The sequence below is a fragment of the Chryseobacterium defluvii genome (assembly GCF_003634775.1).
In the GTDB taxonomy this organism is placed as follows: Bacteria; Bacteroidota; Bacteroidia; order Flavobacteriales; family Weeksellaceae; genus Chryseobacterium; species Chryseobacterium defluvii.
Genome location: NZ_RBXB01000001.1, coordinates 1,326,444 through 1,384,114 on the forward strand (window position 1 = coordinate 1,326,444; position 57,671 = coordinate 1,384,114).

Here is a 57,671-nt window from a genome sequence, read left to right on the forward strand (position 1 = left end):
ACAAATTAAAAACAGATATTTTTTATTTTCATTGCATGTATTATGCTCATAAACTGCATTCAGGAAATGTCCGTATTTTTCCTCCCATTCAAAACCTTCTTTATGGGGTGTTCCAGGGCCTCCTGAAGAAATAAAAATATCAAAATCCTTAATGTCGGGCATTTCGTTTTTATGTCTTACATCAAATGTCCGGATGCTTACATGTTCTTCGGAACTTTGCTGGAATGCTTCAGAAATCTCTCTGATGTTTTTGAAACCCTGATTGACATGATTGTTGTTCATATCCAACAAAGCTATTCGAATATCTTTCATACTACTTCATATTTTTTGCAAAGTTATCAAAAAAATTATGAAGCAGTCTCACTATGTGTTATGCCATACTCCGTTTCGGAAATCATATAGTCTACTACTTTGGCAAGATCGCCGGTTTCATTGAAAATTTTGAGCTGTCTGTCCGCACCGGTTCCGTTTTGTAAGATCGTCCAGGCATATTCAACTTCTTTTCTGCATCCTAATTCATCCACTACATCATCAATGAACTCAAGAAGCTCTTTCAAGAGGTCAGGATAAGGAACGGATTCTTCTTTTCCGAAATCGATCAGATGGGCTTCAATTCCACTTTTGGAAGCCCGCCATTTATTTTCATTCAATAACAGTCTTCTATAGCTTCTGAAACTTAAGTTCTGCTGATGCAGTTTGTAGATTTTTGCAACCAGGCTCTGCATGATAGCAGCCAAACATACCGTTTCGTCAATTCTCAACGGCATATCGCAAATTCTGAACTCAATGGTAGGGTAGAACGGATGTACTCTTAAATCCCACCATATTTTTTTTGCATTGTCGATGGTTCCTGTTTTTACCAAAAGATCTACATAGCTGTCAAACTCCGCCAATGAATTAAAATAGCTCGGAATCCCAGTTCTGGGGAATTTTACAAAAATTTCCTGTCTGTAAGATTTGAACCCGGTATTTCTTCCGATCCAAAAAGGTGAATTGGTGGAAAGTGCATATACGTGGGGAAGAAAATAGCGCATGACATTCTGTATCCGGACTCCTTCTTCACGATTCGGAATCCCGATATGAACGTGCAACCCGAAAATGAGATTACCACGTGCAACATCTCCCATATCATCTACAATTTTATTGTACCGTTCACCATTAGTAATCGTATTATGCTCCCAGTTTGAAAAAGGGTGTGTTCCGCCTCCTGAGACCCGAAGCCCCTGTTCATGAGCAGTGTTGATAAGATGTCTTCTTAAGTTGGTAAGCTCCGTTCTTGCTTCCTGAATGTTCTGGCAGATGCCTGTTTCCATTTCAACCATGGATTCATGCATTTCGTGCTTCAGGTTTTCACTTAAAACTGCTTTTCCGCCTTCAATAATTTTCGAAACATGAGAGACAAGATCCCTGCTCTCAACATCAATAATTTGATACTCTTCTTCGATTCCGATAGTAAATTGATGCATTTTTTTCTGTGTTTTGTATTTCTTAATTAGGTTATTTAGCTGAATCTTTCACAAAGGTTCCCCAGGAAATATTTGGTTTTCCGGGTACATATTCTTTAGCTTTTTCAATAGCAAGTTTTGCGGCATGCTCTACGATCCATGCGAAGTTATCTTCTCCTACAGAATTTCGGTCGGCATCCGGCGCGGGATTGCAGAAGTCAATAGCATAAGGAATACCGTCTCTTACAGCAAATTCTACTGTGTTGAAATCATATCCTAAAGCTTCATTCATTTTGATGGTGTAATCATGAATGGTTTTTAGCAGTTTTTCCAGTTCCTCTCCTTGTGTCTGATGCGTTGTCGCATATCGTAAGTGATGCGGGTTTCTGGGTTCATAAGGCATAATATGAACATATTTCTTTCCTAGGCAATATACTCTGTAATAATCCTGGAAAATAATTTCTTCCTGAACCATCATGACCAGTTGTTCCGTTTCACTTAGTTTGTTCCACATGTCTTCAGGGTTTTCCACTCTGTATACATTTCTCCAGCCTCCACCGTCGTGAGGCTTCATATAAGCCGGAAAACCCACATAGTTGAAAATATAATCCCAGTCATGAGGAAACTTTAAATTTCTGAACGAGGTCTCCGAAGTGTTGGTGGGCCTTTCATGCGAAGGAAGCAATACTGTTTTCGGAAGTGGAATTCCCAGCTTGCTCATTAAAGCATTATTGAAGAATTTTTCATCGGCACTCCACCAGAACGGATTATTGATCACATAGGTTCCGTTCAATGCAGCATTCTTTAAATAGGCTCTGTAAAAGGGAACGTCCTGCGAAATTCTGTCAATAATTACTGCGTAACCGTAATCTGCTCCTTGTTCAAGTTTGTCGATGTTTACAGGTTCTGCAATAATTTCTCCACCGCCTAATTCATTTACCTTGTCTATAAATGCCCAGGGAAATGTATCTTCCATTCCAAATAGAATCCCCACTTTTTTTGTCATAATTGTAGTTTTTAATGTTGTGTATTTAATATTTGTTTTCAATTAAAAATAATCATTTCAGGAGAAAAAAGCTCCTATAAATGTTGGAAAAACCATTCTCCATAATGGCCAGTCGTGATTGATCCATTTTCGTTCATCATACCAGAAATCAATTCCTTTGGAACTTAATATTTCTGCCATTTCCAGATTCTTGTCTTTACAAATGTCCTGGTCCGAAGTACTCAAAACAATGTGCATATGCTTATATTTCCAGGCTTCGTCATTTTTTACAAATTCTCTCGGGCAATTGAAGTAGACTAGTTCATCAGAATATCCATCCATAAAATTCCTGATGCTGAATGCGCCTGAAAGGCAAAACAGATGGGATACCACATCGGGAAATCTGAATGCAAAATTAGCGGCATGATAGCCTCCAAAGCTGGCTCCTGCTACTGCAACGCGATGGGTCTGATGTAATTTCTGGATATAAGGAATAAATTCCTTAATTAAAAATTGTACATATAGTTCATAATTTTTTATTCTTTGTTGCGGAGATATTTTTTCATCATAAAAACTCCAGGCATCAATGGTCTGAATATTATAAAGTTTTACCTTTCCCTGCTCTATAAACCAGTTAATACTTCCATTAAGATGAAAATCATGATTTTGGGTATATTGTCCCTGAGAAGTCGGAAACATAACGATCGGGTATCCATAATGTCCGGTTACTTCTACTTTAAGGCTTGTTCCTAATAAGTGTGAATAATAATCTGTATGTTCTATATTTGGCATTTTTATTAATCAATTTTGTAGTTATATCATAGATCTCTCTTTTAGAGCTTTACTTACTTTAATAGTATCTTTAAGGAAGTATTTTGGAGTTAATTTTATTTTGGTTCCGGATACTTTGTGTCTCCGACAACATCTTCTAAATTTAACTGTTCCCAGGAAAAGTTTTCCATCTCTTTTATTTTCTTTCCCAGGTATTCACTATGGCAATAAAGTCCTCTAACGGGCTTGTTTCTTAAATACTCATCGGCTAAAAGTGAAAACCTTCCCACTATTGGGTTTGACATTCCTGCCTCGATACACTCAAATCCCAATGCTTTTGAAAACAATACTTTCAATCCCATATCACTGTACTGGAAAAAGTTCCAGGGTCTTTCATGAGCAGAATATGAAAAATGAGTTTCCACAAGTACTACTCCGCCTACTTTCAATAATTTCGCAATTTCTACAGCTACAAGCCAAGGCATGGCAAAATGTTCAAAACATGAAGCAGAATAGATAATATCAAATTTTTCATCTTCTTTGAAATAGCTTGATAGTTTATGGGCATCTCCTACCACATCCACATTGTTTCCGGGATAGTAATCGAAGCCTACATATTCGGCATTCCGGAAATTTTCTTTGGCATTGTAACTTCCTGTCACTTCCCGGCTGCCAACTTCCAGTATTCTCATTCCCGGTTTATTTCCGATCTGGATCAAATGGGAATACCAATTCTGATGTCTGGCAATGTTAGACATAGGAACATCCTTTGATAAATATTGTCTGTCCAATTCAACATTATTATGAGCTGATACTCCTGAATCTATTTTCAGAAGTTTTTTTAACATTTTCTTCATTTGTGATAAAATAGTTTTTTAACATTATTTTTGTTTTTTTATACTTGAATACTAAAAATTTATATTTTCTAACTTGTGGGTTTTCCTTTTGGGGGAAGAATGTTCAAAAGACCAGCCTGTATTTTTTCAGCGGCATAGTCCAGTCTTTCCTGCACTATAGCAGAGTCATTGGATTTGTAAACAATTCCTACATGATAATCGATAGGTAAAAATTTCACTACTTCATCACATTCAAATTCATTATAATCCGGTTCCTTATCTTTGATCAGAGCAACAATTAATCCTGAATAGTATCCTGTAGGTTTAGATACTTCATAGGGCTTTCCTTTTAAAAGAGCATCTTCAATTCTGGACCATTCCCTCCATATATTGATGCTGCTTGATGCTTCCACAAGGTCCGGAATATGAGCGCCTCCGACTCTGGATGAGGTTTCAAGGAAATACCATTTCCCGTCATCCTTACTTCTGATAAATTCCGTATGGGTGGCTCCGTTCAGCAATCCGAAACTGGAAAGTACTTTCGCGTTGATGTGTTCCAGGGATTTAAACTCATCCGAATACCTTCCCAGTGTTTTACTTCTGAATACCCCGCCTTCATGAGAAACCTGCATGGGAGGAGCAAGGTATTTTGAAGCTGAAGTGAATACAATTTCTTTATTAAACGTTAAGCTGTCTACATGATAAACATCTCCGGGTTTAAAACTTTCTAATAAAAACAGATGGCGTTCTTCACCGAGTGCATCCAACGCTTCCCAAAGCTGTTCTTTGGTAGTGATTTTTTTGATTCCCGACGCGGACGCTTCGGAACGGGGTTTCAGAACCCATGGAGCCGGAGTTTTTTCTATAAATTGATTGACTTCATCATTGTTGAACACAGCAGTGAATTCCGGAACATTGATTCCCGAATCTTTAGCTTTTTGCCGCATGGCAAGCTTATCCCTGAAATAACGGTGGGTAGTCTGGCCCATTCCGGGAATACGGAATGTTTCCCTTACAAGAGCAGCCTTTTCCACATCATAATCATCAAGCGCTACTACGGCATCCACTTTCCTGGTCTGCATTAAATGGGAAAATCCTTGAATAAGATGTTCCAGGTTCCAGACAGAAGGTTTCAGCTCCGGCATATAAAATACCTCATCAATGGCATGCCATGGCCAGTTTTTTTCTTTAAGATTTTCGGATGTTACCAAGATTATTTTATTACCGAGCCTCTTCATTTCATCCATGAAATCATAGCCCTTGTAATAGCACGAAATACATACTATTGTTTTCTCCTCCATATAATGTTTTTTAAAATTTAATGAATTTTCAAAAATAAAAGCAATTTTTTATTGATTATTTAACATTAAAATTGGGAATATAATGTTCTTTTGAAAATTACTAAATCAATTATACAGAGAAATTTTGTAATAAACTAATTTTTAGTGATAATTTTCAATTAAATATGACAATAATTGTACCCCATATCCGGTTGCAGCTTTTTCTTTGGCATAATTGGTATTCCCGAAGGCAACGCCCGCAATGTCCAAATGAGCCCATTTAGGGTGGTTTTCAATGAATTGCTCCAAAAATTTAGCGGCAATGATACAGTCGCCGAGAGGCTTCATGGAAATGTTTTTCAGATCGGCTACATCAGACCGGATATCGTCTTTCCAGACATCCCATAACGGGAGATTCCATAACCTCTGGTTGGTGGCATCACCTGTTTTAATCAAAAGATTTTTCAATTCCTCATTATTGGAGAATAAGGCTCCGCAAGTATCCCCAAACATTCTTACCGAGCTTCCGGTTAACGTTGCCAAATCGATAAGGATATCCGTTTTATAGTTTTTGGAAAGATAGGAAAGGCCGTCTGCCAAAGTCAGTCTTCCTTCCGCGTCAGTATCAAGAACCTCTATGGTTTTTCCATTGTATGCGGTGACCACATCGCTCGGAAGATAAGCTCTTTCTGAAATTGCATTATCTGTGACAGGTAAAACGGCAACAATATTTACGGGAAGGTTCATTTCCGAAGCATAGATCAATGTTCCCAAAACAGCAGTAGCGCCACCCATATCAGATTTCATATAATGCATATTGGTAGGGTTTTTCAGAGAAACTCCACCAGTGTCAAACAGCACACATTTTCCCACCAGGCCAATAGTTTTTGCTTTTTTAGCGGTTGTATTGTATTCTAAAATAGTGAATGCCGCATCATAAGCGCTTCCTTGATTCACAGAAAGATAAGCTCCCAATCCAAGTTCTTCACATTTTTTCCTGTTGAAGACTGTATATTTTAATTGATATTTCTTTGCGAGATTCTTAAGATAAGCATTAAAAATATCAGGTTTTTTAAGGTTGGCGGGTTTATTCAGCCAGTCCTGACAAGCAACCTGTCCGTTACATAAAGCTTCCGCTTTTTGTAAAATAATATCTAATTTTTTAGGGCTTAAATTTTCAACATGAATTTCAAATTTGAAATTCCAGAAAGGATGGGTTTTATCAAAAGGATAATTATATGTTCCGAGCAGAAGGCCTTTTACAAATTCCTCAAATTGTTTTTCAGTGAAGAAATCAGCCAATACCAACGTAGGAGCCGCCTGAATGTTTTTCTTTTGGGTTTGTGAGAATTTATTAGCTACCTGCTGAATCTCAAAATTCTCAAGAGTTGACTTTCCTAAGCCAATGAAATAGGTAATCCCTTCCTCATGAGCGTTAATGAAAATCTCATTTTTCTTTCCGGTGAAAAAAGTGGAAATATTCTTGTTGAAATTCTTACCTGTTTTGGCCCATTCTTCTTCGGTGAATAGATGAAAGACCTGGGTATATTGTTTATTTCTTTTATTAATTAATTTCATAATGTTAGTTTTTAATACTATTCTGTTGCGGTTTTACTTCTACCGGATTTTCACTATTATTGTAGAACAGCCATTCGATGGCTCTAGGAAATTCCTGAGACCAGTAAAACTCATTGTGTTCTCCTTCGGGATTAATATTGGTCCTGAATTCAAAATCAAAAAGGTTTTTCTTCTCCCATCTCTTCAGGTATTCTTCAAAAAGATGAATCCTTTTTACCATTTTGGCGCCCTCTTGTCCACCTCCATATAAATAAATTTTCATTTTATAAGGAATTCTGAAGCTCATCATTGGAAAATTATTGTTGGGTTCAACCCAAAGAGAGGGGGAGAAAATCAGTAATTTGGAATACACTTCCGGATAGAGAAAACCACTGTATATACTGATAAGGGCCCCTAAAGAACTTCCTCCGATACCTGTGTTGTCCCTGTCTTTTTTGGTTCTGTAGTTTTCATCAACAAAAGGTTTCAGCGTATCTGCAATAAAGCGGATGTATTTTTTTCCTTCGGAACCATTGGCGATATGATCATTATCAAAAATATATTCCTTGATTCTTTCTTCGCTGCCGTGTTCTATAGCAATAATGATCAGGTCTCCTCTGTCATATTCGGCCAAGATAGATAGTTTCTTGTCGATCTCCCAGTTCCCATAGCCGCTCCCTTCATTGAAAAGGTTCTGTGCATCCTGAAGGTATAAAACAGGATACCTTTTATTGGAAATATAGTAATCATAGGGTAAAAGAGCCCAGACTTTACGGTAACGGTCCAGCTGCGGGATGTAAAATTCCTCCGAGATGATTTCCGCAATAGGAAAAAATTCCTTTTTAAAAGGTCCCCAGTTGAGTCTCCACTTTTCCACGATGTCAGAAGTCTTTCCTGCTGATTTTTCAATTTTGCGGTTGGGAGTTATATTTCCGTATTTATCCAGTTCTACATTTTCCCAACCTCCTTTGGTGAATTTATACTCAATAGAGTTGGGAAGGATACTGTCATCAATCTCGATACAGTAGGTGCCGGAATCTGATACTCCCAGTTGATAGTTGTAATCTTTAGGGTTCCAATTGTTAAAATTCCCCGTGATATAAACGGTTCTGTCATCGTTTTCTTCCGTGTAGAGTTCAAACCTCATCATATGTGTTTAAAAAATTAAACACTAAATTTATAAAAAATCTTTTTATAGATTATTTGAAATCATAAAAACTATGATTGAAAAAATGATATATTTGAGAAAACGGGTGGGAGAGGGAATTAACATAATAATTATTTCAATAATATTTAATGGTTATTGTTAATATTTTTTGTAGTTTCAATGAAAATATAAATTAAACCAGCCTTGATGAATTCTGTTAAAACATATACACTTTTCACAGAACATGATATTTACCTTTTTAGAGAAGGTAAGCATTATAAGTTGTATGATAAGTTTGGTGCGCATTCTGTGGAAAAAGACGGAATTCAAGGGGTTTATTTTTCTGTTTGGGCGCCCAATGCCAAAAAAGTTTCTGTAATCGGCAATTTTAATCACTGGAATCACAGAGATCATATTCTATACCCCCGTTGGGACGAATCAGGGATTTGGGAAGGTTTTATTGCAGGGTTAACCTGGGGAACTTTATATAAATATGCCATTGAAACCGCTTATGGTGAAATCCTGGAGAAAAGCGACCCTTATGCTTTAAGCTGGGAGCAAAATATTCAGGCTGCCTCATTGGTTTCTACCACTTGGTATGAATGGGAAGATGAAAACTGGCTTCAAAACAGATGGAAAAAGAATAATCTGGAAGCTCCTGTTTCAGTTTATGAGCTTCATCTGGGATCGTGGGTGAGGGATGGAAATGCTCCCGACAGGTTTCTGAATTACAGGGATATTGCTGAAAAGCTTGTTCCGTATATCAAAGAGATGGGTTTTACCCATGTAGAGTTTATGCCTGTTATGGAATATCCTTATGATCCGAGTTGGGGGTATCAGATCACAGGTTTTTATGCTGCAACTTCCCGTTTTGGGTCGCCGCAGGATCTGATGTATCTGATTGATAAGCTTCATAAAAATGACATTGGTGTTATTCTGGACTGGGTTCCGTCTCATTTTCCGGGAGATGCCAATGGATTGCATTGCTTTGACGGTTCTTTTTTATACGAACATGAAGATCCCAGGAAAGGATTCCATCCGGACTGGAAATCATATATTTTCAATTACGGAAGAAGTGAAGTGAAATCTTTTCTTATTTCAAACGCCATGTTCTGGCTGGAACGTTATCATGCGGACGGACTCCGGGTAGATGCGGTAACCTCTATGCTGCATCTGGACTATTCCAGGAATGAAGGGGAATGGGAACCTAATATATATGGTGGCAATGTAAATCTCGAAGCTAAAACGTTTTTACAGGACTTTAATACAGCTGTTTATAAAGAATTTGGAAATAGTATCATAACCATTGCAGAAGAAAGTTCCGATTTTCCGATGCTGACGAAACCGGTGCATGATGGCGGAGTAGGATTCGGAATGAAATGGATGATGGGGTGGATGCATGATACACTGGATTATTTTAAGGTGGATCCCATCGGTAGGAAATTTCATCATCATAAGCTGACTTTTGCTTCCATGTACATGTATAATGAAAATTATATGATGCCGTTGTCTCACGATGAAGTGGTTCATGGAAAAGCAAGCCTGATCTATAAAATGGTAGGTGATGAATGGCAAAAGTTTGCCAATCTTCGCGCGCTGTATGTTTATATGTACACGCATCCCGGAGCAAAACTCTTGTTCATGGGTGATGAATTCGGGCAGACAAGTGAATGGAACTTTACCCAAAGCCTGGATTGGCATTTGCTACAATATCCTGTTCATAAAGGAATGCAAACGGTTGTGAAGGATCTGAATCATCTCTATAGATTTGAGCCTGCTTTTTATGAAAATCAATTCAATCCGGATGGTTTTGAATGGATTGAAGCGAATGATGAAGACAATTCCGTGTATGTCTATCTAAGAAAAGGAAAAAAAAGAGAAGATGTCTTCATGGTTATATTGAATCTTACTCCACGGGTTCTGGATTATAAAATAGGTGTAAATAACGGGACGCACTGGGAGGTTATTTTTAATTCCGATGATGAAAGATATGGTGGAAGTGGTGTGACGCCGGAAGTGATAAAGGAAGAGTATGAAGAATGGATGAGCCGTCCGAAATCCATTACCCTGAAATTACCGCCTTTAGCAGGTGTAATTTTAAAACAGAAAAAAGACAAGAAATATAAATTACACAGAATTAAATTACATAAAAAGTAGAATGGTTGTTTATCACCTTAGTACGGAATGTTATCCGGTAGCAAAAGTAGGCGGTTTGGCAGATGTGGTCGGAGCATTGCCTAAATATCAGAATAAGATAAAAGGTATTGATGCTAAAGTCGTTATGCCTTGGTACAATAAATCTTTTTTTTATGATCATGAGTTTGACATAGTTTTTGATGGATTTATTCATCAGGGACCCAATATGTTGCAGGTTCAGGTGATGAAAGAAAAGACCAATGTTCTGGGTTTTGAACTCTATATGGTGAAAATTCCCGGACTTTTGGATCGCGATAATCCTTATGGGTATCAGGATGAGAACTTTCAGTTTTTAGCTTTCCAGCATGGTGTTTTACATTGGCTGAGTGCAATGCAGATCCGACCGGATATTCTACATTGCCATGACTATCATACAGGATTGGTTCCTTTTATGATTGAAAACTGCGCTGAATTTGAATTCCTGAAAGGAGTGAAGACCATCGGGACCATTCATAACGGGGAGTATCAGGGGATGATGAGCTGGAATATGGCAAACTATATGCCTTCGTTTGATTCCTGGAAATGGGGTTTTTTAGACTGGAACGGACTGATCAATCCTTTGGCATCAATGATTAAATGTGCACATGCTTTTACTACAGTTTCCGAAGGTTATCTTGAGGAGCTGTATATAGGGTTCAGAGGATTGGAAAGCCTTGTACGTCAGGAATTCAGCAAAGCTTATGGAATCATTAATGGAATTGATACCGAAGTATGGAATCCCGAAACAGATCCTATGCTCGATTTTAATTACAGTATTAAAAATGCTGTAGAGCAGAAGAAGAAAAATAAAGAGAAACTTTGTAAGGAATACGGCTTAAAACCGGAGCTTCCTTTATTTGCCTTCATCGGAAGGTTTGCCACTGAAAAGGGAGCGGATCTTCTTCCCGATATGGTCTGGAGAAGTATAAAACAAAGCTATGGAGCTTTGAATATTATGATATTGGGCTCTGGAAACACCTATATTGAGAATAAACTGAAAGAGTACGATTATACCTACAGTAATTTTGCTTTGGATTTAGGATATAAGGAGCATCTTTCCCATAAAATTTATGCTTCGGCAGATTTTTTATTAATGCCGTCAAGAGTAGAGCCATGCGGATTGAACCAAATGTATTCCATGCGGTATGGAACGATTCCTGTAGTACGGTATACAGGTGGTTTGAAAGATACAGTGGTTGATATTTCCACTGGCGGAGCAGGGCTGAACTTTACGTATCCCGGAGTAGATGATATGATCCACGCAATGAACAGAGGGATCAATCTTTATAACAAAAAAGACACAATGGAAAAATTGATTGAGGCCAACATGCAGTTTGACTTCACGTGGGAGAAGTCTGCAGAAAAATATATAGCTTTATACAATAACTAAATATAAAAACGCAAGATAATTATGAAACATAATGTTATTTCCATTGTTTTGGGAGGTGGTAGAGGAACCAGGCTTTTTCCGTTAACCTATTCAAGGTCGAAGCCGGCTGTTCCGATTGCAGGAAAATACCGGTTGGTGGATATTCCTATTTCAAACTGCCTGAACTCTGGATTGAATAAAATTCTGGTGCTTACACAGTTTAATTCAGCATCATTAAACTCACATATTAAAAACTCATATCATTTTGATATTTTCAGCAGAGGTTTTGTAGATATTTTGGCTGCGGAACAGAATGTGGAAAATGATAGCTGGTATCAAGGAACTGCCGATGCGGTTCGCCAGTCTATGAAACATCTTGAAAAATATGATTATGAGTATATTCTGATTCTTTCCGGGGACCAGTTATATCAGATGGATTTCAGGGAAATGCTGGATTTCCATATTGAAAACGGAGGCGATGTAACCATTGCAACCATTCCGGTAAACGCAAAAGATGCCACCGGATTCGGAATCTTAAAATCAGATGATGAAGGAAATATCACCTCTTTTGTTGAAAAGCCGGGATTTGATTTGTTGGAAGGTTTGAAATCCGAAGTTTCTGATGAAAACAAGCATAAGGGAAAAGAATATTTAGCCTCTATGGGAATCTATATCTTCACGAAAAACATCCTTATAAAAATGTTTGAAGAAGGAGCAGGAGATGATTTCGGAAAAGATATTATTCCAAGTTCAATAGGAAAATATACGACATTGAGCTATCAGTATGAAGGATATTGGACGGATATCGGAACAATTGAATCTTTTTATGAAGCCAACCTGGATCTTTGTCAGGATTTTCCGCAGTTTAACCTTTTCTCTTCTTCCCCTATCTATACGAGAGCGAGAATGCTTCCACCATCCAAAATCAACGGTTCCTATGTAAGCAAAGCTGTTTTTGGAGACGGATGTATCATTTTGGCAGATAAGATCGAAAATTCGGTAATAGGAAACAGAACAAGAATAGATAAAGGAAGTACCATCGTCAATTCATACGTCATGGGTGCCGATTTCTATCAGAATACCGTCGAAATAGTGATGAATGACAGAGCAGGACGTCCGAATATGGGAATCGGGAAATACTGCTACATTGAAAAGGCCATTCTCGATAAAAACTGTTATATAGGAGATAATGTGAGGATCATAGGCGGAAGACACCTGCCGGATGGGGATTACGGAACCCACTCCGTTCAGGACGGAATTGTAGTGGTGAAAAAAGGAGCCATACTTCCTCCGGGAACCCATATCGGATGATAAGCAAAAAAGTATGAAGTTGGGAGAGGGAAGTTATTGAAGGGCTGTAATATGACTAAAGTTAATTTTTTATTAAAATAATCATTAGAAACTGAACGGCCACATATCAACTTCCGACATCCATTCTTGCATCTTCCAACCTTTAAAATAAATTTAAAATCAAGGTGATCAACATATTGGTCACTTTTTTTATTTGTATTACTTTTGTGCGATGCGTTTTATAAAAATCATAGCTGTAATTATTCTTTTCCTGGTGGGTGCTTATGCTCTTTCCATGTATTATTTCGTGGATGAAAGCAAAAATTTTCAGATTGAAAAAGAAATAGATTATCCTGTAGACAAGGTGTTTTCACAATTCAATAATCTGCAGAATTTCACGAGATGGAATAACTTTTTTAAAAATTCCCAGTCTATTGATATTGATTACTATACTCCATACGAAGGACAGGGTAGTGCCATCAGTTATACGGACCCTAAAAATGATACGGATGGGGAAATGTTCATCCGGTATGAAAATCCCAATAGAACATTAAGGTATCAGCTTTTCGAAAACAAAAATGAAAACCCTACCCTTGTTGATGTAAAGTTTAAAGCGCTTTCGGCGGAAAAAACAAAAATTACATGGTATGTGCATACTCCGAAGCTTTCGGTCCTAAAAAGGGTGAAAAACTTCTGGAGCGAAGACCGTTTTGCCGAAAATATCGATAAAAGTATGGTTAACCTGAAGAATGTTTTAGGAAATAAGGTAGAAAAAGATAACCAGATGGCCGCTATAAAATATGATAGCCTTATGGTTGAAAATGAAGAAGAAAAACTATTATTGGGAATCAATGTAAGTGCGTCCAACAAAAAAGATGCTTTGTATAAAAACATAGTGATGAACTACAATAAAGTGTATAACTATGTAACCATGGATCTTGGTAAAAAAGATGATGAGTTCGGATATCCGATGCTGATCACGGATGCAGATAATTACAAAGATAAGGAAGTTTCATATTTCCTTGGGATTCCATTGTCCAAAAAGATGGGAGTTACCGATAATAATTTTAGTTTCAGATCGGTAAACCCGACTCAGAATTACGTCATGTACTACAAAGGGACCTATGCAGGAAGAGTCAAAGCGATTCAGCAGCTGATCCAGAAAGCTAAAAAAGATGAAATGCGTTTTGGAGATGTTCAGCAAACCTTCATTGAGCGTCCGATGGAGGATCAGGAGGTGAACGTGAAGCTCTCTTTATCGGTGTTTAAGTAAATTCCTGATATTTATCTCGTTTATGTTTTTTTTAACGGTTTGAAGCTGTCCCAAGTCGGTTTTTTTTATTAAATTTGAAGATTAATTCTACAAATAAATTTTAATAATAGATACACTGTAATAATGGACAGATTTTCATTCCTAAACGCAGCTCATTCTCAGTTAATTGAGGATTTATACCAACAGTATTTAAAATTCCCGGACTCTTTAGAACCATCATGGAAAGCCTTCTTTCAAGGCTTTGATTTTGCTTTAGAGAACTATAGCGATGACGATAGCATTCAATATATTCAGGGTTCGGCTAATGCCGCTCCTGCCGCTCAGCAAATTTCCCAGGCTGTTTCCAATGGAGAAGTGCCTGAACACATCAAAAAAGAATTCAAGGTTGTTAACCTGATCGAAGCATACAGAACAAGAGGTCACCTGTTTACCAAAACAAATCCTGTAAGAGAAAGAAGACATTACACGCCTACTTTGGATATCGAGAATTTCGGATTGTCTAAAGAAGATCTCAATACAAAATTCAGCTGTGCGGTAGAAACAGGAATGAAAGAGCCTGCAACATTGAAGGACCTTATTACTCACCTGGAAAACATTTACTGTGATTCTATCGGTGTTGAATATATGCACATCAATAATGTTGAGGAGAAGGATTATATCAAAAAATGGTTACAGGTAAATGAAAACCACCCAAGTCTTTCAGCCAATGAAAAAACTGAGATTTTATTGAAGTTGAACCAGGCTGTTGCCTTTGAAAACTATCTTCACACCAAATTCGTAGGACAGAAGAGATTCTCACTGGAAGGTGGTGAAACATTGATTCCTGCATTAGACCAGTTGATTTCAAGATCTTCTCAATTAGGAGTAGATGAGGTTGTTCTGGGGATGGCTCACAGAGGAAGATTGAATGTATTGTCAAACATTTTCGGAAAGTCTTACAAGCAGATTTTCTCAGAATTTGAAGGAAAGGAATTTGAAGAAGATGTATTCTCAGGGGACGTTAAATATCACTTAGGATCATCTAAAAAGATCAAAACTGCTTCAGGAGAGGAAGTTGCCATCAACCTGACTCCGAACCCGTCTCACCTGGAAACGGTAGCTGCTCTGGTAGAAGGAATCTGCCGTGCGAAGGTAGATGATAAATACAAAGATTATTCTAAGGTATTGCCAATTATTATCCACGGTGATGGTGCAATTGCCGGTCAGGGTATTGCGTACGAAGTTGCCCAGATGATGACATTGGAAGGATACAGAACAGGAGGAACCGTTCATATTGTTGTGAACAACCAGGTTTCGTTTACAACCAACTATATGGATGCGAGATCTTCCACCTACTGTACAGACATTGCTAAAGTAACGGAATCACCTGTAATGCACGTAAATGCTGATGATGCGGAAGCAGTAGTTCATGCCATGCATTTTGCTGCCGATTTCAGAGCCAAATTTGGTAAAGATGTTTACATCGATTTATTAGGATACAGAAAATATGGGCATAATGAAGGTGATGAACCAAGATTTACACAGCCTAACTTATATAAATTAATTTCCAAGCACCCGAATCCAAGAGAGATTTATAAAGATAAATTATTGAAGGATAGTGTGACTTCTAATGACGTGATTGCCAAAATGGAAGCCGATTTCAAAGGACTTTTAGATAAGGATTTTGACGCTTCCAAAGAAATTGAGAAGAACATAATGGATGTGTTTATGGCTGAAGACTGGACCAATTACCCGATTGCCAAAAGAGGAGCTGTTCAGGATGCCGTTGATACAAAATATGAATTGAACAAATTGAAGGAACTGGCTATTAAAATGTCAACGCTTCCGGGGGATAAAAAATTCATCAATAAAATTACAAGATTATTCGAAAACCGTATCAAGGCTATTGAAGGGAATTCTTTAGACTGGGCTTTAGGAGAATGGTTGGCGTATGCTACTTTGCTTACGGAAGGTCATAATGTAAGAATTTCCGGAGAAGATGTGGAAAGAGGAACATTCTCTCACAGACACGCGGTGGTAAAAACAGAAGATACAGAAGAAGAATATATCCCGCTAAGACACGTTTCTGAAAACAGATTCGATGTGTACAACTCACACCTTTCAGAATATGGAGTTTTAGGATTTGATTACGGATATGCCATGGCTTCTCCCAATACATTAACGATCTGGGAAGCTCAGTTCGGAGATTTCGTCAATGGAGCACAAATTATTGTTGACCAGTATTTGGCTGCTGCAGAAGAAAAATGGAAAATTCAGGATGGATTGGTGATGTTATTGCCTCACGGTTCAGAAGGACAGGGTGCGGAACACTCTTCAGCAAGATTAGAAAGATTCTTGACACTTTGTGCGAATGAAAACATGGTGGTAGCGAACATTACTTCACCGGCTAACTATTTCCACCTGCTAAGAAGACAGTTGAAATGGGCATTCAGAAAGCCATTGATCGTAATGAGCCCTAAATCTTTATTGAGACACCCGAAAGTGGTTTCTCCACTGGAAGATTTTGCCAATGGCTCATTCCAGCCGGTTTTAGACGATCCTGCTGCTGATCCTAAAAAAGTGGAAAAAGTAGTTCTTTGTTCAGGGAAGCTTTACTTTGAATTATTAGCTAAGAAAGAAGAACTGAATGCAGAGAATATTGCTTTAGTAAGATTCGAACAATTATATCCGCTTCAGGCAGATGCTATTGAAGCGATCTTCAACAAATACGAAAACAGAAAAGAATTGGTTTGGGCTCAGGAAGAACCTGAAAATATGGGAGCTTGGTCTTATATCCTGAGAAACTTCAGAGATACAGGAATCCAGGTGATTGCTCCTGTACCAAGTGGTGCTCCGGCTCCGGGAAGCCACAAAATGTTTGAGAAAAACCAAAATGCAGTGATCAACAGAGTATTCGATAGAAATGATGCTCCTGTAAAAAGACCTGTAACCGCTTAATAAATAAATAATCGATTAAAAAAATAAAAAAAATACTCAATATGTCAGTTTTAGAAATGAAAGTTCCTTCACCGGGCGAATCAATTACAGAAGTTGAAATTGCAACTTGGCTTGTAAAAGATGGTGATTATGTAGAAAAAGATCAACCTATCGCTGAGGTAGACTCAGACAAAGCAACGCTGGAATTGCCTGCTGAACAAAGTGGTGTTATTACTTTAAAAGCTGAAGAAGGTGATGTGGTACAGGTAGGTCAGGTTGTTTGTTTAATTGATATGGATGCTGCGAAGCCGGAAGGCGCTGCTGCACCTGCTGCTGAAGCTCCGAAACAAGAGGAGGCTCCGAAAGCGGCTGAACCAGCTAAGCAGGAAGCTCCAAAGCCTGCAGCTCAACCAGCTGCGGCTACTCAGACATATGCAACCGGAGCTCCATCTCCTGCTGCTAAGAAAATCCTTGATGAAAAAGGAATTGATGCAGGACAGGTTTCAGGAAGCGGAAGAGACGGCAGAATTACTAAAACTGATGCTGAATTAGCTGCTGTTCCAGCTATGGGCGGAAGCTCATTATCTGCTACAGGTTCAAGATCTACAACTACGACTAAACTTTCTGTTCTTAGAAGAAAACTGGCGGCGAGATTAGTTTCTGTGAAGAATGAAACAGCGATGTTGACTACTTTCAATGAAGTGGACATGTCTGAGATCTTCAGAATCAGAAAACAATATAAAGATGAATTCGCTCAGAAGCACGGTATTGGTCTTGGTTTCATGTCTTTCTTCACGAAAGCTGTGACAAGAGCTTTGCAGATGTATCCTGATGTAAATGCATCTATCGATGGTGATTTCAAAATTAACTATGATTTCTGCGATATTTCAATTGCAGTTTCAGGACCTAAAGGATTAATGGTTCCTGTATTGAGAAATGCGGAAGGAATGTCTTTCAGAGGAGTAGAAGCCAATATTAAAAATCTTGCTGATAAAGTAAGAGACGGTAAAATCACGGTTGATGAGATGACTGGTGGTACATTCACCATTACAAACGGTGGAGTATTCGGATCCATGTTGTCTACACCTATTATCAACCCGCCTCAATCTGCCATCTTAGGAATGCATAACATTATTCAGAGACCTGTTGCAATTGATGGACAAGTGGTGATCCGACCAATGATGTATGTGGCAATGTCTTACGATCACAGAATTATCGATGGCAGAGAATCTGTAGGATTCCTTGTAGCGGTAAAAGAAGGTATTGATAACCCTGTTGAAGTATTAATGGGAGGTGACGAAAGAAAAGCCCTTGAATTATAATTAATGAAATAATAATCATAATTTATAAATCTCGCCTCAAAAAAGGCGAGATTTTTGTATATATTTGAGAAATACCAAAGTGATGTTTTCAAAAATAACTTCAAATATCAGAGTTTCAGTAGTTCCTGAATATGATAGAAAAAATAGTTACCCTTCTGAAAATCGATTTGTTTTCAAATACAATATCACAATAGAAAACGACGGTGATTTTCCTATAAAAATATTAAAAAGAAAATGGTTGATTTTCGACGTTGGTTTCGGATATACGGAGATTATAGGTGATGGTGTAATTGGTTTGACCCCTGAAATATCCACCCATGATAATTTTGCTTATTTTTCCAATGTGATGCTACGTTCGGGAGTAGGTAATATGAGTGGAAAATACCTGGTTAAAAATATGAAAACACAGGAGAATTTTGAGATCGACATTCCAAAATTCAACCTGCTTTCAGAAGTCCTAAGCAATTAAAGTATGACGGAAATTTACTTTTAAAGTTATCAACTGTCCGAATCATCAGTATAGCTACTGAAATTAAAGCTTTTTAATCTTTAGCTTCATGCTTTCATGTACTTCTTCATTGCTTAAAAGAAACAGCTTCTCAAAAGCCAGCAGAGAGATTTTGGCACATGCTTCGGCGTCATCTCCGGCTCTGTGGTGCTTGAATTCTATCTGATGATATTCCGCCAGATGCTTTAAACCATAGCGTGGAAGATAATTCCATGATTTTTTGGCAAGCTGTATGCTGCAAAGGTAATTGAGCTTCGGGGTAAACATTCCATAATGATCAAGACATCCCCTTAAAACTCCGGCATCAAAACTGGCATTATGTGCTATCATTAATGTTCCGTACATCATTTCTTCTACTTCATACCAGATTTCATCAAAAGTAGGGGCATGTTTCACGTCATCCGGTGTAATTCCGTGAATGTCTATATTATAAGGATTAAAATAAGGGAAACTTGGAGGTTTGATCAGCCATGTTTTGGTTTCAACAATCTTTGAATCCTGTACGATACATACTCCCATCTCACAAGCCGAACTTCTCTCATGGGTGGCCGTTTCAAAATCTAATGCACAGAAATCCATTGTATCATGATTATTGAGTTAAATATAAAATTAAATGTACAAATTTAGCCTCAATTTTCAATGTTTTTATATAATATAGGCTGTAAATAAATGTTTAATTGCCAAATTTTTTAATTCGTATATTCTTTTCTTTCACTTTAATGATAAAAGGCTGGGATTGTGTTATTTTTCCTGCCTCAATCTTCACATCTGTGTAGGCTTGTTCACTATAAGTGTTTAATGGCAACGAATTGGAATTAAGGCTGATTCTGTAGCTCCCTGAAGGCAGAAAAGAAATGAACTCTCCGTTGTCATCTGTAAATAGACGTTGTATAAGCTTATCATTTTGGTAAATATTGAAAACGATACCCTCAATTTTAGGGGTAAAATCCAAAGCGGTTTTTGCATTAAAATCATAAGTCACTTTTCCATGCACTGTTCCGTTTTGATGAAGGGGAACTTCTACATAATGATGATGGTGATTGACTTCAAATTCAGCATCATTATAGTACCATCCCTGTTGGATGACCTGCTTTAAAGAATATCTACCGTAAGGAATTCTGGTATATGTAATATTTCCCTCATTATTGGTTTTAAACGATATATTGTTAATCATAACCAGATATCCTTCGGCTGCATTGTCTCCTTCATCATAAATGTTATTATTATTCCGGTCATAATATACGAATGCTTTTATACTCGATTTTTTTCCGGGGTCCAGTGTTTTAGGCAGTAAATTGAAATTTACACCTAATTCAACGGTAAAAAGGTTATTGTTTAAATGACTTGAGGAATAATTATACCAGGAGGAGTTCAGAAAAATTCCATATCGTTCTTTTGTATATTTCAGGTTGATAAATCCTGAAGGTGATTTTCCATATAAAGCATCTTCGGTATAAGCTAGACCGGAGGTTAAATTTACTTTTTCTTTAAAGAAGCTTTTATTGAAAAAAGAAGAAACGGATAATTTCCTGTAAGGGGAATTTTCATTAAGCATTTTAGAAAAGGCATATTCGGAAAGGAAATAGCTGCCGTATTGATAAATATAACTTACGTTAAACCATTTATAATTATAGTTACCGCTGATTTTCATCTGATATTCCGGACGGCTGAAGTCAGGATAATGAACAAGCCCGGCTTCAATGCTCAGCATGGAAGAATGCTTTTTATCAGGGCTCATCCATGTTGTATATTCTGTTAATCGCTGAGCTTTCAGTTGTTTTGATTCCTGGGTTCCGGAAATATTGAAAAAATTATTATAGGTATTGGAACGTTCTTGCTGATACTGGTAGCCAATGCCTACACTGAAAGTTCCCTTTTTAGGAAAATTCATTCCGAAATCCAATCGGGTACTGTTAGATTTTAAATCGGTGTTGTAAAAATAGAACCTTGGAGAAAAATTGGACACGGTTACATTGGCATATACATTATAATCTCCGAAGATATTTCGGGAAAAGTTCTGCTGTATCTGCAGTATGCCTCTCCGGTTTCCGGGATAATAATCTGTACTGTAGAAATAATTTCCGTTGAGATTGATCTTCTCGATAAGCCCGGAATACTGGGACTCAACGGCAAAAGAGGGCTTAATCGTTTTGATGCTCTCATATGAACTGAAACCACTGTATACCTTAGCGTTTAATTTCCAATCTTCAGTAAAGGTATGGGTAAAATCTGTTCCGAATAAGTGATGTTGCGCCTGATCATAAGGATCTTTTCTGAAAATGTATGTCCCTGCCACATTCTCGGAAGCATTTTGAGAACCCCATATTCCTCTGGCATAAAAGCCATATCCGTTTTTCAAAAATGTATTTCTTTCAATCAGGCTAAAGCTTTGATCAACAAATCCCACTTCCAGTTTTTTATTTTTATCGGATGATATGAAGGCATATTCTGCACCTCTTCCGAATAATGATAATTCCAGCAGCTTATTGATATTTCCTAAAGTGAATTCACTGTTTTCGCGGCGATAAGAAATATAGGTATTATTGACAATAGGATCACTTTGGTTATTGATGGTATAGATATTTCCTCTTAAAAAAATGTATCCGGCGGGAAGATTAAATCCGCCTGAACCGGTCAGCTGATACATATCAATATCTCGACCTACACTTCTGTAACTGGCTGTAATACTGTTTTTAGTGTAATTTGAAAACGGATTTATCTGTAAATCCTGATAATGCTGTACTGATGAAACATTCTGAACCGAAACCGAAGCATTTCCGAATATTTCTTTGTCGGGATCTCTGAAACCAACAATATTAACGGTAAACTGCGAGCCTTTGATGATCCTGTTCGAAGGCATAAAACGGAAAACAAACACAGAATCCTTGTGTACCCCGACACTTCCTTTTTTTTCTACAAAAAAATTCTCCTGAGTGGCATCGGGAATTTTAAAAACAATGGTCACTTTCTGTTTTTTATTACCCAGATTGGAAACTCTTGCACGGACTTCAATAGAATCATTAGAGTTATTGATATGGATCAGCGGTGTTTCAGGAGCTATCCTTAGTGCATTATTTTCTGCAACAATATGCGTGATTACTTTTTTGGTAACAAGATGGTTTTGTAAGTCTGTAAGATTAATTGTAATATTAGCTTCTCCATACGCAGCGTCATTATTGACGAGTATTTTTACCGGTAAAAATATATTTTCACCAGGTTTTAGATCCACTTCAACCGTATTGTTCAAAATGCTTCTGAATCCGGAAGGAACCTGAATGTTAATATTTCCTTTAAACGGAGTATCCGGGTTTTCATTCTTTACCGATACAATAAGATCTATGATGCTGCTTTTATCCGCCCTGGACTCATTGCGGATCTCCATTCTGATTCCGGAATGGTCCTGAGCCGAAATCAGAATAAAGGATAGCGGAATCAAAAAAACAAGGATTATTTTTTTGAACGGATCTGTTAGCATTATGGATTATTGTGGAGTTATTTCGTATTGAATTGTAGTGGAGTATTCTTCTGATTTTGCATTAATAAGCCGTTCATCACTGGGGCCGGTAAAATATTTAATATCATAATAAACTTTAGATCCATGAGTGTTATATCCTGTAGCAATAAGCTGCGGAGAAGAACTTAGTGAAACCGGATATGTACTTCCCGTGTTTTGTGAGGCTGGATTTAAAGTCAGCTTTACAGCATCCAGGGGAATGGTATTTCCTGCCGCAGATATAAATTGGCTCTGAAGAGATTTCAATTTAATCTGATATTTTGTATTACTGCTTACTATTAAAGCATTGGAATACGTTATGCTTACTCCGTTGATGTAATCTCCCATGCTTTTAAATTCCAGACTGCCATTTACAGCATTCGCTGCAAACTGTAAAGACATTTCAGGCGGTTTGTTAGGCGTTCCCGAAAGTGTACCGATCTGAAATTGAAAATTATGATCAGCCTTGCCAATCATATTGTTATTTTCGTCATAAGCGGTAAACTGTAGGGGAGCGGTAAAGGTAATCCAGGAAGGATAATCGCCAAGATAAGCACCACCCATCACATTCATGCTGTATTTCAACTGCAAACTGTAATAGCCCTGAGGCTTCAAAGGCTGATTGTACAATGCTGCATTGGATTGCGGAACCAAAAAAACTTCTCCGCCTTCCTGCAGAAAAACATTCAATGGCATTCCTATCTGAGGAACGGAAGGAATGGGGTTAGGATAAGCCTGGCCTGATGTGGATACCGGTTGGAAGGAAATTTTATTAGCCGGAAGAATATACTTGCCATCATTAGAGGTAATAGGCTGTTTTAATCGTACAGACAACCTCCAATAAGGAATATTGAAACTGCCGTTACCTGCAAAAGTAAGTGTGTAGGCATCAGGGTTGGTGTTCCCGTTATAAGAATTAATTTGCAAATAACTGTTTGTCCACGAGCTGTAGGAAACCTGTGAGAAGCAATTAACGAAAATAAATAAGACAATACAACAGAGATTCTTATTCATAGGTGAAATTTAATTCTCCCATTTCAAGATTGTTATCTTCGTAATCAAGCATTACCGAAGCTGTATATTTCCCTTTTTGAAGGGTAGCGGGAAGATTTAGGCTCATTTCTCTGTTATTTCCCGGCATGGTATAGAAAACCACAGGCTCCAAAGTCGTCTTTTCCCCATTTTGGGTGTTCACAAGATCTGTATATACTTTTCCGTCTGTCCATACATCTCCCTGATTTTCAAAAAATAATTCAAGCGCGTTTTTAGACTTATTGTAAATAAGATTTTTGATTTCGAGCTTTTTATTTTTAGCGGAAGGTAGTTTGTGAAAAAGTTTTATCCCGGAGCGGATGCTTACTTTTATATGGGCTCCCTTACTATCTACATCATCTACGGGATTCATCTGGCTTACATATAAGACAGCTGTAGATACCGGGGATTTGTCTGATAATTTATTAGGAACAGTAATCGTAATATCAATGTCTTTTCTTTCACCCGGACCTAAAGTAAAATAATTATCTTCTTTTTTTATTGTGACCCAGCTAGTGCATGACGTAGGAAGAGTATTGGCGGTATACATTACGTTTTCACCTTTATGGTCATATTCCCAGTCTCCCAGGCTTACAGCGAAATCCAACGAATTCTTCGTGCTTACATTGGTTACTGTTACTTTTTGTGTATTACTGTTTCCTAAATCTGACTCGAAGTATACTCTTGGAGGAGAAACGGAAACTCCTGTCTGCGCATATCCGGTGGAATAATAAGAGCAGATGATACAGGCAAAGGAAAAAAACAGTTTTTTCATGGCAGGAATTAGATAATAAAAAACAACAGATAAGTGTTGTAATATAAAATCACAACACTTTTTTGTTTAAAATATTAGGGTTATATTATTGAGAAACAATAGTATACGTTAATTCCGTAGTGTATACAGTCGGGTCCTGGCCAGCAATATAATTGTCAAGATAAGCATTCGCTCCTGCACCTTTATATTCAATGCTGATTTTTTTGTCCACCCCTCCATGAGTAGAAGTCACTAAAGTTGTTTCAGTAGCAGATAACTGTACATTTTGTGCATACTGAGCACCGTTTACTGCATCAGAACCTGCACTTGCTTTAATTTGTAGTGTGTTGGCCTGGATGTTTTTACTACCGTTTTGTAGGGCTGCATTAGCGCTTTTTACTTTTACCTGGAATCCTCCGGTACTAAATATGCTTAAATGGTCAGCGTTTATAGAAGTTACTCCATTGGCATAGTCATCTTTTGTTACGTAGTCCAGGTTAACAACCTTTTGTGCGTTATTAACAACAAGAGTTTGGATTGGTTTTAATCTTACATTTAATGTTACATTTTGTTGAGCTTTAAAAGTCACAAATCCTACTAAAGCAAAAGATGTCAAAATACATTTTTTCATAGTTAAATAGATGTTTTTTTATATTAAGTATTCTTGAATTTTTATGGTGCAAAAGTAGAGATAAACCACTGATGCGCTTTTGTGAAAAAATACTTATGATTTGTAATTTTTGTCGAAGATGTATGCTCTAGAAAATCAGTATCTTTTATGATAAATTGACAAAAGATAAATTATGGGAGCGATAAATTTAAAAATAAAATAAAAAAAACACTAATTTATTATCGATATAAAAGTTTTGATAATAACTTTAGAATGGGCCCATGTGGTATGTTGTTATTTTATGCATGATGATTTTTGTCATAAACCGACTATTATTTTGAAATAATAGTAAAGACTAAAAGTTCATTTTCAGCAACTGGACTTCCTGTTTTTTTTATTATATTTTCTATATTTTGATTTATTATATATTTTTTATGCATGACTCCTTTCGGGTTGTCAATGAGATAGTACTCCATGGAATCATGATTTTTTTTAACCTTATTATCTCTGTGGGTATACATTTCACGTTTTACATGAACCTGAAATCCGGAAACGCTTGAGACTACAAGATAGTCGGGTGTTGGTATTTCCTTCTCAACAGAGTTGGATTCTGTATTGCCAATGGAAAGTGTTTGTACGGGATACAGGCGGAGATTTAATTGCAAACGATCAGCTGCCTGTGCGAAAGCTACGGCAAAAGCAAGCATGAACGGGATGATTAAAAATCTGGTAAGCATATATCCCTAAGATTTTTCACCAAATGGTTACTTAGGTAAATATACAATATTTTTCTAAACTTATTTCATTTCAGAGGGATATTTTCCAGCATGTTTTTTTATAAAGTTGCTGAAATTCCCTTCATCACTGAAACCCAGTTCATATGATATTTCGGAAATAGTATGGTTTGAGAAATTAATGGCTTTTTCAAACTCATTAATAAGTTTTTCAATAATAATCTGTTTGGCTGTCTTTCCGGAAATATATTCCGTCATTTCCGTCAGTTTCCTTGATGTTATATTGAGTTCGCTTGCGTAATAAGATACTTTCTTTGCCTTTTTATAATCCCTTTGCAGCAGGATTTTAAATTTATTGACGTAATAAAGGTATTCGAAATTATAGTCTTTTTTTGTTTCCTCGGCAGGAATATGCAGGAAGGCGTCCAGCATTAGCCTTTCAATGGCATTGTGAGCGGCAGCTACATAAAGGTTTTTATCTTTTAATTGATAGTTTTCCATTCTTTCCATCAGAACCACCTTCTTTTCATCTTTATTAAGAAAAGGAGCAACAAATATGTCGGAATTATAATTAAAAAATAGCTGCGAATTCAGAAATAAGCTGTCTTTTGTAGATCTTTCATAAAAACATGAAGAAAAGGCAATAATGTATATTTCAGGACCTTTTCTTTCACCGAATATAATATTTTTATGGGGGCCGATAAAAACGATATTACCTGCTTTTATCGTGTGAAAAACGTTCTCGACTAATACATCTAGGTCTTGTAAGACGATGAGTATACAGAAATAATTTGACGTATTAAATTGCCTATTACCATTGTTTCTTTTTATAATATAATCTAATGGATTGATACTGAATCCTATATCCTTTAACTGATCTGTTATTGTATACATTTATTATTAGATTATTTTAAATAAAAATTAATTATTATTATGGTGTAAATATAAAATTTTTATTATTTATTTTAATTTTTTCATGGATATTTTATTGTTAAATAACAAATTTCATATCCCATCAATAAAAAAAGTAACAATATGAACAGTGATAACACGTAAAAAATAATAAGAGACATGCTTCTAAACTCTATAGTTTAGAATAAAAGTACTTTTATAATCTTTGGATTAAAGAAAATGTTTGAAAATCAGCCATTTTGACTGATAGAATTGTTTTTTTTGATAGGGTTGGCGAAGCTTCCAGGTTGCCGCAGCCTGCCCATAAAACCCAAAATGTGCCCTTACCACCGCCCAAAGATGTGGAAGGCCATTTTTAAATCCGAAATAAATCCCGGCGAGCCCGTCCAGGCAAAGCCTGAAAAACAATAGCCAGATCAGTTTTGGAAAAGGCAGGTTTTTCAACATCATAGAAAGGTTATTCCTGATATTTAAATAAGTTTTTTGAGGATTCTGTTTATGTAGAGTGCCTCCACCCACATGATAAATTTTAGATTTTCCTGTATAGTATATTTTCTTTCCGGAGTTGATTAACCGCCAGCAAAGATCTATTTCTTCCTGATGGGCAAAAAACCTTGCATCAAAGCCATTCTGCTTCCAAAAATCTTCAGAACGGATGAATAAGCAGCAACCTGAAGCCCAGAAAATCTCTGTTTCATCATCATATTGTCCCTTATCTTCTTCTACGTCATCAAAAATCCGGCCTCTGCAGTACGGATATCCCAGATTATCGATCAAACCGCCTGCGGCTCCTGCAAATTCAAAGAAATTTTTAGTATGGTAAGATAAAACTTTTGGCTGTATCGCTGAAATCTCAGGGTCTTTTTCAAACAATTCCAAAACGGGGCCAATCCAGTTTTCCGTGACTTCCACATCAGAGTTCAGTAAACAGTAATATGTTGCGTCTATCTTTTGTAACCCTTCATTATAGCCGCCTGCAAAACCGTAATTCTGTTCATTGATAACAATCTTTACATCCGGAAAATGAGTCTGTAAAAAATTTACGGAATCGTCTGTAGACAAGTTGTCAATAACATATACGCTTGCTTTTTCAGAAAAACGGATTACGCTTGGCAAAAATTTTTCAAGCCAGTTTTTACCATTCCAGTTTAATATGACAATTGCTAATCTTTCAGTCATGTACTTATACCTTTTCAGAATCAAAATCTTTGATAGCATTCTGATATTTCCATTTTCTATGAGACCAAAGATAATTGTCAGGATGCTTATGAAGAGTGTTTTCCAGCATTTTATGGAATTTTTTCACCACTTCATGCTTGGTGAACTTTTCTCCATCCGGATAAATTCTATGGTAATTGACCTGATAGAAACCTCGTTTTACCTTCTTCATTTCGCAATAAATAAAGATAAGATCCATTTTTGTAGCAAGACGGTCATATCCTGTAAAAACAGGCGTTTTCTGGTTTAAAAACTCGAGCCCGTAAGTAATATGGGCAAAGTGTGGGGTTTGATCTGCCACAAACATGTAAGCAGAATTCCCGTCATTTTTAGATCTGAAAATATTGAGGATGACTTCATTGGCTTCCAGGGCTTCATTTCCGAATTTATTACGGACCTTTTTCATCTGATTTTCCCAGAATTCACTGTTTACCTTCCTGTAAACCGGATGGCAATGTTGCTGAGGAACGATTTTGGCCAATGCATTGATCCATTCCCAATTGAAAACATGCCCGGCTAAAAGAATAATGTTTTTTCCTTCTTTTTTGGCTTCATGAAATAAGTCCTGATTGATATGCTGCATCCTCACCCTGGATTCGGTCTCGGAAATACTGAACGATTTTACGGTTTCTACCAGGTAATCGGAGAAATTGAGGTAAAACTTTTTTCGGATTTCCTTTATTTCCTCTTCGGATTTATGGGGAAAAGAGTTTTTTATATTTTCAGTGATCACTTTTTTTCTGTACCCTACAATATAATGGTTCAGAAAGAAAATAATGTCCGAGAAAATATATAATATTTTGAGCGGCAGTTTGGATATCAGGTATAGTATTTTGATCAGAAAATTCATAAAACGTACAAATTTAGTGATAATATGATTATGGTTTTATTTTTGCTGATGTTAAGTATTATTTTTTTTATTTTTAAAGTATGAAAAAATTGTCACTATTCGCGTTCCTGTCTTTAAGCACAATTGCTTTTTCACAGGAAATTAAAAATACTCCCGAACGAAATTCAGGAGAAAAAGCCCTTTTGGTAAAGCCGGATCAGGCCGAACTTGATGCAAAGAAAAAAGCTGCTGAGGAGAAAGCTAAGCTTCCTAAGCCTTATGATCCGAAAGCTGATGCACAGAAAGATATTGATCAGCTGATTGCAAAGGCGAAGAAAGAAAATAAGAATATTATGATCCAGGCGGGTGGAAACTGGTGTATATGGTGTCTTCGTTTCAATCAGTATGTACAAACTACTCCCGAATTAAAAGAGATTGTAGACGGCAATTACCTGTATTACCATCTTAACTATTCGCCCGATAATAAAAATGAAAAGGTTTTTGCCCAATATGGTAACCCGGGTGAAAAATTCGGTTATCCAGTATTTATTGTTCTGGATAAAGAAGGAAAGATGATCCATGTACAGCAGAGTGATGTGCTGGAAGAAGGAAAAGGATATAGCCTGGAAAAAGTAAGAGAATTTTTCAACAGCTGGACTCCAAAATCATAAACATAACCGGGAAATTGTCCCGGTTTTTTTATTTAAAGCAGCTTTTTGATCCATTTGAGCTTCTTTTCTGAGTAAGGCGGATATTTTATATGAGGCTCACCCCAGGTGGCTTTCTCTAAAATGGCTTTACGATGTGAAAAAGTTTCAAAACCGTATTTTCCGTGATAGCTTCCCATTCCGGAATTTCCCACTCCGCCAAAAGGAAGATTTTCATTTCCTAAATGCATCACTACATCATTGATGCATCCCCCGCCAAAAGAAAACTTTTGGATAAAAGCATCTTTTTCTTCCTGGTCATTGCTGAATAAATAAGCCGAAAGTGGTTTTTCAAGCTCATTAATATGAGTAAGAGCGATATTGAAATTATTGAAAGAAATTACAGGTAAAAGAGGGCCGAAAATCTCATCCTGCATAATGTTGTCATCCCAGCTAACAGGGGATAAAATGGTAGGTTCTATATAAAGCTTTTCTTCGTTAGAGCTTCCTCCGAAATATACTTTTTCCTGATCAATAAGCTGGATAAGGCGATGAAAATTATTTTGGTTAATAATCCGGGTATATTGTTCCGAGCCTTCTTCATATCTGAATTCCCGGATATAATTTCTCAGCATTTCAAGAAACTGTTCTTTTACGGATTCCTGTACTAGAAGATAGTCCGGAGCTACGCATGTTTGTCCGGCGTTTAGGAACTTTCCCCAGACAATTCTTTTCGCTGCAGTTTCCAGATTGGCATTACCGGTAACAATAACAGGTGATTTTCCACCCAGTTCTAATGTCACGGGGGTAAGATGCTCTGCTGCCGCTTTATAGACTATTTTGCCTACTTTCGTGCTTCCGGTGAAGAAGATTTTATCAAATCTTACCTTCAGAAGCTCTGTTGTTTCCTTAATCCCGCCTTCATACGCATACACATATTCCGGAGGAAAGTTTTCATTGATGAGTTGAGCCATAGCCTGTGAGGTATAAGGAGCAATTTCACTGGGTTTTAGAATACAGCAGTTTCCAGCAGCTAAAGCGGCAATAATAGGAGAGAGGGATAGCTGGTATGGATAATTCCAGGCACCGATTACAAGAATACAGCCCAATGGATCGGAGTAGATCTTACTTTTCCCGATCTGATTGGCCAGATTGGTTCTTACTTTTTCAGGCTTTGAAAGCCGGCTGATATTTTTCAGATAATAATCAATATCGTTCAGCAGGAATGAAATTTCTGTAATGGTAGTGTCAAATTCAGATTTTCCGAAATCTTTGTATATGGCTTCAAACAGCAGGCTTTTATTTTGAAGGATCAGATCTTTTAATTTTTCAAGGTACATTTTCCTGAATTTGATATTTCTGGTTTTTTGTGTTTTGAAAAATGTCCTTTGCTGCAATAGAATTTCCTGGATTTCCATATTCAATCTTTAATGAGTAACGAATAAATTGATGACGCTATTGTGATAGAGAATCAATAAACTTACCAATCCGATATTAATTATAAATAAAAAAAAACCACTTCCATTGAAGTGGTTTTGTATGGTGAGAAAATCTCGTCTGTTGATTAAGCTTCTTCAGATTTAGCTTCTTCCTTTTTAGCAGGAGCTGCTTCAACCGGAGCATCAGAAACGATATCAAACTCATAGTTGTACTCAACATTTCTGTGAAGTCTAACAAGAGCAGAGAATTTACCTGTTCTTTTGATTGTGCTTCCAGGAATTTTGATATATTTCTTGTCTACAGAAACTCCAGCTTTTTCAAGAGCTGCAGCAAGATCTGCATTGTTGATAGATCCGAATAATTTGTCACCAGAACCTACTTTTGCAGGAATAGTGATAGAAGTTTTCTTTAATTGCTCCACTACAGCGTTAGCAGCAGCAACTAATTTAGCTTCTTCTTCTTTTCTAGCTTCTAATGTAGCTTCTAAGGCAGCTTTGTTTTTAGGTGTAGCTAAAAGTGCAAACCCTTGAGGGATTAAGAAGTTTCTAGCATACCCTGGCTTTACGTTTACTGTATCAAACTCAAGCCCTAAGTTTTCTACGTCTTTTTTTAGAATAATTTCCATTGTTGTTGTCCGTTTTTTAGTTTTAGAGAAAAGAACAAAGAAAAAAGAAAAAAGACGGATGTCTTAAAAATTATTTCTTTCCTTTAATCTAAAAATCGTTAGAATTAATTATTTATTCAGCAACTTAAAAAAAGAGAAAAAGACCGGAATCCTTTCTCTTTCTTCTTGTTTCTTTATATCTTATTTTAATAAGTCAGCTACGTATGGTAGTAAAGCAAGGTGTCTTGCTCTTTTGATAGCAGCAGAAACTTTTCTTTGGTATTTTAAAGAAGTTCCGGTGTATCTTCTTGGTAAGATTTTACCTTGTTCGTTTACAAATTGTAATAAGAAATCAGCATCTTTATAATCTACGTGCTTGATTCCGTATTTTTTGAATCTACAATATTTCTTTTCAGATTTTGTATTGATATCAAGTGGAGTAAGGAATTTTACTTCTGATTCTCCTCCAGCTGAGGCTTGTTTAGCCATTTCATCTATTGCCATGTCTTGTCTGTTTAATAAATTGGGTTAATAATTAAGCTTTAGCTGCTTTTACTTTAGTTCTTCTAGTTACAGCATACTCAACAGCGTGCTTGTCAAGTTTTGTAGTAAGGTAACGGATTACTCTTTCGTCACGTTTGAAAGCTAATTCCAGATCAGCAACGATAGTACCTTCACCTTTAAACTCGATCAAAGTGTAGAATCCGTTCTTTTTCAATTGGATCGGATAAGCTAATTTTTTTAATCCCCAGTTTTCTTTAGCAACGATTTCGCAGTTCTTTTCTTTTAAAAGATCTACATACTTGTTCACTGCTTCCTCCACCTGTGCATCAGATAGAACGGGAGTTAAAATGAAAACAGTTTCGTAATTGTTCATAATGTTAAATAAATTTGTTAATTATTTCGAGGTGCAAAGGTAAAAATTTAATTTATAATACACAATAAGAAACAAGAATAATTTGTGGGAAAATCAATGCTCAATTGTGAATAGCAATGCAGAAAATTCAATTTTATTAACTTCCAGCTTCCTTACTACTTCTGATTTCAGCAAGGAAATTTACTTTCAGCACATCATACAGAGAATGACGGCTTATTAAAATGGAGGCAATGGAGGAGACCATACCTGCCAACATCAGATGGAATATTAAAGAATGTCTGTCTGTCATTTCAAGAACAATAATAGCAGATGTAAACGGAGCTCGGGTGATTCCTGTAAGAAATGCAACCATCCCTGCTAAGATGACAACATTGGTTTCATTGGGGGTTAAATGAATAGCTCCGGAAATTACGGAACCAATGCTTGCCCCCGCTGTAAGAGCAGGAGCGAAGATTCCCCCGGCTCCTCCTGAAGTAAAGGACAGGGCAGGACCCAACATTCTTAAAATAGGAACGTACCAGTCTTCATGTTTATCGGAGGTGAAAAGCACCCGTTCCATGATCTCTTTTCCTGAGCCCAGAATTTCCCGGTTGATAAAATAAGCGATGGATGCAATAATAAGCGCACTGAAAATAAGGAATAAAACGTTGGCTCTTTCGGTTTTTAATTTTCTTTTTTTCCAGTCGGTCATGGCAAGCATGCTTACGGAGAGCTGGCTCGCTAAAATACCGGCAACTCCTGCAACGAGAATAATAGGAAACATCACCATCAACGAAACATCATTGGTTTTCGGGTAACCGAGGTATAAATATGATCCCGCTAATGTCTGTGCCGTTAAACCAGCTATGATCACCGCTGTAAAAAGCGCTGTTTTAAAATAATTAATATGGGTTTTGGAGAGTTCTTCAACAGCAAAAACAATTCCTCCGAGCGGGGTATTGAAAGCTGCTGCAAGACCAGCTGCAGCGCCCGTCATGATCATGTTTTTTTTAGAAATTTTCGGCCACCAATCAGGAAGATATTCGTTAACCTTCCGGAATACCGAACCCGCAATCTGTATGGTAGGACCTTCTCTTCCGACTGCGCCACCACCAATAACAAGAACGACAGAGGACAGAATTTTAAAAACAATGATCTTGAGGCTTAAAAAGCTTCTGATGAGTGTATGCTCTTTAGGATTAGCCAGTTCTACGGCTGCCATTACCTGCGGAATCCCACTTCCTTTGGCATTGGGAGCAAATTCCTTCACCAGCCACCATGAAATGACAAAACCAATAGGGGCAATAATAAAGATCATCCAGTCGTGCCAATCAAGGATGAGATGTAAAAGCTTTTCTCCCCATGCAAATATTTTGGCATACATTACAGCAAAAAAACCTGTAATTACAGATCCTATCCAAAACGGGATAGCCTGAAGCAGGTTGTGTTTCAGACGTTCATTTCGGATATTGTCAAAAGATTTTTTGAGGCCTTTACGGATGTGGATCAAAATTTTGAGCATACTCCAAATTTAGATTATTATTTATTAAAATGAAAATTTTAGAGATGAATACTCTGTGAAAATTCTGATATTGATAATTATAGGCCTGTTGTATGTATAAAAGTATCATATTTTTTTACAGAGACTTCAACAAAAAAACCTCCGGAAAATCCGAAGGTTTTGTATTTTGAGATGCTTTGATAAGCAGTATGAGTATCATTTATGGCTTATCAATAATCATTTATTTTTAAATTTCTGTGTTCAAATCCCAGTTTTCAAGGTAATCATGAACATGCTTCAGCATCATTCCGCCTAAAGATCCGTCTACCACTCTGTGATCGTAAGAATGAGACATGAACATTAAGTTTCTGATCGCAATTACGTCACCATCCGGTGTTTCAAGAACTGCTGGTTTTTTCACGATAGCTCCGATCGCTAAGATAGCTACCTGAGGTTGAGGAATAATAGGAGTTCCCATTAAATTTCCGAAACTTCCCACGTTAGAAATAGTATAAGTTGCTCCCTGAGTATCTTCAGGTCTTAATTTTTTATTTCTAGCTCTGTAGGCAAGATCATTGATTGCTTTTGCTAAGCCTGAAAGTGATAGCTGATCAGCATTCTTGATTACAGGAACAATAAGGTTTCCGTCCGGTAAAGCTGTTGCCATACCAATGTTGATGTTTTTCTTCTTGATGATGTTTTCACCATTTACGGAAACATTGATCATTGGGAAATCCTGGATAGCTTTTACTACCGCTCTTACGAAAATCGGCATGAAAGTCAGTTTTTCCCCTTCACGTTTTTCGAAAGCCGTTTTGTTTTTATTTCTCCATTTTACTACATTGGTAACGTCTGTTTCGATGAATGAGGTAACGTGAGGAGCAATTTGTTTTGCTTTTACCATGTTCTCAGCGATGATCTTTCTCATTCTGTCCATTGGAATGATCTCATCACCGGCAGCTACCGGAACTGTAGTAGCCGGAGCAGATGTTGCAACCGGTTGTGGAACAGAAGTTGCCTGTACTGGGACAGCTTGTTGAGCTGTCTGAGGCTGGTTTCCTCTGTTAGCAACATATCCTAAAATATCTTCTTTTGTTATTCTTCCATCTAAACCGCTTCCTTTAATGGTTTTCAGTTCAGCTTCAGAAATATTTTCCTGTTGTGCGATTGATTTTACAAGTGGAGATAAGTAAAGGTCTCCTGAAAATTCTGTTGAAGCAGCTACCTGTAAAGGCTGTTCAATTGTTTTTAATGTTTCTGCATCCGGAGTTGCAGCGGGAATTTCGGTTTTTACTTCTTCAGAAGCTGTATTTCCTCCTTCACCTTCAATTTCTAAAATAGCAATGGCTTCACCAACTTTCGCAACCTCGTCTTTCTGTTTTAAGATCTTTACGATTTTCCCCGAAACCGGTGTCGGAACATCTGAATCAACCTTATCTGTTGCAATTTCTACTACGGAATCGTCTTCCTTAACAGTATCACCCTCATTGAATAACCAAGTGATAATTGTAGCTTCCATAACCCCTTCTCCCATGGAAGGAAGCAATAATTTGTACTCTGCCATTTTTATTTTTTAGATTTTGACAAATATATAAAAAAAATCGGTTTTTTTAGGGAAAATATAATTTTAGGAAAATTCGATATAAATATTCTCACCTACATTTAATCCGAACAAAGTTTTTGCCCCGTTTTTTTTGCTTCCCTTATAGATGGTGAGCTCCAAAAGTTGACTGTCATTGAATATTGCAGCTGACTGCCCATGAAATTCTGTTTCTCTTTCCCAGTCGGAAACCACTTCACTATGGCTTGAAAATATCTTTGAAAGGGATAGGTTTCTGAATTTAATCGTGAAATTTTCAAATCCTTTAGCTATATTTTCATATAAATCTTTGCTGATATTTGAAATTATATTTCCGAAATTATCAATGTACATGACTTCACCAATAATCATCTTTTCAGACTCATTATAAACAGGTTTCGGGAAAAGAAGCTGTTTTGATGATTTTATTTTCCTTCCGATAACTTCCGGTAGCCCACCGTTGGCCAAATGTACCGCTACGGGAGCGAAAACATCTGTTGAAGTAAAATTAACCACATCATCGAATCTGTTGTTTAAGGTGATTTCATAAATCGCTTCAGGTTTTATATCGAAAAAAATAAGGCTTAATAACCCGTTGTCCGCCGCCAGAAAATAAGAACCGTCTGCCTTATACAGGATGTTTTTCCTGGATTTATGGAAAAAACTGTCTACAGAAAGGATATGAATGGTGCCTTTCGGAAAGTGTTTGTATGCATTCCTTACGATATAGGATGTCTGTATAAGATTATAGGACTGAATATCGTGGGTTATATCAATAATATTAACTTCAGGGTTCAGAGAAAGAATTTTGCCTTTTACAGCAGGAACTCTGTAATCTAAATTTCCGAAATCTGAAGTAAGGGTGATAATTGACATGTAGCTATAGAATAATAGAATTGCAAATTTATCTAAAAATAACACAAAGCCCGAAAGATTGTGGATAACAATTTAAGATAAATTTGAAAAAAAACTTTAAATTTAAAATCTAAATAAAAAATATCTGCATGTTTGAAATAACATATGATTTAGAAGGAATTGATGCAAAAAGCTTCTATGGGGTAAATAACCAATATTTTAACTTAATAAAATCAAGCTTTCCAACTCTTAAAATTACTGGGCGCGATCATTATATTTTCGCGATGGGGAATCAGGAGGCTTTGGATATACTTAAACAGAAACTGGATGATATTGTAAGCTTTATTTCTAAAAATAATGCTATCGAACTCAAAGATGTTGAAAATATTCTCAATATAAAGGATGAGAATGAAAAACAATTAGTCTTTGATCAGGATATTATTGTGAAAGGAGTGAATGGCAAAGTGATCAAGGCTAAAACCACGAATCTTAAAAAGCTTGTCAAAGAAACGGAGAAAAAGGATATGGTTTTTGCCATAGGACCTGCAGGAACCGGAAAAACGTATACCAGTGTGGCATTGGCTGCAAGAGCTTTAAGGGATAAGGAAGTTAAAAGGATTATTTTGACAAGGCCGGCTGTGGAAGCAGGAGAGAGCTTAGGATTTTTACCGGGTGACCTTAAAGAAAAGCTGGATCCATATTTACAACCCTTATATGATGCTCTTCGCGATATGATTCCTCATGAGAAGCTGGAAGGCTTTATGGAAAAGAAAGTGATAGAGGTTGCTCCTTTGGCTTTTATGAGGGGAAGAACGCTGGATGAAGCCTTTGTAATCCTTGATGAAGCCCAGAATACCACTCATTCTCAAATGAAAATGTTTCTTACCAGAATGGGAATGAATGCGAAATTTATTATTACAGGGGATCCAAGCCAGGTTGATTTGCCTCCTAAACAGCAATCCGGCTTAAAAGAAGCGATGCGGATTTTAAAGAATGTAAAAGAAATTGGTTTCGTACATCTTACGGAAGAAGATGTGGTACGTCATCCTGTGGTGAAGAAAATTATTCTTGCCTATAATGACGAAGAGAAACGATTGAGAAACGATTAAAAATTAATGGCAGTGATCTTATTTGCAATTAATAAGAAATAATCATTAAATTTGAAATGTCATCAATTTTAAACTATTATACAATGAAAAAACTATTATTACTGGGTGCTTTTGCGCTTTTAGGAGGTATAGCTCAGGCGCAGGAAGGTTTTAAATTAGGAGGTCATATCGGGGTTCCCGTAGCAGATGCAAGCGATGCTGCATCATTCACTCTGGGGATCGATGGGGCTTATATGTGGAATATCACAAAAGGATTGGATCTTGGGGTTGCAACAGGTTATTCACACTTTTTCGGTGAAGATAACTTTGATGATTTCGGATTTATTCCTGTAGCTGCTTCTGGAAAGTATAAGTTTTCCGGAGCTCCTATTTTTGTAGGGTTAGATTTAGGATATGCAATTTCTACTCACAGTGATATAGACGGTGGGTTCTATGCTCAGCCTAAATTCGGATACCAAATGTCTAACGGTGAATTGTATTTAGGATATCAAAGCATTACGAACAAACGTAACTATGGATACGGATGGGGTTCAGTAAGCTGGACGGTAGGTGCTGTAAATATCGGATATAATTTTTACCTGAAATAAAGGATATTAAAAAGAAATATTTTTGAAGCTCCAATTGAAAAATTGGAGTTTTTTTATTCAAAATATTGTGAAAAAAACAAAACTTTATATTTAATAGGATTTATTGTTGAAAAATCCTAAAAATAGCGAATGATATTAATCACATTAACAAATTTTAATATTACAGGGGACCAGTGTAAATTTGCCCCAGAAAGTATTAAAATTTTTTAAAATGAAAAAGTTATTATTAGCGAGTGCAGTTGCACTTTTCGGTTTAGCAAACGCACAAATTTCTAAAGGAACTGTTTATGTTTCTGGACAATTGGGATATTCTCAGGAGGAAAACAATAATAATGATTCTAAAGTAGAAAGCTTCAGAATTGTTCCTACTGTAGGTTTCTTTGTTGCTCCTAACTTAGCTATTGGTACAGGTGTAGGATATGTTAATGATAAAGTAACAGTATCTACAACCAATACAATTGGTTCTGCAGTGGTAACTTCTGAGAACAAAGGGACTCAGTCTGCTTTTGTAGTAGCTCCTTTTGTAAGAAAATACTGGACTTTAGGTGATAAATTATATATCTTCGGTCAATTGGAAGTTCCTATGGAATTCGGTAAATTTGAAGAAGAGTCTACTTCAACTTCTAACGTAGGAGGAACTGTTACAACTACATCTACTTCTAATGAAGCAAACTACACTTCTGTAGGAGTTAACGTGAAGCCAGGTTTAGATTATTTCTTAAACAAAAACTGGACTATCGAAGCTACTATCGGTGAATTTGGATATAACACTTCTAAATTAGACGTTGATGGAGCTAAAAGCGTAAACAACTACAAATTCGGTATGAACTTATCATCAGTATCTATCGGTGTTAAATATGTTTTCGCTAAATAATTAACGAAGCATAAAAAAATAGAAGCCCTGAGTTTACTCGGGGCTTTTTGTTTGCAATAAAATCTGGGTTACCTGGCGAATTGCAAACAAAAAATCCGGCTCGAAAGAGCCGGATTGTATAGTATAATTTCTGAAGATTTTATTTTCCAAACATTCCACCCATTCCAGGCATATTCGGCATTTTGCTCATCATCTGCATCATTTGTTTTCCCTGAGGCCCTTGCATCATCTTCATCATTTTACCCATTTGGTCGAACTGCTTCATCAATTGGTTCACATCTTCGATTTTTCTTCCTGCTCCCTTGGCAATTCTTTGTTTTCTCTGCATATTGATAATAGAAGGTCTTCTTCTCTCATCCGGAGTCATTGAATAGATAATGGCTTCGATGTGTTTGAATGCATCATCACTAATCTCTACATCTTTAATGGCTTTTCCTACCCCCGGAATCATTCCCATTAAATCTTTCATATTACCCATTTTTTTGATTTGGTTGATTTGCTTTAAGAAATCATCAAAACCAAATTCATTTTTGGCAATCTTTTTATGAAGTTTTTTAGCTTCCTCTTCGTCAAATTGTTCCTGTGCTCTTTCTACTAAGGAGACAACGTCTCCCATTCCTAAAATTCTGTCAGCCATCCTTTCAGGGTAGAAAAGATCTAAAGCTTCCATTTTTTCACCTGTAGAAATAAATTTGATTGGCTTTTCAACTACGGAACGGATCGTTAAGGCAGCACCCCCTCGCGTATCACCATCTAATTTCGTTAAAACAACCCCGTCAAAATTTAAAGCATCATTGAATGCTTTTGCTGTGTTTACAGCATCCTGACCTGTCATGGAGTCAACAACGAATAGCGTTTCGTCAGGCTTAATGAAATAATGAACGGATTTAATTTCGTTCATCATCTGCTCATCAATTGCTAAACGACCTGCAGTATCGACAATAACTACATCATGACCGTTTGATTTTGCAAAATTAATTGCGTTTTCAGCAATAGTAGAAGGATTTGTAGAACCTTCTTCCGTGAAAACTGGAACCCCGATCTGTCCACCTAAAACTTTTAGCTGGTCGATAGCAGCCGGACGGTATACGTCACAAGCAACCAAAAGAGGTTTTTTATTTCTTTTCGTTTTTAAATAATTAGCAAGTTTTCCTGAGAAAGTAGTCTTACCTGAACCCTGAAGACCCGCAATCAGAATTACAGATGGTTTCCCTGAAAGATTGATTCCTTCCTGAGAACCTCCCATTAAATCCACTAATTCATCATGAACGATTTTGGTCATCAACTGCCCCGGAGTAAGCGAAGTAAGAACATTTTGTCCTAATGCTTTATCCTGAACCCTTTTTGTAAGATCTTTGGCAACTTTATAGTTAACATCGGCATCCACCAATGCCCTGCGGATTTCCTTTACGGTTTCTGCCACATTGATCTCCGTAATTTTCCCTCTACCGGAAATATTATGAAGTGCTTTGTCTAATTTATCCTGTAAACTATTAAACATATTTATAAATTATAGTTTGCAAAAATAAGGATTTTTTGACATATATATGATACACTATGATTCAGATTTGTTTTGTTTATAAATTATAGTTCTATTTTTGCAATATGAATTTTTTAGATAGCTTCATTGTCGTGCTTTTAATACTGCTTTTTAATGCTATAGTTTATATGGTATTTAAAAAATATATGTATGGTAAACCAAATGCAGGAATGAAATTTCTGACTGTAAATATTTTTAAAGATATTATATGGCTGATTGTTTCTTTGTTAATTATTGATAAAACCCGAGAAGGCTTTCTCTTTATTGTCATATGTTTTATTATAGCTTCCTTTCTTATATATTTACCTATAATAAAAGACCTTAACAAATCCTGATTTTTTTGATGATAAAAATCAATTTTTAATATTGGTAAAGTTTAATAAAATCGATATATTTGCACACGATTAAAAAAGAGATATGAACAGAAAGATTTCTTCATTATTTTTCGCATTTTTATTTGTGTTCATCAGTAGTTTTGCTGCTGCACAGCATGAATCTGAAGGTGAAAAGTCAGCTGAAAAAGTAGAGCATAAAGAAGCGGAAGAAGGTTTCAATGCGACCAAAATGATCATGGAACACATTGGTGATTCAAACGAATGGCATTTATGGACTACAAAAGATGATAAGGGTGAAGAACATCATGTTTCTATTCCATTGCCGGTAATTATTAAAGACCAGACAGGATGGCATACTTTCCTTTCCAGCAGTATTGCTCATGGACATGAGCATGATGGTTATACTTTAGAGCATGGACAGGTGGTTTCTACTAAAGGGATTGAAAAAGCAACATTGTTCTCTATCATTAGCGGAAAGCAAAAATCAAACGAAGTATTCTTTGATCTTTCTATAACAAAAAATGCAGCTTCCATGTTCTTGTCAGTGATTTTTATGGCAATAGTGTTCATAGGAATGGCGAGAAGCTATAAGAAGTCTCCGGTTCCAAAAGGAATGGGTAAAGTTATGGAGCCGGTAATCGTATTCATCAGAGATGAAGTAGCTATTCCCAACATTGGATCAGTGAAATACAAAAGATATATGCCTTATCTGTTAACCGCATTTTTCTTTATCTGGTTTAATAACCTTTTCGGGTTGATTCCTTTCTTCCCTGGAGGCGCAAACCTTACCGGTAATATTGCAATTACTGCCGTATTAGCAATTATTACATTATTAATCACTTTATTTAGTGCTAATAAAGATTATTGGAAGCATATCTTCATGCCGCCGGTTCCGATTTTGTTGTACCCAATCATGGTTCCAATCGAGATCATCGGAATCTTTACAAAGCCGTTTGCGTTGATGATGCGACTTTTCGCTAACGTAACAGCGGGGCACATTATGATCTTGGCGATTATTTCACTAATCTTTATCTTCAAGTCTCCATTCTTAGGATTTGCATCTGTGCCATTAGCATTGTTTGTATCTGTATTGGAGTTATTAGTAGCAGCACTACAGGCTTATATCTTTACTGTATTATCAGCACTATTCATTGGTATTGCAGTAGCGGATCACGATCATGGTCATGAAGAACATGCTCACTAATTAAAATTGGAAAACAAAATTTAAAATAATTTTTAACTAATATAATTTATTTATTATGGATTTATCAACTGGAGCAGGATTAATTTACGTAGGTATCGGTTTAGCAGTACTAGGAGTAGGTCTTGGTATTGGTAAAATCGGTGGGCATGCAATGGATGCTATCGCTAGACAACCGGAACAAGCTGGTAAGATTCAAGGAGCAATGCTTATTGCTGCTGGTCTTATTGAAGGTGCTGGTCTTATCGCGATTATCTTTGGTGCTTTCATCAAGTAATTATCCTCAAAAAAATATTCTTAGCAGTGAAGCGGTTGGCTGCTGCTAAGAATTTTAAAAAAACAATCCATAAATAACATTTAAAAAAGAATTTACAGATATGGGAATTATTGAACCTGGAATTGGACTTTTGTTTTGGATGACGCTTACTTTTGTTATCCTATTGTTTCTTTTGGCAAAATTCGCTTGGAAACCAATTGTTAATGCCGTAAATGAAAGAGAAGCTTCTATTGTTGACGCGTTAAATCAAGCTAAATTGGCTAAAAAAGAAATGGAAGATCTTAAAGCTGATAACGAAAGAATCATTCGTGAGGCTAAAATTGAAAGAGATGCTATCCTTAAAGAAGCAAGAGAAATCAAAGACAGAATTGTAGGTGAAGCTAAAGATGCAGCAAAAACAGAAGGAGATAAGATGATCGAAGCTGCTAAACAAACAATTCAGGCTGAGAAAAATGCAGCGATGGCAGATATCAAAACTCAAATCGGTACTTTATCTGTAAACATTGCTGAATCTATCTTGAAACAGAAGTTGGATAATAACGAAGCTCAAGACGAATTAGTTCAAAATTATTTAAACAAATCTAACCTTAACTAAGAATGCTTACATCTAAAGTAGCTAAAAGATACGCACAAGGTTTGCTTGATTTTACCAATGAATCAGGGCAAACAGCTACCGTGTTTTCTGAAATGAAGGATGTGGCGAAAATCATGTCTGTATCTGAGGATTTAAACAAGTTTTTCCTGACACCTTACATTGATGCTAAAAAGAAAATAGAAGTGGCAAACGAGATTTTCAAAAGTTTATCTCTTTCTTCTCAGAATTTGATCAGATTGGTGATCAGACAGGGAAGAGAAAGCCAGCTTAAGAATATTGCTCAGGAATACATCAATAAAGTAGAGGATATCAATGGAGTACAGAGAGCTGTGCTTACTACGGCAACTCAGCTTTCCAATGCAAATATTGAGGAAATTTTAAGATCTTCAAACCTGGTCAATGTGAGCTCAAATTTTGATTTGAAGGTAAACATTAAGCCTGAGATTTTGGGAGGATATATTCTAAGGGTAGGAGACCAGCAGATAGACGCATCTGTAAAAACCAAACTTAATCAGGTTAAAAAAGATTTTCAATTAAACTAAAATGAAAAAAGCACTTCTTATTTGTTCCTTAGCGGCGTATAGCTTTATGTCTTCACAGGATATTAAGTTTAAAGATGATCATGTGTTTATTGATAAGAATAAATGTATGAAGTATACTTCTAAAGATATGACTTCACATAATACATTTTATTCTTTAAATGGAGATAAGATTTTCTATATAGATGTTGCAGAGAACAAAAGAGGAGAAGGGTATTTTAAAATTCAGTTTACAGGTTCTGATGAGATTATAACAGCTCTACCGACTGCGATGAATTTTAGAAAAGGATTCATTGCTAATATGATTGAAGAAGGAGTTTTAGATCCTAAAAATTGTCAGGTTAATCTATCAAATGTGAAAACATTTAAAGACAGATATAACAAAAATTTTGAAGATACTGATACAACAGTAATCATTAATAATGCTCCGGCTGATAGTAGACCACGAAATGGAGTAAATATCAGAATAGGAGGATAAAAAAAATTATTTAAATAAGAAAAAAACAACCATACAATGGCAGAAATAAATCCGGCAGAAGTATCTGCGATCTTAAAACAGCAATTGGCCAACTTCGATACTCAATCTAACGTTGAGGAAGTAGGTACAGTTTTAACCATCGGTGATGGTATTGCTCGTGTATACGGGTTAGAAAACGTACAATACGGAGAGTTGGTGAAATTTTCTAGTGATGTAGAAGGTATTGTACTTAACCTTGAAGAAGACAACGTAGGTGTTGCTCTACTTGGCGAAAGTAAATTAGTAAAAGAAGGAGACACGGTAAGAAGAACAAACAGAATCTCTTCTATCAAAGTAGGAGAAGGTATGCTAGGAAGAGTAGTAGATACTCTTGGTAACCCTATCGATGGTAAAGGTCCTATTACTGGGGATTTATATGAAATGCCATTGGAAAGAAAAGCTCCTGGAGTTATCTATAGACAACCTGTAAACGAGCCGTTACAATCAGGTATCGTTGCCATCGACTCTATGATTCCTGTAGGAAGAGGACAAAGAGAGCTTATCATTGGTGACAGACAAACAGGTAAGACTACTGTTGCGATTGATACGATCATCAACCAAAAAGAATTTTATGATGCAGGGCAGCCTGTATATTGTATATATGTAGCAATCGGGCAGAAAGCTTCTACAGTAGCTCAGATCGTTAAAACCCTTTCTGATAAAGGTGCTTTAGCTTATACTGTGATTGTTGCTGCTAATGCTTCGGATCCGGTTCCAATGCAGGTATATTCTGCAATGGCAGGTGCTGCGATCGGTGAGTTCTTCAGAGATACAGGTAGACCAGCGCTTATCGTGTATGATGATTTGTCTAAACAAGCTGTTGCTTACCGTGAGCTTTCTCTTCTATTGAGAAGACCACCGGGACGTGAAGCTTATCCTGGAGACGTTTTCTACCTTCACTCAAGATTATTGGAAAGAGCTGCGAAAATTATCGCTGATGATGAGATCGCCAGACAGATGAATGATTTACCAGAATCTTTGAAGCCATTAGTAAAAGGAGGTGGTTCATTAACCGCACTTCCAATTATTGAAACTCAGGCAGGTGACGTTTCTGCATATATCCCAACCAACGTAATTTCTATTACAGACGGACAGATCTTCTTGGAGTCTGATTTATTCAACTCAGGGGTTCGTCCGGCGATCAACGTAGGGATCTCCGTATCAAGGGTAGGAGGTAATGCTCAGATCAAGTCAATGAAAAAGGTTTCCGGTACATTAAAGCTTGACCAGGCTCAGTATAAAGAATTAGAAGCGTTTGCTAAATTCGGTTCTGACCTTGATGCTGCTACGCTAGCAGTAATCTCTAAAGGGGAAAGAAACGTGGAGCTTCTTAAGCAGCCGGTTAACTCTCCACTTCCGGTAGACAGCCAGGTTGCTATGATCTATGCGGGAACAGAGAACTTATTAAGAAATGTTCCTATCAATAAAGTAAAAGAATTCCAGAAAGAATATGTTGAATTCCTAAGATCTAAGCATCCTGAAACAATGGCTGCAATCAAAGCCGGGAAAATCGATGATAACATTACAGGTGTTCTTAAGCAAGCGGCTAACGATTTAGCTTCTAAATATAACTAAAAATTAGTTGATGGTTTTTGGTTGATAGTTGACAGAATTTTCTAAAACTAGCAACCAACAACCGACAACCAACAACTAACCCCAATATGGCAAACTTAAAAGAAATACGAGGAAGAATCAGTTCAATTTCATCTACGATGCAAATTACCAGTGCTATGAAAATGGTTTCCGCTGCGAAACTGAAAAAAGCACAGGATGCCATCGTAATGTTAAGACCTTATTCTGAAAAATTGCAGGAGATCATCCAGAATGTAAATTCTAGTTCAGATCCTGATCAGGTTTCTATTTATGCTCAAAAAAGGGCTGTAAAAAGAGTTCTTTTTATTGCTATTACTTCCAACAGAGGTTTGGCAGGTGCTTTCAACTCTTCTATCGTAAAAGAGCTTAATAACCAGTTTCAGAACAACTCTCAGTATGAGGCAGAAGTTCTTACCATTGGTAAAAAAGTGTATGATGCGGTAAGAAGAAGCCGTAGCGTGTATGGAAATTCAAGTGCCGTGTATGATAATCTGAACTTCGATGTTGTTTCTAATGTTACCGAAGGAGTAATGAGCAGCTTCAGAGAAGGCAAATTTGACGAAGTATATTTAATTTACAATAAATTCGTTAATGCAGCTACCCAGGTGGTAAATACAGAAAAACTTCTTCCGATTTCAATGCCCGAAAATGCAGAAAATCAAGTAGAAACAGATTATATTTTTGAACCAACCAGAAGTGAAATCCTGGATAATTTGATTCCGAAATCTATCAAAACTCAGGTTTTCAAAGCTATATTAGATTCAGTAGCATCTGAGCATGGAGCGAGAATGACGGCAATGCATAAAGCAACGGATAACGCCCAGGCTTTGAAGAACGAACTTGTAATCTTCTACAACAAAGCAAGACAGGCAGCTATTACAAACGAAATATTGGAAATCGTTTCAGGAGCGGAAGCCTTGAAAAACTAGTAAAGGATATTTAACAAAATATTATAAAGCACCGATCCCCCGGTGCTTTTTTTGTTATTTTTATTTTGTATATCTTTGTACAATAAATTTATATAATTTTTAAATGGACTCGGACATAGTCAGGCTACTGTTAGCCTTATTTCTTGTATTACTCAATGGCTTTTTCGTAGCCGCAGAATTTTCCATTGTTAAAGTTCGTTACTCACAAATCCAATTAAAGGCCGCAGAAGGAAATTCTATGGCGAAACAGGCAGAACACATCATCAAACATCTGGATGAATACCTCTCTGCCACACAGTTAGGAATTACATTGGCTTCTCTTGCCTTAGGTTGGGTTGGGGAAAGTGCAATGCATCATCTTATTGATAATCTGTTCCATTCGCTAAATATGAATTTTAGCGAATCAACGGTAACTACTATTTCTTTGGTCATCAGTTTCTTGATTATTACAGTAATGCATATTGTTTTTGGTGAATTGATCCCGAAATCGATAGCCATAAGAAAGGCAGAATCTACAACTATGGCTACTGCGGTCCCACTAAGGGTTTTCTATACCATTTTTAAACCTTTCATCTGGTTGATGAACTCAATGTCAAATTCTTTTTTGAGGTTGGTTAAAATACATCCGGCTTCTGAACAGGAAATTCATTCCACAGAAGAATTGCAATTGCTGGTAAAGCAAAGTGCAGACAGCGGAGAGATTGAAGAAGAGAATTATGAGATCATTAAAAATGCATTTGATTTTACAGATCATTCTGCAAAACAGATCATGGTTCCCCGACAAAATATCACTTCTATCGATATTGAAGATGACATCAATGCAATTATCGATAAAATTATGGATAGCGGTTATTCAAGAATTCCTGTTTACCACAATTCCATTGATAATATTATTGGTGTTTTCTATACAAAAGAGATCATAAGAGAATTTATCAAGAGAAAAGGTGAGCTTAATCACGATGATTTGAAGGATCTGATGCGTGAATCGTTCTTTGTTGTAGGAAGTAAAAAAATATCAGACCTATTGAAGATCTTTCAGCAAAAGAAGCAGCATTTGGCTATCGTTATTGATGAATTCGGAGGTACAGAAGGAATTATTACGCTAGAAGACATTCTTGAGGAGTTAGTGGGGGAAATTCAGGATGAAGAGGATGATGAAGATAAATTGGTGGATAAAATAGCCGATAATACTTACTGGGTACAGGCAACACAACCTTTGGATGAGATCAATGAGTTTTTACCTAAAAAGTTACCTCTTTCCGAAGAAAGTGAATACAATACCTTAGCCGGTTTTATTCTTCATGAATTAGAAGATATACCTGAAGAAAATCAGGAGTTTGACCTTGCCAATTATCACTTCAAAATTCTGAAGATGAATAATAAAAGCGTGGAGCTGGTGGAACTGATACACGAAGAGCCTAATATTGTCAATGATCTTGCCGATAAAATCGGAGAAGTTTAAATATCAAAAAAATGTTTCATTATAATAACGTAAAAGATTATGAAGATCCGAAACGACAGTATGAAGAAGAAGTGCTGGTTTTGGATGATACGGATGAAGTGTATAAATTGATCCTGCATAATGACGAAGTTCATACATTTGATTATGTGATCGATTGTCTGATAGAAATTTGTAAACATACGTGGGATCAGGCTGAGCAATGCACTATTTTAGTTCATTACAAAGGCAAATGCACGGTAAAAACGGGCTCTATGGACTTGCTGAAGCCCATGCATGAAAAACTGCTTTCAAGAGAATTAACAAGCGAAATCGTATAAATAAGAGGCTCTGACATTGTCAGAGCCTCTTATTTTTAAAATCTTCAATACATCTGGTCTTTTTTGTTAAAAACTGGAAAAAAAAAGATTACTTCCGCAATCTTTTTATATATTAGCTTATACATTATTGAAAAACATTATATGAAATTAAAAATTAACTCTTTGATTCTGGGGGCTGTTCTCTCATGTTCAGGCCTTTTTGCTCAGGAATCTTCTTTAGAAGCTCCGGCCCAAAAATGGATCAGTGAAAACTCACGAAACCTGGGAATTCAAAGCTTCAGCGAACTTAAATTAAATTTTGTAAGAAAAGGAAACTCAGGAGAAACACTTCGTTTCCAGCAAATGATTAAAGATGTACCTGTATTCCAATCTGAGATTGTAATTCACTTCAATAAGGAAGGCAGGATTACCTATACAGGAGCGGAAAGTCTTAAAAAAGAAGTAAAAGAAATCAGTACAGTCCCGTCATTTTCTTCTTCAGAAGCCTTGAAAAAAGCCCATAAAGCTTCTAATTCTAAAGGAGATACTACACACGAAGAAAGTAAATTGTTTGTATATGTTACAGATCAGGGCGATACTAAACTGGTATATCGTGTAATAACAAATTCCTTCGAGAATCCGGGAGATTGGGAAACAATTATTGATGCTCAGACCGGAGAGGTAATCAGTGTGAAAGATGTTTCTTTCAAGCATAATGATAATGATCACGAAAAAAAAACCGGAAAAAAAAGTAAACAAGTAACAGAAATCAAGAAGACAGCTTTAGCAACAGGTTCAGGGTATATTTTCAATCCTGATCCTCTTTCTAAAATGCAGGTGGCTTATGCCGGTCAATATGTAGACGGAAGTGATGCTACTAATGCAAGCCTGGATGCTGCAAGAACGTTGGTTACGATCCCTGAATTGGAATTGGCAGCAGGCGTTTATAAACTGAAAGGAACCTATGTAGAAATTGCAGAGCTTGAGGCTCCGGCCAAAGGGTTGTTTACTCAGGCAAGCAATCAGTTCCTGTTTAACAGAAGTGATGACGGGTTTGAAGCCGTGAATGCGTATTGGCATCTTGACAATAATTTAAGATACATTAATGCTACATTAGGAATTCTTTGTAAGCCAACACAAAACGGAGGTGTTCTAAGATTTGATCCCCATGGTTTTAATGGAACTGATAACTCACATTATGTTGGATCCACCCAAATTTTGGCATTTGGTGAAGGAGGTGTGGATGATGCAGAAGACGCAGATGTTGTTTTGCATGAATTGGGACATGGAATTCATCACTGGCTAACCAATGGAAGCTTATCTCAGGTCAATGGACTAAGTGAAGGATGTGGGGACTACTGGGCGCAATCTTATAGTAGAAGTTTAAATCAATGGCAATCTTCCGATGCTGCTTATCACTGGATGTTTAACTGGGATGGACACAATCCTTTCTGGGCAGGGAGAATCACTAATTATACAGCAACATATCCCGGTGGACTTACGGGAAGTATTCATACGGATGGACAAATCTGGGCATCTGCTCTGATGAGGATATACAACCAGATCGGAAGAGAAAAAACAGACAGGGCATTCCTGGAAGGTTTAGCCCTCACAAACTCCAGTACCAATCAGCAAAATGCTGCTATTGCTTTCAGGCAGGCGGCTATTGATATGCTTGGGCAATTCGGGTTTACATGTGGCGATATTACAATCATTACCCAGGAGTTTACCAATACAGGGTATGTTTTGCCTGCTTATAACTGTGAATTAAGCGTAAATGAAACTTCTAAAAAAGATCTTATTGCCATCTATCCGAATCCTGTTTCAGATGTACTGAATGTTTCTGTGAAGATCATCAAAGAAGAAAAAGTGGAAATCTATAATATGGAAGGTAGAAAAGTATTAGAAACTATGATAGGTAAAGGTAAAAATACAGTCAATGTTTCTAATCTTCCGACAGGAAATTACATTCTGTCTATCAAAGGAATCAATGTATCCAGTAAATTTGTAAAAAAATAAGATATAACAATTTTTAATTCAAAATCCGGTGTTTCAGCGCCGGATTTTTTGTTCAATAAAATCCCTGTTCATTATTTATTTGCATTCAACTAAAATAGTATATTTGTACCAAACTATAAGAAACAAATCAGAATGCTTGTAATAGGAATTGCAGGAGGTACAGGGTCCGGCAAAACTACGGTTGTTGATAAGATACTTCAACAACTTGATATTGAAGGTATGAATATCCTTTCACAGGATAATTATTATCATGATAACCAGAATCTTACATTAACGGAAAGGGAAGCTTTAAATTACGACCATCCTAAATCCATAGATTTTGATTTATTGATAAAACATGTAAAGGCGCTGAAAAATAATGAATCTATTGAACAGCCGATTTACAGCTTCGTTACCCATTCCAGAACCGGAGACCATGTTACTGTAGAGCCTAAAAATGTATTGGTAGTAGAAGGGATTCTGGTACTTACTAATAAAGAGCTGCTGAAAGAATTTGATCTGAAAGTTTTTGTTCATGCAGATTCTGATGAAAGACTGATCAGAAGGATCAGAAGAGATACCCAGGAAAGAGGAAGGGACCTGAGCGAAGTTTTACATCGCTATCAGACCACATTGAAACCAATGCATCAGGAATTTATTGAGCCATCTAAAAATGATGCCGATCTCATTATCCCCAATATGAGGCAGAATTCCGTAGCGATTGATTTTTTAACGACCGTTATTAAAAATTCATTGAAAAAACACTAGATCAATGGCAGAAAAAAAATTGATAAAAGACATCACTCCAAAGTCTGAAACCGTCAAGCTTATTCAAAAATATATTTTGAACAAATACTTCATAACCATATTCCTTTTTCTGGTTTGGATGATTTTCTTTGATAAAACATCTTTTCTCGTAATCAATGAGTTAAATGGTGAAATCAATAAATATGAAGAACAGCTGCAGTATTATAAAACCGAATATGAAAAGAATGATGCGTTTTATAAAAAGCTGATGAACAATAAATCTGAAAAAGAAAAATACGCAAGAGAAAATTATTTTATGAAAAAACCGAATGAAGAGATCTTTATTCTGGTTGTCGACAGTACTAATATTGCTAAAAAGTAAGTTTAGTAGTCAATTACAATATTCATAACATATTATCCTCTTAACTCATAACTAGAATTCATGTCAAACATAAACACACTTCCGGATTGGGAAAAGCTAGTACAGAAACAGCTTAAAACAGAATATATCTATACCATTCTGAAGAAAGAAAATCTGGAAGGGATCAACGTTAAACCTTTCTATACTACAGTTCAGAAACCATTAGGTAACTTGCCGAAAGTAGAGGAAAGTACCCATCTGGTAGCTCCTTATCACGAAAGCCTGGAAAATGATGTTTTTGCATTCCTTTTAGATCAGAATGTAGAAAACCTTGAAGAAAAAACCATCTTTATCAACAACAAGGATTTGGCAGAACATATTCGCCCGGAAGATGAAGATCAGTATTTCTCATTGATTGATGTTTTCAACGAAAAGGAAGGGACAATTAATGATCAGCTGGCGAAAGAATTACTGGCGAAAGATTTTAAAAGAAATATCTGTGTTGATGTATCTCTTCATCAGAATGCAGGTGCTGCAATTTATCAGCAGCTAGGAATAGCGCTTGCAAAAACAAAAGAACTGGTAGAAGTGTATGGAGCGGAAATTGTAAATAAACTTATTTTCAGAATAGCAGTAGGAGGGAACTATTTCTTTGAAATGGCTAAACTGAGAGCATTTAAGCTTGTGTTCAACCAGCTTTCAAAAGAATATGGTTTAGATGAGATTCCTTATATTTTTGCTGAAACTTCATGGAGGAATAAAGCCGTTTCAGATAAAGAAAACAACCTTATCCGTTCCACATTAGAGCTTGCTTCAGCAATGATCGGAGGTGCAGATGCGGTGTACAGTAATAATTACCTTGTTACCAACAGTACGGAGAATTCAGAAGAAATATCTTTCAAGCAACAAATCGTTTTAGCTTACGAAAGTATCATTAATGTGTTTGAGGATGCTTCTAACGGAAGTTATTATGTGGAAGATATCACCCAGCAGATCGCAGAAAAATCCTGGGCTTTATTGGTGGAAATTGAAGAAGCGGGAGGATATTTGGAACTTATACAACAGGGGATAATCCAGAAAAAGATTTACGATCATGCCGTTGAAGAACAGAAGTGGGTGGAAGAAGGTAAAATAAAGCTGATCGGAGTGAACCTTTATCCAAAACTTGAAGTCAAAAAATCTATTGAAGATTTATACAACGAAAAGGAAATAAAAGCGGTTCGCTGGTCTGAAATGTTTGAATAATTAGAGAAATGAAGAAAAATTTATTGCTTTTTTTCCTGATGATTTTTGGAATGTGTTTTTCACAATCAATAAAAGATCTACATGGAAAATGGTCAGGAGCAGATGAAGGAAATAAAAAAGGAATTTTTACTTTTTTCTCTGATGGTTATGTAGCTTTAGAGTTTGAAGGATTGATTATAGATGGCAGAAATTTTGTGATTCCAAGTGGTCCGAATCAGGGAAAAATAGGGAAAGTAAAATATTCTGTAGACTTTTCCGAAAAACCCTATAAAGTGAAACTAATTGCTCAGTATAATAATCAGGAAGGGAAACTGGAAGAAAATAAATTTCTGAACGGACTTATTGAATTTGTTGGTGAAGATGAATTGCTATTCTATTTAGATTTTGAAAATGAAAATCTTACAACCATAGATCCATTATCACCTAATACAATCTCATTACATAGAGACTTTAGTTTTAAAGATGAAAGAAAAGCTGATTGATCTTTTTGATTATACTTATCATTTTAATAAAGAAATGATTAAGATCATCTCTTGGAATCTCCCAAAAGTGAATGATAAGACTATTAGTTTAATTAATCATACCCTTAATGCACAGCAAATCTGGAATTCAAGGATTTTAGGAGAAAAATCTTTTGAAGTATGGCAGATCAATCCTTTTGAAGATCTAAACGATATCAATCATCAAAATTATCTGAAAAGCATTGAAATCATCAAAAATTTCGATTTAGATACAATAATAGAGTATCAGAACTCAAGAGGAGCAAAATTTGAGAACAGTATCTTCGAAATGCTTTTTCAAGCAATTAATCATTCTACCTATCATAGAGGACAGATCAATTCATTATTGAAACAGGAAGGTATTGAGCCTATATTAACTGATTATATCTTTTATAAAAGATAGTTCCAGTGTTGAATACAAATATTTTAATCCAGACGGTTCAAGACTATATCAATACTAATCTTAATATAGATTTGCATAGATTATTGTTGAAAAAATCGCCTTTCTCTGAAGTTTCCATGCAGGAAATTGTTCAGCAGATCAAAGGGAAGCAGGTAGCTCAGAAAAAATTTCCATTTTTATTACAGGAAGGAATCATTTTTCCTCCGCAACTTAATCTGGAGCAATCCTCTTCAGAGAAAACGGCTGTTTACAAATCAGGTTTATTAAAAGGGAAGAAATTTATAGATCTTACGAGTGGTTTCGGGATTGATGCTTATTACCTTTCTCAAAATTTTGAGGAGATTACTTTAATTGAACAAAATCCGGATTTAATAGAGATTGTTGAACACAATTGGGGAGTTCTGGGGAAAAAAGCGACTTTTATCAATCAGAAACTGGAAGAGTTTCTTGATCAGAACCAGGAATACTATGATGTTGTTTATTTGGATCCGGCCAGGAGGGACGATCAAAAGAACAAGGTTTTCTTACTAGAAGACTTATCCCCCGATATTCTGGAAATTCAGGAAAAATTACTTTCCATTTCAAAACAGGTTCTTATTAAGCTATCGCCCTTAATTGATCTGGCCTATCTTGTTTCTATACTTCCCGGCGTTTTCCGGATCGATATTATTGCTTTAAAAAATGATGTAAAAGAAGTTGTTGTTTTTTTATCAAAAGAGAAAGCGGCAGAAATCATCTGTAATGGTGTGAACCTGGAAAGCGGTGAAAATACATTTACATTTCCGTTTGGAGCCGAAGAAAATGCACACGCAGAATATTCAGAACCGGAAAGATTCATTTATATTCCCAATAATTCTATTTTAAAAGCAGGAGTATTTAATTTAATTGCTGAAAGATTTGATATAAAAAAATTTCATCCGAACACTCACTTTTATACTTCCAATGAAAGAAAAGCTGATTTTCCGGGTCGAATACTTGAAATGAAAGTGATTGACAGTAAGCAAATTGAGAAGAAAGGACAGTTCAATATTATATCAAAAAATTATCCGCTGAAACCTGAAGAAATTAAAAAGAAATATCAATTGAAAGATGGCGGAAACGAATATCTTATTTTTACACAATCCAAAAAAGGAAAAATTATTTTAAAATCAATCTGAAAAATGTTGCCGACAAATGCGAGATTTCTTAATTTTGCGCAATCAAATATTTAAGCATGAGAAAATTAATTATATGTTTAGCCATTGCAACTGTTGCGGTAAGCTGTAAAAAAATACAAGCTGGTGGAAATAAGAATACCCTTAAACTTGAAGAAGGAGTAGAGAGATATTCTGATGATCCACAAGGTGGCGGAGAAGCCCATGGTCATGGTCATGAAGCTGCTGCAGAGCACAAGGAAGAGGCTACTGCTGAAAAACATGAAACAGAAGCTGCAAAAACAGACAGCACAGCTGTAAAGCCGGTTGAATCTGAAAAAGCACCAAAAGCTGAACACTAATTATTAGTTTCGAGATATAAAAAGTCCTGCAGAAAATGCAGGACTTTTTTTTAAATTCCTATTTGTAATTATTTAATTATCAAATATTAATAAGCCTCCGGAAAAAAGATTCTTTTTGTTTGTTCCTGCAGGGCATTTTTTTTACTTTTAACAAAACAAATTTTACAATGCAAGAGACATTAAATTACATTAACGAAAACAAGCAACGTTTCGTAGATGAATTATTTGAATTATTGAGAATTCCTTCTATTTCTGCAGATCCGGCATATAAAAATGATGTGCTGAAGTGTGCAGATGTATGTGCAGAACATCTTAAAAATGCAGGAGCCGATCATGTTGAAGTATGCCAGACAAAAGGATACCCTATTGTATTTGGAGAGAAAATTTTAGATAAAAGCCTGCCCACGGTATTGGTGTATGGTCATTATGATGTTCAGCCTGCCGATCCGCTGGATTTATGGAAAAAACCTCCTTTTGAACCTTATATTGAAAAAACTGAACTTCATCCTGAAGGAGCTATTTTTGCAAGAGGTTCAGCAGATGATAAAGGACAGTTCTTTATGCATTTAAAGGCGTTTGAAGCCATGATGAAGACCAATGCTCTGCCTTGCAACGTTAAATTTATTTTGGAAGGTGAAGAAGAAGTAGGGTCTGTAAGTTTGGGAGACTGGGTCAACGAAAATAAAGAGAAATTAGCTTGTGATTGTATTCTAATTTCCGATACGCATATTTATAGCAATGAACAACCAACTGTTACAACAGGATTAAGAGGTTTAAGCTATGTGGAAGTAGAAGTGGAAGGACCAAACAGAGATCTGCATTCAGGACTTTACGGAGGCGCTGTTCCAAACCCGATCCATGTGCTTTCAAGAATGATTGCAAAATTAATTGATGAGGAAGGCCATATTACCATTGATGGATTCTATGATAATGTAGATGTGGTATCAGATGATGAAAGAGCAGAAATGAATAAATTAAAGGACAATCCTGAAGAATTCAAAAAGTCTATCGGATTAAATGGTGTTGAAGGTGAAAAAGGATATACTACGTTAGAAAGAACTTCCATCCGTCCTACATTGGATTGCAACGGGATTTGGGGCGGATACACAGGAGAAGGTGCGAAAACGGTGATTCCTTCTAAAGCTTTTGCTAAAATTTCAATGCGTTTGGTTCCTTATCAGACTCCTGAGGAAATCACAGAGAAATTCACCAGATATTTCGAGAAAATAGCTCCGGATAATGTCCGGGTGAAAGTAACGCCGCATCATGGTGGGATGCCATACGTTTTGCCAAGCGATACCAAAGAATTCTTTGCCGCTAAAAAAGCAATGGAAACGGCATTCGGGAAAGAAGTCCTTCCTTACAGAAGTGGAGGTAGTATTCCGATTACAGCCATGTTCGAAAAAGTATTAGGGGCTAAGTCGGTCTTAATGGGATTCGGATTAGATTCAGATGCAATTCACTCTCCTAATGAACATTACGGCCTTTTTAATTTCTATAAGGGAATTGAGAGCATTCCTCTCTTTTTTGAAAACTATTCAAAATGATAAAATTGATCCTTAAGTGTAATATCTTAAGGATTTTTTTATTTTTTATGATAATTTTTTAATAATAATTTGTAAAATGTTTATATTTACTATCAATTAAAAAAATGATATCATGAAAAAAATTCTATCTTCTTTATTATTGTCTTCATCTTTAATAGGATTTGGGCAAGTATTCAGTTCAGGCTTTGAAACCAACTACGGTCCTATAACCAATTGGACATTGTATAATGTGGACGGTCTTACACCGGCGGCTTCGGTAAACTTTGTAAACGCAGCTTGGGTAGCTACTAATGAAGAATATGGAAACAATGTGGCAATGAGTACTTCTTGGTATACCCCTGCAGGTACTTCAAATGACTGGATTGTTTCGCCGGCTATTACATTACCAGCCGGAACCAATACCCTATATTGGCATGCAAGATCATATGATGCCACTTACAAAGAATCTTATAAAGTATATGTTTCTACAACTGGAAATGCTGTAGCTAATTTTACAACACCTATTTTAACAGTTAATGGTGAAGATACAGTATGGCAAAATAAAAGTATAGATTTAAGTGCTTATGCAGGACAAACAATTTATCTGGCATTCCAAAACTTTTCTAACGATAAATTCCTAGGAGCTATTGATAATGTGTACGTTGTTAATGGTACAGCTCCACAACCGGGAAGATTAGTTACAGTTTCTAACATAACTAAAACATCAGCAACATTTAGTTGGACAGCTGCTTCCGGAGGAACGGGATACGATTATTCTTGGGGCTCAGTAGGTCATGTGCCTAGTGCAATGGCTGGTGTTAGTGGTGCTGCAACTACTACAGCTACTGTAGCGGCTCTAACAGCGAATACAATGTATGAGTACTATCTTAGAAGTAAAAACGGATCCATTAATGGAGGATGGATAGGACCCTATAGATTTTATACTGCAACAGAATTAGGAGCCGGATCATATGCTTATGGATTTGATAATACAGCTGCCGGATTTTATCAAAATGATGGATGGACAGGGGCTTGGTCTACAAATGCAACTGCTGGAAACCCACAGGCTGGAACTCAAATGGTATTTTCAAATAACAGTGCCACTGCAGCAACTAATAGATGGTTATTTTCTAAACCATTTAATTTAACAGCAGGGGCTACTTATACAATTACTTATTATTTAAGAAACTTTGGTTCTACAACAACTGCTCAGAGTCTTAAATTAACAGTGGGTAATGCAGCAACAACTGCAGCTCAAACAAATACTTTATGGACATCAGCTACAGTTGCGAATGCTGCATGGACTCAATATACCGTTACTTTTGTCCCTACTGCAAGTGGAACACACTACTTTGCATTTAATCATTTTTCGCCAATACAGGCTGGTTCTGTTTCATTAGGATTGGATACATTTAATATCAATGGAGTATTAGGAGTAAATGATGTTGAAGTTAAGAAAGATCAATTATCTCTTTACCCTAATCCGGCAAAAGACTTTGTTGCGATTAAAACAGAATCTAAAATCAACAAAGTTGAAATCTTTGATATAGCAGGAAGAAAAGTTCCTGCCAATTTAGATGGAAATAAAGTAGATGTTAAAAACC

55 protein-coding genes (2 of these 55 cut by a window edge) are annotated in these 57,671 nt (G+C 36.5%); 30 read left to right on the forward strand and 25 right to left on the reverse strand.

All coding sequences use genetic code 11. The features are described 5' to 3' along the window. The 8 genes from BCF58_RS06200 to BCF58_RS06235 all read right to left on the reverse strand — a co-directional run. On the reverse strand, window positions 1-312 hold the 5' end (the start) of the coding sequence (locus BCF58_RS06200) for a type 1 glutamine amidotransferase (protein ID WP_121460889.1). Its footprint begins 522 nt before the window's first position; 312 of the gene's 834 nt are visible here — the first part of the coding sequence; the start codon lies at window positions 310-312; its stop codon lies beyond the left edge, outside the window. A 35-nt stretch (window positions 313-347) separates the two neighbouring features. After that, complete coding sequence (locus tag BCF58_RS06205) at window positions 348-1,466, reverse strand: carboxylate-amine ligase (RefSeq protein WP_121460890.1); 1,119 nt, start codon at window positions 1,464-1,466, stop codon at window positions 348-350. 31 nt (window positions 1,467-1,497) lie between these two features. Continuing rightward, entirely contained in the window at window positions 1,498-2,451 is a 954-nt protein-coding gene (locus BCF58_RS06210; RefSeq protein WP_121461066.1) for an ATP-grasp domain-containing protein, read from the reverse strand. 57 nt (window positions 2,452-2,508) lie between these two features. Next, complete coding sequence (locus BCF58_RS06215) at window positions 2,509-3,222, reverse strand: alpha/beta hydrolase-fold protein (RefSeq protein WP_121460891.1); 714 nt, start codon at window positions 3,220-3,222, stop codon at window positions 2,509-2,511. 95 nt (window positions 3,223-3,317) lie between these two features. Continuing rightward, entirely contained in the window at window positions 3,318-4,049 is a 732-nt protein-coding gene (locus BCF58_RS06220; RefSeq protein ID WP_228434745.1) for a class I SAM-dependent methyltransferase, read from the reverse strand. A gap of 77 nt (window positions 4,050-4,126) precedes the next feature. Then, on the reverse strand, window positions 4,127-5,338 hold the full coding sequence (locus BCF58_RS06225; RefSeq protein ID WP_121460893.1) for an ATP-grasp domain-containing protein: 1,212 nt from the start codon (window positions 5,336-5,338) through the stop codon (window positions 4,127-4,129). A gap of 141 nt (window positions 5,339-5,479) precedes the next feature. After that, complete coding sequence (locus BCF58_RS06230) at window positions 5,480-6,895, reverse strand: M17 family metallopeptidase (protein WP_121460894.1); 1,416 nt, start codon at window positions 6,893-6,895, stop codon at window positions 5,480-5,482. Between the two features lie 4 nt (window positions 6,896-6,899). After that, window positions 6,900-8,021, reverse strand: a complete 1,122-nt coding sequence (locus BCF58_RS06235) for an alpha/beta hydrolase-fold protein (protein ID WP_121460895.1) — start codon at window positions 8,019-8,021, stop codon at window positions 6,900-6,902. Window positions 8,022-8,228: 207 nt separating this feature from the next. On the opposite strand from BCF58_RS06235, the gene glgB reads away from it, so the two are divergent. From glgB to apaG, 7 genes are all read left to right on the forward strand, one after another. Beyond that, window positions 8,229-10,178 (forward strand): 1,4-alpha-glucan branching protein GlgB, encoded by a 1,950-nt coding sequence (gene glgB / locus BCF58_RS06240; protein WP_185144824.1) that lies wholly within the window; start codon window positions 8,229-8,231, stop codon window positions 10,176-10,178. Window position 10,179: 1 nt separating this feature from the next. Next, window positions 10,180-11,586, forward strand: coding sequence for a glycogen synthase (locus BCF58_RS06245; RefSeq protein ID WP_121460897.1), 1,407 nt, complete (start codon window positions 10,180-10,182; stop codon window positions 11,584-11,586). A 21-nt stretch (window positions 11,587-11,607) separates the two neighbouring features. Beyond that, on the forward strand, window positions 11,608-12,876 hold the full coding sequence (locus BCF58_RS06250; protein ID WP_121460898.1) for a glucose-1-phosphate adenylyltransferase: 1,269 nt from the start codon (window positions 11,608-11,610) through the stop codon (window positions 12,874-12,876). Between the two features lie 211 nt (window positions 12,877-13,087). Beyond that, entirely contained in the window at window positions 13,088-14,128 is a 1,041-nt protein-coding gene (locus tag BCF58_RS06255) for an SRPBCC family protein (RefSeq protein WP_121460899.1), read from the forward strand. Window positions 14,129-14,251: 123 nt separating this feature from the next. After that, window positions 14,252-17,065: a 2-oxoglutarate dehydrogenase E1 component gene (locus BCF58_RS06260; RefSeq protein WP_121460900.1), complete on the forward strand. Its 2,814-nt coding sequence runs from the start codon at window positions 14,252-14,254 to the stop codon at window positions 17,063-17,065. Between the two features lie 41 nt (window positions 17,066-17,106). Further along, a complete protein-coding gene (gene odhB, locus BCF58_RS06265; RefSeq protein WP_121460901.1) occupies window positions 17,107-18,366 on the forward strand; it encodes a 2-oxoglutarate dehydrogenase complex dihydrolipoyllysine-residue succinyltransferase in 1,260 nt (419 codons plus the stop codon). 82 nt (window positions 18,367-18,448) lie between these two features. Next, window positions 18,449-18,835, forward strand: coding sequence for a Co2+/Mg2+ efflux protein ApaG (apaG, locus tag BCF58_RS06270; protein WP_228434746.1), 387 nt, complete (start codon window positions 18,449-18,451; stop codon window positions 18,833-18,835). 63 nt (window positions 18,836-18,898) lie between these two features. On the opposite strand, the gene BCF58_RS06275 is transcribed toward apaG, so the two are convergent. From BCF58_RS06275 to BCF58_RS06315, 9 genes are all read right to left on the reverse strand, one after another. Then, window positions 18,899-19,453 carry a 3'-5' exonuclease gene (locus tag BCF58_RS06275; RefSeq protein WP_121460902.1) on the reverse strand — a complete coding sequence of 185 codons (555 nt, stop codon included), beginning with the start codon at window positions 19,451-19,453 and terminating at the stop codon, window positions 18,899-18,901. Between the two features lie 94 nt (window positions 19,454-19,547). Then, window positions 19,548-22,349 carry a hypothetical protein gene (locus BCF58_RS06280; RefSeq protein WP_121460903.1) on the reverse strand — a complete coding sequence of 934 codons (2,802 nt, stop codon included), beginning with the start codon at window positions 22,347-22,349 and terminating at the stop codon, window positions 19,548-19,550. A gap of 6 nt (window positions 22,350-22,355) precedes the next feature. Continuing rightward, window positions 22,356-23,381, reverse strand: a complete 1,026-nt coding sequence (locus tag BCF58_RS06285; RefSeq protein ID WP_121460904.1) for a hypothetical protein — start codon at window positions 23,379-23,381, stop codon at window positions 22,356-22,358. After that, window positions 23,374-24,174, reverse strand: coding sequence for a fimbrial biogenesis chaperone (locus BCF58_RS06290; protein ID WP_121460905.1), 801 nt, complete (start codon window positions 24,172-24,174; stop codon window positions 23,374-23,376). Before BCF58_RS06290 ends, BCF58_RS06285 begins: the two co-directional genes overlap by 8 nt. Window positions 24,175-24,259: 85 nt before the next feature. After that, window positions 24,260-24,784: a hypothetical protein gene (locus BCF58_RS06295; protein ID WP_121460906.1), complete on the reverse strand. Its 525-nt coding sequence runs from the start codon at window positions 24,782-24,784 to the stop codon at window positions 24,260-24,262. A 311-nt stretch (window positions 24,785-25,095) separates the two neighbouring features. Next, window positions 25,096-25,500 (reverse strand): hypothetical protein, encoded by a 405-nt coding sequence (locus BCF58_RS06300; RefSeq protein ID WP_121460907.1) that lies wholly within the window; start codon window positions 25,498-25,500, stop codon window positions 25,096-25,098. Window positions 25,501-25,560: 60 nt separating this feature from the next. Further along, window positions 25,561-26,391, reverse strand: a complete 831-nt coding sequence (locus BCF58_RS06305) for a helix-turn-helix domain-containing protein (RefSeq protein WP_121460908.1) — start codon at window positions 26,389-26,391, stop codon at window positions 25,561-25,563. Window positions 26,392-26,619: 228 nt separating this feature from the next. Next, entirely contained in the window at window positions 26,620-27,588 is a 969-nt protein-coding gene (locus tag BCF58_RS06310; protein WP_121461068.1) for a glycosyltransferase family 2 protein, read from the reverse strand. A gap of 4 nt (window positions 27,589-27,592) precedes the next feature. Beyond that, on the reverse strand, window positions 27,593-28,477 hold the full coding sequence (locus BCF58_RS06315) for a lysophospholipid acyltransferase family protein (RefSeq protein ID WP_121460909.1): 885 nt from the start codon (window positions 28,475-28,477) through the stop codon (window positions 27,593-27,595). Window positions 28,478-28,557: 80 nt separating this feature from the next. On the opposite strand from BCF58_RS06315, the gene BCF58_RS06320 reads away from it, so the two are divergent. Then, window positions 28,558-29,127 (forward strand): thioredoxin family protein, encoded by a 570-nt coding sequence (locus tag BCF58_RS06320; protein ID WP_121460910.1) that lies wholly within the window; start codon window positions 28,558-28,560, stop codon window positions 29,125-29,127. A gap of 32 nt (window positions 29,128-29,159) precedes the next feature. Here the strand turns inward: BCF58_RS06320 and BCF58_RS06325 are convergent, their stop codons facing one another. From BCF58_RS06325 to BCF58_RS06355, 7 genes are all read right to left on the reverse strand, one after another. Next, window positions 29,160-30,521 (reverse strand): aldehyde dehydrogenase, encoded by a 1,362-nt coding sequence (locus tag BCF58_RS06325; RefSeq protein ID WP_121460911.1) that lies wholly within the window; start codon window positions 30,519-30,521, stop codon window positions 29,160-29,162. 146 nt (window positions 30,522-30,667) lie between these two features. Next, the gene (gene rplI, locus BCF58_RS06330) at window positions 30,668-31,168 is read right to left on the reverse strand and encodes a 50S ribosomal protein L9 (RefSeq protein WP_121460912.1); all 501 of its coding nucleotides are present in this window, start codon (window positions 31,166-31,168) and stop codon (window positions 30,668-30,670) included. Window positions 31,169-31,348: 180 nt separating this feature from the next. Further along, window positions 31,349-31,651 carry a 30S ribosomal protein S18 gene (gene rpsR, locus BCF58_RS06335; protein WP_002979091.1) on the reverse strand — a complete coding sequence of 101 codons (303 nt, stop codon included), beginning with the start codon at window positions 31,649-31,651 and terminating at the stop codon, window positions 31,349-31,351. Window positions 31,652-31,682: 31 nt separating this feature from the next. After that, on the reverse strand, window positions 31,683-32,024 hold the full coding sequence (rpsF, locus tag BCF58_RS06340) for a 30S ribosomal protein S6 (protein WP_121460913.1): 342 nt from the start codon (window positions 32,022-32,024) through the stop codon (window positions 31,683-31,685). A 136-nt stretch (window positions 32,025-32,160) separates the two neighbouring features. Further along, window positions 32,161-33,525 carry a chloride channel protein gene (locus BCF58_RS06345; RefSeq protein ID WP_121460914.1) on the reverse strand — a complete coding sequence of 455 codons (1,365 nt, stop codon included), beginning with the start codon at window positions 33,523-33,525 and terminating at the stop codon, window positions 32,161-32,163. 226 nt (window positions 33,526-33,751) lie between these two features. After that, entirely contained in the window at window positions 33,752-35,068 is a 1,317-nt protein-coding gene (locus tag BCF58_RS06350) for a dihydrolipoamide acetyltransferase family protein (protein ID WP_121460915.1), read from the reverse strand. A 63-nt stretch (window positions 35,069-35,131) separates the two neighbouring features. Then, window positions 35,132-35,959 carry an SAM hydrolase/SAM-dependent halogenase family protein gene (locus BCF58_RS06355; RefSeq protein ID WP_121460916.1) on the reverse strand — a complete coding sequence of 276 codons (828 nt, stop codon included), beginning with the start codon at window positions 35,957-35,959 and terminating at the stop codon, window positions 35,132-35,134. 128 nt (window positions 35,960-36,087) lie between these two features. Here BCF58_RS06355 and BCF58_RS06360 point away from each other — a divergent pair, with 128 nt between their 5' ends. From BCF58_RS06360 to BCF58_RS06370, 3 genes are all read left to right on the forward strand, one after another. Then, the gene (locus BCF58_RS06360) at window positions 36,088-37,047 is read left to right on the forward strand and encodes a PhoH family protein (RefSeq protein ID WP_121460917.1); all 960 of its coding nucleotides are present in this window, start codon (window positions 36,088-36,090) and stop codon (window positions 37,045-37,047) included. A gap of 83 nt (window positions 37,048-37,130) precedes the next feature. Beyond that, a complete protein-coding gene (locus tag BCF58_RS06365; RefSeq protein ID WP_121460918.1) occupies window positions 37,131-37,634 on the forward strand; it encodes a hypothetical protein in 504 nt (167 codons plus the stop codon). 211 nt (window positions 37,635-37,845) lie between these two features. Beyond that, a complete protein-coding gene (locus BCF58_RS06370; RefSeq protein ID WP_121460919.1) occupies window positions 37,846-38,508 on the forward strand; it encodes an outer membrane beta-barrel protein in 663 nt (220 codons plus the stop codon). Window positions 38,509-38,647: 139 nt separating this feature from the next. On the opposite strand, the gene ffh is transcribed toward BCF58_RS06370, so the two are convergent. After that, window positions 38,648-40,009, reverse strand: a complete 1,362-nt coding sequence (gene ffh / locus BCF58_RS06375; RefSeq protein ID WP_121460920.1) for a signal recognition particle protein — start codon at window positions 40,007-40,009, stop codon at window positions 38,648-38,650. Window positions 40,010-40,465: 456 nt separating this feature from the next. Here ffh and atpB point away from each other — a divergent pair, with 456 nt between their 5' ends. The 19 genes from atpB to BCF58_RS06475 form a co-directional block, all read left to right on the forward strand. Beyond that, a complete protein-coding gene (gene atpB / locus BCF58_RS06385) occupies window positions 40,466-41,587 on the forward strand; it encodes a F0F1 ATP synthase subunit A (protein WP_121460922.1) in 1,122 nt (373 codons plus the stop codon). A 55-nt stretch (window positions 41,588-41,642) separates the two neighbouring features. Then, complete coding sequence (locus BCF58_RS06390; RefSeq protein WP_007844726.1) at window positions 41,643-41,861, forward strand: ATP synthase F0 subunit C; 219 nt, start codon at window positions 41,643-41,645, stop codon at window positions 41,859-41,861. Window positions 41,862-41,961: 100 nt separating this feature from the next. Continuing rightward, complete coding sequence (locus BCF58_RS06395; RefSeq protein WP_121460923.1) at window positions 41,962-42,456, forward strand: F0F1 ATP synthase subunit B; 495 nt, start codon at window positions 41,962-41,964, stop codon at window positions 42,454-42,456. A gap of 2 nt (window positions 42,457-42,458) precedes the next feature. After that, window positions 42,459-42,998: an ATP synthase F1 subunit delta gene (atpH, locus tag BCF58_RS06400; protein ID WP_121460924.1), complete on the forward strand. Its 540-nt coding sequence runs from the start codon at window positions 42,459-42,461 to the stop codon at window positions 42,996-42,998. A 1-nt stretch (window position 42,999) separates the two neighbouring features. Next, window positions 43,000-43,473, forward strand: a complete 474-nt coding sequence (locus tag BCF58_RS06405; protein WP_121460925.1) for a hypothetical protein — start codon at window positions 43,000-43,002, stop codon at window positions 43,471-43,473. 36 nt (window positions 43,474-43,509) lie between these two features. Continuing rightward, window positions 43,510-45,087, forward strand: a complete 1,578-nt coding sequence (gene atpA, locus BCF58_RS06410) for a F0F1 ATP synthase subunit alpha (RefSeq protein WP_121460926.1) — start codon at window positions 43,510-43,512, stop codon at window positions 45,085-45,087. 86 nt (window positions 45,088-45,173) lie between these two features. Beyond that, the gene (atpG, locus tag BCF58_RS06415) at window positions 45,174-46,034 is read left to right on the forward strand and encodes an ATP synthase F1 subunit gamma (protein WP_121460927.1); all 861 of its coding nucleotides are present in this window, start codon (window positions 45,174-45,176) and stop codon (window positions 46,032-46,034) included. 103 nt (window positions 46,035-46,137) lie between these two features. Next, a complete protein-coding gene (locus BCF58_RS06420; RefSeq protein WP_121460928.1) occupies window positions 46,138-47,496 on the forward strand; it encodes a hemolysin family protein in 1,359 nt (452 codons plus the stop codon). 11 nt (window positions 47,497-47,507) lie between these two features. Next, window positions 47,508-47,813: an ATP-dependent Clp protease adaptor ClpS gene (locus tag BCF58_RS06425; protein ID WP_121460929.1), complete on the forward strand. Its 306-nt coding sequence runs from the start codon at window positions 47,508-47,510 to the stop codon at window positions 47,811-47,813. A 141-nt stretch (window positions 47,814-47,954) separates the two neighbouring features. After that, complete coding sequence (locus BCF58_RS06430; protein ID WP_147462038.1) at window positions 47,955-49,811, forward strand: T9SS type A sorting domain-containing protein; 1,857 nt, start codon at window positions 47,955-47,957, stop codon at window positions 49,809-49,811. 132 nt (window positions 49,812-49,943) lie between these two features. Then, entirely contained in the window at window positions 49,944-50,558 is a 615-nt protein-coding gene (gene udk / locus BCF58_RS06435; protein ID WP_121460931.1) for a uridine kinase, read from the forward strand. Window positions 50,559-50,562: 4 nt separating this feature from the next. Beyond that, complete coding sequence (locus BCF58_RS06440) at window positions 50,563-50,919, forward strand: FtsB family cell division protein (protein ID WP_121460932.1); 357 nt, start codon at window positions 50,563-50,565, stop codon at window positions 50,917-50,919. A 60-nt stretch (window positions 50,920-50,979) separates the two neighbouring features. Further along, entirely contained in the window at window positions 50,980-52,143 is a 1,164-nt protein-coding gene (locus BCF58_RS06445; protein ID WP_121460933.1) for a methylmalonyl-CoA mutase family protein, read from the forward strand. A gap of 8 nt (window positions 52,144-52,151) precedes the next feature. Continuing rightward, window positions 52,152-52,625, forward strand: a complete 474-nt coding sequence (locus BCF58_RS06450; RefSeq protein WP_121460934.1) for a hypothetical protein — start codon at window positions 52,152-52,154, stop codon at window positions 52,623-52,625. Further along, a complete protein-coding gene (locus BCF58_RS06455) occupies window positions 52,606-53,046 on the forward strand; it encodes a DinB family protein (protein ID WP_121460935.1) in 441 nt (146 codons plus the stop codon). Before BCF58_RS06450 ends, BCF58_RS06455 begins: the two co-directional genes overlap by 20 nt. A gap of 8 nt (window positions 53,047-53,054) precedes the next feature. Further along, window positions 53,055-54,203 carry a class I SAM-dependent methyltransferase gene (locus tag BCF58_RS06460; protein WP_121460936.1) on the forward strand — a complete coding sequence of 383 codons (1,149 nt, stop codon included), beginning with the start codon at window positions 53,055-53,057 and terminating at the stop codon, window positions 54,201-54,203. Between the two features lie 56 nt (window positions 54,204-54,259). Then, entirely contained in the window at window positions 54,260-54,541 is a 282-nt protein-coding gene (locus BCF58_RS06465) for a hypothetical protein (RefSeq protein ID WP_121460937.1), read from the forward strand. Between the two features lie 167 nt (window positions 54,542-54,708). After that, entirely contained in the window at window positions 54,709-56,088 is a 1,380-nt protein-coding gene (locus BCF58_RS06470) for a dipeptidase (protein WP_121460938.1), read from the forward strand. A 112-nt stretch (window positions 56,089-56,200) separates the two neighbouring features. After that, window positions 56,201-57,671, forward strand: partial view of a T9SS-dependent choice-of-anchor J family protein gene (locus tag BCF58_RS06475; RefSeq protein ID WP_121460939.1) — the 5' portion only. Its footprint extends 74 nt past the window's final position; 1,471 of the gene's 1,545 nt are visible here — the first part of the coding sequence; the start codon lies at window positions 56,201-56,203; its stop codon lies beyond the right edge, outside the window.

Bases quoted from the DNA above. Each gene is read 5' to 3' on its own strand.
- BCF58_RS06275 (WP_121460902.1), bottom strand. From the start codon at position 19,453: ATGGATTTCTGTGCATTAGATTTTGAAACGGCCACCCATGAGAGAAGT.
- BCF58_RS06215 (WP_121460891.1), bottom strand. From the start codon at position 3,222: ATGCCAAATATAGAACATACAGATTATTATTCACACTTATTAGGAACA.
- BCF58_RS06295 (WP_121460906.1), bottom strand. From the start codon at position 24,784: ATGAAAAAATGTATTTTGACATCTTTTGCTTTAGTAGGATTTGTGACT.
- atpA (WP_121460926.1), top strand. From the start codon at position 43,510: ATGGCAGAAATAAATCCGGCAGAAGTATCTGCGATCTTAAAACAGCAA.
- BCF58_RS06470 (WP_121460938.1), top strand. From the start codon at position 54,709: ATGCAAGAGACATTAAATTACATTAACGAAAACAAGCAACGTTTCGTA.
- BCF58_RS06390 (WP_007844726.1), top strand. From the start codon at position 41,643: ATGGATTTATCAACTGGAGCAGGATTAATTTACGTAGGTATCGGTTTA.
- atpH (WP_121460924.1), top strand. From the start codon at position 42,459: ATGCTTACATCTAAAGTAGCTAAAAGATACGCACAAGGTTTGCTTGAT.
- BCF58_RS06280 (WP_121460903.1), bottom strand. From the start codon at position 22,349: ATGCTAACAGATCCGTTCAAAAAAATAATCCTTGTTTTTTTGATTCCG.
- BCF58_RS06450 (WP_121460934.1), top strand. From the start codon at position 52,152: ATGAAGAAAAATTTATTGCTTTTTTTCCTGATGATTTTTGGAATGTGT.
- BCF58_RS06245 (WP_121460897.1), top strand. From the start codon at position 10,180: ATGGTTGTTTATCACCTTAGTACGGAATGTTATCCGGTAGCAAAAGTA.
- BCF58_RS06210 (WP_121461066.1), bottom strand. From the start codon at position 2,451: ATGACAAAAAAAGTGGGGATTCTATTTGGAATGGAAGATACATTTCCC.
- BCF58_RS06445 (WP_121460933.1), top strand. From the start codon at position 50,980: ATGTCAAACATAAACACACTTCCGGATTGGGAAAAGCTAGTACAGAAA.
- atpB (WP_121460922.1), top strand. From the start codon at position 40,466: ATGAACAGAAAGATTTCTTCATTATTTTTCGCATTTTTATTTGTGTTC.
- BCF58_RS06205 (WP_121460890.1), bottom strand. From the start codon at position 1,466: ATGCATCAATTTACTATCGGAATCGAAGAAGAGTATCAAATTATTGAT.
- BCF58_RS06300 (WP_121460907.1), bottom strand. From the start codon at position 25,500: ATGCTTACCAGATTTTTAATCATCCCGTTCATGCTTGCTTTTGCCGTA.
- BCF58_RS06355 (WP_121460916.1), bottom strand. From the start codon at position 35,959: ATGTCAATTATCACCCTTACTTCAGATTTCGGAAATTTAGATTACAGA.
- BCF58_RS06325 (WP_121460911.1), bottom strand. From the start codon at position 30,521: ATGGAAATCCAGGAAATTCTATTGCAGCAAAGGACATTTTTCAAAACA.
- BCF58_RS06230 (WP_121460894.1), bottom strand. From the start codon at position 6,895: ATGAAATTAATTAATAAAAGAAATAAACAATATACCCAGGTCTTTCAT.
- BCF58_RS06320 (WP_121460910.1), top strand. From the start codon at position 28,558: ATGAAAAAATTGTCACTATTCGCGTTCCTGTCTTTAAGCACAATTGCT.
- BCF58_RS06255 (WP_121460899.1), top strand. From the start codon at position 13,088: ATGCGTTTTATAAAAATCATAGCTGTAATTATTCTTTTCCTGGTGGGT.
- rpsR (WP_002979091.1), bottom strand. From the start codon at position 31,651: ATGGCAATAGATGAAATGGCTAAACAAGCCTCAGCTGGAGGAGAATCA.
- BCF58_RS06440 (WP_121460932.1), top strand. From the start codon at position 50,563: ATGGCAGAAAAAAAATTGATAAAAGACATCACTCCAAAGTCTGAAACC.
- rpsF (WP_121460913.1), bottom strand. From the start codon at position 32,024: ATGAACAATTACGAAACTGTTTTCATTTTAACTCCCGTTCTATCTGAT.
- BCF58_RS06465 (WP_121460937.1), top strand. From the start codon at position 54,260: ATGAGAAAATTAATTATATGTTTAGCCATTGCAACTGTTGCGGTAAGC.
- BCF58_RS06350 (WP_121460915.1), bottom strand. From the start codon at position 35,068: ATGGCAGAGTACAAATTATTGCTTCCTTCCATGGGAGAAGGGGTTATG.
- atpG (WP_121460927.1), top strand. From the start codon at position 45,174: ATGGCAAACTTAAAAGAAATACGAGGAAGAATCAGTTCAATTTCATCT.
- BCF58_RS06285 (WP_121460904.1), bottom strand. From the start codon at position 23,381: ATGAATAAGAATCTCTGTTGTATTGTCTTATTTATTTTCGTTAATTGC.
- BCF58_RS06250 (WP_121460898.1), top strand. From the start codon at position 11,608: ATGAAACATAATGTTATTTCCATTGTTTTGGGAGGTGGTAGAGGAACC.
- rplI (WP_121460912.1), bottom strand. From the start codon at position 31,168: ATGGAAATTATTCTAAAAAAAGACGTAGAAAACTTAGGGCTTGAGTTT.
- BCF58_RS06305 (WP_121460908.1), bottom strand. From the start codon at position 26,391: ATGTATACAATAACAGATCAGTTAAAGGATATAGGATTCAGTATCAAT.
- BCF58_RS06455 (WP_121460935.1), top strand. From the start codon at position 52,606: ATGAAAGAAAAGCTGATTGATCTTTTTGATTATACTTATCATTTTAAT.
- BCF58_RS06235 (WP_121460895.1), bottom strand. From the start codon at position 8,021: ATGAGGTTTGAACTCTACACGGAAGAAAACGATGACAGAACCGTTTAT.
- BCF58_RS06315 (WP_121460909.1), bottom strand. From the start codon at position 28,477: ATGAATTTTCTGATCAAAATACTATACCTGATATCCAAACTGCCGCTC.
- BCF58_RS06365 (WP_121460918.1), top strand. From the start codon at position 37,131: ATGAAAAAACTATTATTACTGGGTGCTTTTGCGCTTTTAGGAGGTATA.
- glgB (WP_185144824.1), top strand. From the start codon at position 8,229: ATGAATTCTGTTAAAACATATACACTTTTCACAGAACATGATATTTAC.
- BCF58_RS06425 (WP_121460929.1), top strand. From the start codon at position 47,508: ATGTTTCATTATAATAACGTAAAAGATTATGAAGATCCGAAACGACAG.
- BCF58_RS06220 (WP_228434745.1), bottom strand. From the start codon at position 4,049: ATGTTAAAAAAACTTCTGAAAATAGATTCAGGAGTATCAGCTCATAAT.
- udk (WP_121460931.1), top strand. From the start codon at position 49,944: ATGCTTGTAATAGGAATTGCAGGAGGTACAGGGTCCGGCAAAACTACG.
- BCF58_RS06395 (WP_121460923.1), top strand. From the start codon at position 41,962: ATGGGAATTATTGAACCTGGAATTGGACTTTTGTTTTGGATGACGCTT.
- BCF58_RS06370 (WP_121460919.1), top strand. From the start codon at position 37,846: ATGAAAAAGTTATTATTAGCGAGTGCAGTTGCACTTTTCGGTTTAGCA.
- BCF58_RS06420 (WP_121460928.1), top strand. From the start codon at position 46,138: ATGGACTCGGACATAGTCAGGCTACTGTTAGCCTTATTTCTTGTATTA.
- BCF58_RS06260 (WP_121460900.1), top strand. From the start codon at position 14,252: ATGGACAGATTTTCATTCCTAAACGCAGCTCATTCTCAGTTAATTGAG.
- ffh (WP_121460920.1), bottom strand. From the start codon at position 40,009: ATGTTTAATAGTTTACAGGATAAATTAGACAAAGCACTTCATAATATT.
- odhB (WP_121460901.1), top strand. From the start codon at position 17,107: ATGTCAGTTTTAGAAATGAAAGTTCCTTCACCGGGCGAATCAATTACA.
- apaG (WP_228434746.1), top strand. From the start codon at position 18,449: ATGTTTTCAAAAATAACTTCAAATATCAGAGTTTCAGTAGTTCCTGAA.
- BCF58_RS06225 (WP_121460893.1), bottom strand. From the start codon at position 5,338: ATGGAGGAGAAAACAATAGTATGTATTTCGTGCTATTACAAGGGCTAT.
- BCF58_RS06360 (WP_121460917.1), top strand. From the start codon at position 36,088: ATGTTTGAAATAACATATGATTTAGAAGGAATTGATGCAAAAAGCTTC.
- BCF58_RS06405 (WP_121460925.1), top strand. From the start codon at position 43,000: ATGAAAAAAGCACTTCTTATTTGTTCCTTAGCGGCGTATAGCTTTATG.
- BCF58_RS06345 (WP_121460914.1), bottom strand. From the start codon at position 33,525: ATGCTCAAAATTTTGATCCACATCCGTAAAGGCCTCAAAAAATCTTTT.
- BCF58_RS06290 (WP_121460905.1), bottom strand. From the start codon at position 24,174: ATGAAAAAACTGTTTTTTTCCTTTGCCTGTATCATCTGCTCTTATTAT.
- BCF58_RS06310 (WP_121461068.1), bottom strand. From the start codon at position 27,588: ATGACTGAAAGATTAGCAATTGTCATATTAAACTGGAATGGTAAAAAC.
- BCF58_RS06430 (WP_147462038.1), top strand. From the start codon at position 47,955: ATGAAATTAAAAATTAACTCTTTGATTCTGGGGGCTGTTCTCTCATGT.